Origin of the sequence: Xanthobacter pollutisoli (genome assembly GCF_040044995.1) — a bacterium.
GTDB lineage: Bacteria > Pseudomonadota > Alphaproteobacteria > Rhizobiales > Xanthobacteraceae > Xanthobacter.
Window position 1 is genome coordinate 1 of sequence record NZ_JBDZDP010000020.1, and the last position, 52,127, is coordinate 52,127.

Consider the following 52,127-nt stretch of genomic DNA (forward strand, 5'->3'; position numbering starts at 1 on the left):
GAACTGGCGCGCGCAGTCGACCACCGCAATCGCAGCCTGACGATGCAAATCAACAAGGTCCACGCCGTCCGGACCTTGGCGCTCGTCGCAAGAGATCTCGGTGAGGACGTGGACTGGCTCGCCGATAGACGATACCTTGAAACGGCGTCGCCGTGGTCGCCTCGCTCGTCCGCGTCAGTCCCCCGACAAGGCAACGATCCCCATCAGAGTATCTCGCTCCACGCGCTGTTCCTGGATTTGCGGCTGGTAGCCGAACTCCGCCAGCCGGCACGCCGAATATCCATGAAACTCGCGGCCGGCGATCGTCTGGCTGAAGATGAAGGTCTCGTCCCAAAGATCTCCGAACTAGAGTTCGTCACGACGGGCAAGGGAGTGATGGAATGGCAGCACAGCAAAAATGCGCGCCAACCATAGATGCTGCGATTCGCAGTCCGGCCAGAGCCCAAGTCCCATATGAATGCGACGTCGCGCCGCTGCCGACGCACTGCGGCCAAATGCTCTTCCGGCGTGCCTTCAAAGAATTCGGGCCGCACACCGCTCTGCGTTGCATTGTGGGCTCGATTAGGTGGTGTGGACGGATTTGATGAGGATGAAGCAGAAGGCGAGGGCGACGATGGCGGCGAAGCCTTGCTCGGTCTTCTCGCAGCGCAGGGCGACGCGCTTGAAACGCTTGAGTTTTCCGAAGCACTGCTCGATGCGAGCCCGGCCCTTGTAGAGCACCTTCGGGAAGAAGGCGGGACGATCCTTCGCGTTGGATTTGAACGGGATGGCCGGCGCGATGCCGCGCGCTCGGGCCAGCGCCCGGTTGGCCTTGGCGTCATAGCCCTTGTCGGCGAGCACGGCACGGGGCTTTACATCGGGACCAAGGTCCAGCAGCAGCTTGAAGAACGGGCTGTCGCCAGCCTCGCCACCGGTCAGGTGGAAGGCGAGCGGGAGGCCGTCGAAGTCGCTCTTGAGGTGGATCTTGGTGGAGAAGCCACCGCGCGAACGGCCGAGGGCTTGGCCTTGCTGCCCCCTTTTGCTCCGGCGGCGGAGACGTGGGCGCGCACCACGGTGGAATCGAACATCTGGACCAGATGCGCGGTGCGGCTGAGCGAGGCCAGCGTTTCGAAGAACAGCTCGAACACGCCGGTCTGGCGCAGCCGCCAGAACCGCTTCCAGACGCTGTTCCAGGGCCCGAACTCCGCCGGCAGGGCCCGCCAGGTGATGTTGTGCACGGTGAAATAGTGCATGGCTTCGAGGAACTTGCGGTCGTCCCGCCCCTTGTCGCCGCGCCGCGAGCGGCAGGCACGGAACACCGCAAGCGCCACCGCCCAATCCTCATCCGTCATCCGTGTCAGCATGGTCGACCTCGCCAAAAGCCGACCCGCTATGAATCACCGAAACAGCAGGAAGGGAATCCCCCTCCGCTTAGCCTGTTAAAATCCGTCCACACCACCTAGGTGGGCCATTGAGCTTGCTATATTCATCGCCGTTATCCATCTTGGCCCCACATTGAGGATGTCCCATCTCCCATCGCGGCTTCTTCCGTCTCGGCCAATCCACTAGATTGCGGCAGCATCATCAACTTCGGGAGATATCTGAAATGTCATCCGTCGACGCCGGAACCGAGCAGGCCGAATTGATATTTCCTTTCTCCGCGCCACCAACCTATGGGCAGGTGACAGAGGTAAAGGAAGGAATCCTTTGGGCACGCATACCGCTGCCCTATCGTCTCGACCATGTGAACGTCTACCTGATCCGGGACAGCGACGGCTGGGCCGTAGTCGATACGGGCATCCGCACCGACGAGGCGATTGCCGCATGGGGGCAGCTGTTCACCGGGCCATTGCTGGGGCAGCGCATTAGCAAAGTGATCGTGACCCACAGCCACCCCGATCATATCGGCCTTGCGGGCTGGTTATGCGACCGGTTCTCGGCACCTCTCCTTACGAGCTTCTCGACGTATGCCGGGATCCGAGCCGGCTCGCACTCACGCGGCGATGATGCGCTGCGTCAGTACTTCAACTTCTACGTTAGCCACGGGATGAGCGAGGAAGCGGCGGCGGTCGTTGCTATCCAGGGCAATGAGTATTTGAAGCGTGTCGCCCCCCTGCCACACACCTTCCTCCGCCTGCTGATGGCAGATCTGCTTGACATCGGAGGGCGCCGGTTCCGGGTGCTGAGCGGCGATGGCCACGCGCCGGAGCAGATCCTGCTCTATTGCGAACAGGAGAGGCTGCTGTTTTCCGCAGACCAGGTAATCGAGAAAATCTCGCCGAATGTCAGCGTCTTTGCCGAGGAGCCGAATGGCGATCCCTTGGGACACTTCCTGCGCTCGCTGCGCTGGCTTCGCGCGTCAATCCCCGACGATGTGCTGGTCCTGCCGGGCCATATGCGCCCGTTCCATGGTCTGCATCTGAGATGCTCGGAACTCGAACTGCACCATGAGGAACGGTGCAGGCTGATCCTCGCCGCCTGCGCCGAGCGTCCCCACCTTGCCGCAGAACTGGTGCCGGTCCTGTTTACCCGCGCCCTTGATCCACATCAGACGAGCTTTGCATTCACAGAAACGCTCGCGCATGTTGGCCAACTGGTCCGGCGCGGCGAGATCGAGGTGGTCCGGCAAGATGACAAGCTATTCAACCGGCTTACCCATGCGGGCGACAATGGGGTCGCCAAGCAGCGTGCAAGATAACGATCCTGCACATGTTTTCCGGCGGGCGCGCAAAGTGCTGGTTCGCGAAACATACAGATAGTGAGCCATTTCAGCGCCAAAATGAGAACCTCCTACCTATCTTTCATGAGGTGAATTGACAGGGGGCGCCACATTAACTCCACATATCGGCCACCACGCAAGACGGGGGGAGATCATCCGAATTGTCGGCATGGAAATCTTCCATGCCGACACACAGTTTGAGGATCTCGAGCGCGACCTCCGTGCGCAGGACCGCGTCGTGCGGCGTGTCTCCGTCCATGACCGTCTCCTTCTCTATCTGCTGAGGCCCCGGGCCTGATTGATGGTCCGCATCCGCCGCTCGGACAAGATCTTCTCGCCAGCGTCGATCCGGACCGCCTGCTGCAGCACGCGCAGCGCGGGACGCATCGCCTCGAAAGCGTCCCGCTGCGCCGGCGGCACGCGGCTAGCAACGTCCCTCTCTGCGCGTGCGATCGCGTTGCGTCCGAAGCGCGCGTCGAGGGCCTTGCTCACGGCGGCGAATTCCTCCCGGATCTTCGGATTGAGTTCAAGAACCCTGGCGTTGAGGTCGCGCGCATTTGTCCTTGCCTCAGCATTCAATCGCTCCAGGGCTTCCTGCGCCGGCCGGGAGAGACCCGGAATGGCGATCGCCATCAGCCGCCGCTCCTCAGCGATCGTCGCGCGCTGCGTCTCCATCGCCCCGGCATAGGCCGCACCGAGGCCTCGCAGCTCCACCGCCGCGGCGGGGAGCGCGGCAAGCGCCTCCTTACGCTCGCGGCCCGTGGCGAGCAGCCGGTCCATCATTCTCCCCGAGCCGCGGACCGCTCCATAGGCGTCGGGCGCATTGGCCATGGCCGCGGCGATGCGCTCGGCCGCGAAGCCCTTGACGATGAGGTCTTCGATCTTGCCGACGGCGGCCGCCGGATCCCGCCAGATGCGCGTCGCGATCTCCCCAAGCCCGGCCCGCTGCTGGCGATAGAGCGGGCTGTCCAAGGTCCGCTGCCGCGCCTCGTCCTCCACCGGCTGCCGGAACTCCCTCGTCGCCGGAAGCATGGGCGGGCTGGCGACCGCTGCCTCGCCGGCATAGGGCGCCGGAGCGACGATTTGCGTGCGGTCCTGCTGCTCGGCCTGGTGCTGCGCACTGGCGAACCTGCGCACCGCTTCGAACAGGCCCGTCAGCTCCTCCCGCTTCTGCGGGTCCATGTCCTCCGGCATGCGATCAGCCATGTTGCGCTCCGCGACGGCGTCAGCTTTCTCGGTGAAGGCGCTCCAGCCGAAGCGCGCGGTCAAAGCCTCGCTGACCGCTTTGATCTCCTGCACGATCGCACGATCCTTCGCCGCCAGGGCAAAGGCCGTCTTGTAGGCATCCGGTCCACCCTGAAGGCGCACGGCCTCGATCTCGCCGAGCCGCGCCAATGCCCTCTCGGTGAGGCCTGGCACCGACAATGTCATAGCGGCGCGCCGCCGCTCCTCTCGGATCTCGAAGGCTGCCGCGCTTTTCTTGAAAGCGGCAGCATGGCCACGGGCCAGCGGCACCAGCTGCTCCGCAACAACCTGCAGCATACCGGCACGCTCGCGCCGACCCGCATCGTCGCGGGCATGATCGTCGCCGCGCAGCATACCAAGCTGCTCTGGGCTATGGGCGACGGCCTCGCCGAGCGCCCGCGAGCCGGCCTTCGGCGACGAGACCAGATCGTGGAGCTTTGCCATCGCGGCATCGGGATCGCGATAGATCCGCTCCAGCACCGGCCGCAGCGCCCCTTCCCGCTCCGTCACAGCGGGCGAGAGGAGCTGCGCCCGGCGCGCGTCCTCCTCCACCGATCGTGCGAACCGCGTCACCGGCGCGAGCAGCTGGCGACCCGCCTCGGCCGAAGCCTGTGGCGACGGCGCCTCGGCGCGCATATCGCTATAGGCGACGCTGCGTTCGCGGGCGATGGCAAGACCGAGCGCGACGCCGGCCCGCTCCCACAGCCGCGCCAGCTCGCTCCGCCTCTCGGCCAGCCAGGCCAGCTGGCGCTCTGCACCCGCCTCGATCCCTGCGGCCGCATCGGCAAGCTGCGCAATGCCGCGCACACGCGCGAAGTCTCGGGCGTGCGCCTGGTAGGAGGCCTCACCCTCGAAATCGAGCGTGGTGGTCTTGGCGCCGGAGCGCGACAGGCGTTCAACGAGGCCGGCGAACACCTCCGGCCCGTGGCTTTCCCGCGCGAGCCGATCCTGGCGATCGGCCGCGGCTTCGACCCGCTCGGCGCGCCAGACGTTGCGCGCGACGACACGCTCCTCGAACCGCTTCTGGCCGGTTTCCTCGTCGATGACCGGCAGCTTCACGCGAACCTGTTCGACGCCGTCCTTGCGCAGCATGACCGTATCGCCGACCGCCGTGCCCACCTTCTCCAGAGCGGCGGGAAGGCTCACGCCCCACAGCCGACGGGTCGATCCGTCGTCGGTCCGCACATCCGCGAACGGGCTCGGCGCGACATCCTCGCCGTCGCGGAACTTTGCCTGGCCGATCGCGACAAGCTCGCCCGTGACGCCGGCGGCGTGGTCGACCCGCGGCATCCGGCCCCATCCGCCCCTCGGCACGAAATCCTCCTGGGCGGCATAGAGGTCCGCCCGATCGCGGTGGCGGGTCATCGCCACATAGGTCAGATGCTGGTCCATCATGCCGGTGGCGAGCACGAAGGTCCGGTCCACCGTGGCGCCCTGCGCCTTGTGGATGGTCGCCGCATAGCCGTGGTCGACATTGCGGTAGGTGTCGTCGCCGAACACGACCTCACGGCCGTTGTCGAGACGCACCGAAAGGAGCGTCCGGTCGCGCTTGTCGGTGGTCGACGTGACCGTGCCGAGCATGCCGTTCTTGACGTGCTGCGGTCCGAGATGCTTCGCCCGCGGCTCCGCGAACCGCGCGTTCTCCAGGAAGATGATGCGGTCGCCGGCGCCAAATTCCCGCGTCCCGCGTTCGGTCGCGAATGTGCGGCTCTGCGCCAGCGTGCCGTCTTCGATCAGCACTTCGCGCAGGGCTTCGTTGAGACGTTTCACATCATCATTGGTATGGGCGAGCACCAGCATCTCGCCGGCGAGCTGGGCGCGCCGCTCGCCCTCCTCCGGGGTCTTGCCGGTGCGCGCCTGTCGGGCCTCGGTCCAGTCGGTGACGATCCGGCCGATGGCGTCCGCGCGGGTTGCGGTCTCCACGATATGGCCATGCTGGGCATAGGCATCGAGCGCTTTGGCGACCTCGGCCCGCGCGAACAGCCGCGACGCATCGCGCGCCCACGCATCACGCTGGCGGCGCACCCCGGCGAGCTCGGCAAAGCCGGTGCGTTCCACGATCGCCCTGAAGGCCGCGCCCGCCTGGATCGGCTGGAGCTGCATGGCGTCGCCCACCAGGACGACTTTCGCCTGGGCGTCCTCGACCACCTTCAGCACCCGCGCCATCTGCTGCGACGACACCATTCCGGCCTCGTCGACGACGAGCACGTCGCCCGGCTCGAGCTGGTCGCGCCCGTTGGCCCAGGCCAGCTCCCAGGACGCCAACGTGCGCGATACGATACCGGAACTGTCCTCCAGGCCCTCCGCCGCCTTGCCCGCCAGCGCGGCCCCGACCACGCGGCGTCCGTCGCTTTCCCAGGCGACGCGCGACGCGGCGAGCAAGGTGGACTTGCCGGCGCCGGCGAGCCCGACCACGGCCGCGATCGCCGCGTCCGAGGTGACGTGCCGCACCGCATCGACCTGCTCCGCATCGAGCTTGAACGGCTTTTCGGGGTCCGACGTCCCGACGGCTTCGATCGCGGCGGCAACGCGCGAGCGGCCGACGCCAAAGCCATGTTGTGCCCCGAGGCGGATCGCGGAGCGCGCCATGCCGTGCTCGACGCGCAGCATGGCGCGCGTCGTGAAGACTGCGGGCTGTGAAGCCCGCCCGGTCTCCGGATCGAGCTGCTGCGGGCGCAGCGTCACCAGATCGGACGACGCCATCAGGCGGGCCCGGATGTTGGTGAAATCGTCGGGATCGTCCACATAGCGGTGGAGCGCGCGGGCGATCTCGCGCTCGTCGAAGGTGGACCGCTCGTTGGCGAGCTGCTGCAGGATCAGCCCCGGATCCGCGGCAAGGCGATCGGCCATGTCCTGCCTGCGGGCGAGCTCCGCCGGCGCCAGAAACATCTCACGGCCGCTGCGCACCATCGCCGCCTTGGCCGGCCCGAGGTGCCTCTGGGCGATCCCGTCACGACCCTGCTCCGCATAGGAGCGCCCGTCGAGACGGATGTCGAAGCCTGCCAGCGCGAGGTGCCGGTTGGCCGTCTCAGCCCAGGCCAGCTTCCAGGCCTTCATCGTCTCGCGGTCGCCGGCCCACACCCGATAGACGATCTTGCCGTTCGGGCGATCGGGCGTGACGACGCGAAGCGGATTTCCGTCCTCCCCAAGCACCGGCACCTTCTTCGGCCCGAAGCCATCCTCTGCGAGCGGTCGCAGTGTCATCATCAGATGGACGTGCGGATTGCCGTCCTTGTCGTGATAGACCCAGTCGGCAATCATGCCCTTCGAGGTAAAGGTCTCCTGCACGAACTCGCGCATCAGCGCGATGTTCTCGCTTCGGCTGAGCTCCTCAGGCAGCGCCAGGATCAGCTCACGGGCGAGCTGGGCATCCTCCCGTTTCTCGAACGCCTCCACCGCGTTCCACAGCACCTCGCTTGCCGCCGCGACGCCCTTTCCTCCGATCGCTGCCTCGAGCCAAGCTGGCAGCTGCTGTGGCAGCGCCAGCTCCTCATGCACCAGCTCGGACGCCCCGCGCTCATAGCGGAAGCTGGTGCCGGCCTTCTCGTCCGTCATCCGGGTGCGGTGACGATAGGCGGCTGCCGAGACGACCGAACGCCCCGTCCCCCGGCCGATCACCTGCGCCCTGACGAACATGATGGCCACGGCCGTCCCCGCCCTCGCTAAGCACGTCGCGCCAGCGACGTATATTGCGCCATCAAACAGATCGGACCGCAGGTCCGATGCCGCTCCAAACGGCCGGCCCGTGATGAGACTAGCCTATTTAACTAACTTATACGAGTCGATATAATGGACCTTTGCCGACGAATTCCGAGGCGGAGAGAGGCCCTTTAATGCGCGTAAAATCATCACTTTCTGAGATCGATGCCCAGATCGACAAGCTGCGCGAACGTAGGAAATTTCTGATAGTCAAAGCAGGGGAGCGCTTCGCTCGGGCCGCGACCAAGGCTGGCTTGGTGGAGATGGAGATCGACGACGAGGAACTCGATGCGATCTGCGAGGAGATCGCCGCCCGATTTCGCAAGGGCGGAAAAGGGAACGCGGGTTCACCTGTCCCTGCGACGGATCGATCAGGACCTCGCGCGGTGGGCGCGTCGGCGAAGAGCCACGATGAATGAGGTCCGCCGGCGTGACGCGCATCAGAAGATTCTGCTCGGTGCCCTGGTGGTCCGCGCCGGTCTGGCGACGGCCGACCGGGCGTTCCTGCTCGGCGCCTTCATCGAGGCGGGTGGCGTCCCGGTCGGATCGAGCGACCACGAGCGGCTGAAGGCGATCGGGCTCGAGGCGTTCAGGCGGCAGCCGATGGAAGATGTACCGGCGCCGGATCAGGAAGGTGAACCGACGCCATGAAGCGACGATTGAACCCGAGCCTGCTGTTGGTTGTCGTGCCGATCACCGTCACCGCCCTGACCGCCTATGTCACCGGTTGGCGATGGGCGGATCTCGCCATCGCCATGCCCGGCAAGGTGGCACCTTGGTTCCTGCGCGCAGCGCCGCTCCCTGCCCTTCTGCTCGGGCCCCTCGCCGGGCTCGTGACCGTCTGGGCCCTGCCGATGCATCGGCGTCGGCCGATCGCGATGGTGACGCTGCTGTGCTTCCTCGGCGTGGTCGTGTTCTACGCCCTGCGCGAATATGAGCGCCTCGCCCCGTTCGTCGAGCGCGGCACGGTCACATGGGACCGTGCGCTTTCCTACCTCGACGGCTTCGCCGTAGGCAGCGCCATTGTTGGATTCCTTGTTGTCGCCACGGCGGCGCGGATCTCGGTGGTGGTCGCAGATCCGGTCAAGCGTGCCAAGCGCGCGACCTTCGGCGATGCGGACTGGCTGCCCATGTCCGCGGGGGCGCGGTTGTTTCCCGCCGATGGCGAGATCGTGGTCGGCGAGCGCTATCGCGTCGATCGGGAGATCGTGCATGAGTTGCCGTTCGACCCTGCGGACCGCGCGACCTGGGGCCAGGGTGGGCGTGCTCCGCTCCTGACCTACCAGCAGGATTTCGATTCGACCCATATGTTGTTTTTCGCCGGGTCGGGAGGCTTCAAAACGACCAGCAACGTCGTCCCGACGGCCCTGCGCTATTCCGGGCCGCTGATCTGCCTTGATCCCTCGACCGAGGTCGCGCCGATGGTCAAGGAGCATCGCACGCGGGCCCTCGGCCGCGAAGTCATGGTGCTCGATCCCACTAACCCGATTGCCGGCTTCAACGTGCTGGACGGCATCGAAGGATCGAAGAAAAAGGAGGAGGATATCGTCGGCATCGCGCACATGCTGCTCTCCGAGAGCGTGCGCTTTGAATCCTCGACCGGCGCCTACTTCCAGAACCAGGCCCACAATCTTCTGACCGGCCTCCTGGCGCACGTGATGCTCTCGCCGGAGTATGCCGGCCGGCGCAATCTGCGCAGTCTGCGCCAGATCGTTTCCGAGCCAGAACCCTCGGTGCTCGCCATGCTCCGGGACATCCAGGAGCACTCGGAATCGACCTTCATCCGCGAGACGCTCGGCGTTTTCACGAACATGACCGAGCAGACATTCAGCGGTGTCTATTCCACCGCATCGAAGGACACGCAGTGGCTCTCGCTCGACAATTATGCAGCCCTCGTCTGCGGCAATGCGTTCAAGTCGCGTGACATCGTCTCCGGCAAGAAGGACGTGTTCCTGAACATTCCCGCATCGATCCTGAGGTCCTATCCGGGCATTGGCCGGGTGATCATCGGCTCGCTGATCAATGCCATGGTGGAGGCCGACGGCGCCTTCACGCGCCGGGCGCTTTTCATGCTCGATGAGGTGGACCTGCTCGGCTACATGCGGGCCTTGGAGGAAGCCCGCGATCGCGGCCGCAAGTACGGCATCACGCTGATGATGATGTACCAATCGGTCGGCCAGCTGGAGAGCCATTTCGGGCGGGCGGGAGCCACCTCATGGATCGACGGCTGCGCGTTCGCCTCCTATGCCGCGATCAAGGCGCTCGAAACCGCGCGCAACGTCTCGGCGCAATGCGGCGAGATGACGGTCGAGGTCCAGGGCCGGTCGCGCAACGTCGGATGGAGTACATCGAGCACCGGCGATCGGCGATCGGAGAGCGTCAGCTTTCAGCGCCGGCCGCTCATCATGCCCCACGAGATCACCCAGTCGATGCGCAAGGACGAGCAGATCATTATCGTGCAGGGACACAGTCCGATCCGCTGCGGGCGGGCGATCTATTTCCGGCGCAAGGACATGAACGAGCAGGCCAAGGCCAATCGCTTCGTCAAGGTGTGAATACCCCAAGGGCCGCGTCCGTCGGCGATGTGCATCTTGCCTAGAATGCGGAATCGTGCTGGGCCTGACTGCAGATACGGACGCCCGCCACGCTTGGTTTTTGGCGAAGGTGCGCGATCGACAGGGAGTTGCATGCGAAGGCTTGAATGGGCCCGAAAAGCACGCCCCCCGCCGCTCTGCAGGCGACCACTCTTGCAAAACCCATCGCGTTCGGTTATTGAGTCCTATGGTTACGATCTACCGCGCTCACGGCCTGCGCGTCGTCATCTTCGTTGATGACCATGAGCCAGCCCATGTGCATGTGTTCGGCGACGGACAGGCAAAGATCAATCTGATCGGCTCGAACGGTGTGCCGGAACTGGTCTGGGCCGAGGGCGCAAAGCGCGCCGAGGTGCGCCGCGCGATGCAACTGGTGACCGAGCAACAAGCTGCGTTCCTGACCCGATGGAGGGAGATTCATGGCTGACCTTACCGATGCCGCCATCGACGCCGCCCTGGAGCGCGGACGCCAGGCTCATGAAAGCGAGCCGCGAGCGGCCGCTGCACGCTTTGACCGCCAGAGTGGCCGGGTCATCGTCGACCTGACCAATGGCTGCACTTTCGGCTTTCCGCCGCGTCTGGCGCAGGGTCTGGAAGCGGCCACTGATGACCAGCTTGCCGCGGTCGAGATTCTTGGCAACGGCTATGGACTGCATTGGGAGACGCTCGACGTCGACCTGTCGATGCCCGGCCTGATGGCGGGCATTTTCGGCACAAATACCTATATGGCTCGCCGGGCCGGCCAAGCGACGTCTGCCGCCAAAGCGGCCGCTGCACGCGCCAATGGGGCCAAAGGCGGTCGTCCGCGAAAGGCCATCAGTCAATAGGATTGCGCGTTTCCTCACGCAGCGCCGTGAGGCGGAGGTCAACCGACATGCCGGCGACCATAGCAGCATGTTTCAGCGTAAGGCTATCAGCGCTTTCGAAACATCTCGAACGGATCCACGGCTCCGGGCGGCGTGAACCAGTCGAGAAAGAGCGCGTAAGCGAGCGCGAACGCGACGAGCCCGATCGCCATCAGGCCAAAGCTCCAGAACCGCATTCCGCGGGCCGCGTCCGGGTGGGCGTAGACCACCAGCGCCATCGGGAGCATGACGATCGCGGCGACCACCATGAGCCCGGTGAATGGCCGCAACAGGCACAGGACATAGAAGGCGAGATACCAGAGGCAGTAGACGGCGCCGCGGCCGATCCATTCGAGGAGGGTGAAGTCCAGCGCGAGCGGACGCGGCAGCGACCGGCGCGGGGCCGAGGCATCCGGTTCGCCGGCCGGCGCCTTTGGTGTCGGGAGCCGATCCGTGGTCATCGCCGTCGTCGCCGATTGCCTGATCGCACCAGGCGCCGTTTTACCGTCGGCGCGGTGCGCGGAACATTTTAAGTACACGCTCAAGATGACCGACGCGGCGCGCCATGTCGAGAGGCAGGTGACGCCTTGAAACACCCGTGATCGCACACCAGCAGCATCGCTCTGTCGTCACCCAACAAATGGCCGGTGTGGGGTGCGAAATCGCCGGGTTGTTCACCACCATGGCGGGCCCGGTCGGTTGCTCCACGATCGTGGATGACGTTGCCCGCCGCAGCGCGGATTGAGCCCGCCATCCTGGCGTTTCGAGCCGGGCCGATGTCCGCATCACGGCCAGCCGGGGCAGCCGGTCGATCCGGCTGCCCCGGCTTCTCCCGCGAAGGAAAAAGCTGCCTCACGGCAGCTCCTCCTCGGCGATCTTGCGGGCGAGTTCGGCGCGCGCCGCCTCAAGCTCCGCTGCGATCTGGCGGCGCTCGCCGGCCTCGACGGTGTTCGCCAGCTCGGCGCGCAGCTCCTCGATGTGGTGTTCCAGCGTCATCGTCATCTCCTCGATGGTCTTGTGAAAGATGACTCGGCCGGTCATGGCGGGTGGGCACGGGTCAAAACCCGCGTCAGCGGCCAGCTTGCTGGCGCGCGGAGGAACCGATTTTCCCGCGCAGCGGGAAAATTGGAGGGGCCGCGCGGTTTTGAGGCGTGCCCACCCGCCATGGCACACTGGGCCGTCTGAGCAGACACGGGTGTTTCGGAACGCCGGGGATTGGCGGGCGTAGCCCACGCCGGCCGGCAGGCTGGCCGAAAGATCGATGCCGCCGCCGGAGCAGTGCCTCGCTGTTGTACCGTGCCGGTGACATCGGCCCGCGCAAGGGATCGTCACGCCGCAAGGCGCGAAGACTGCCCTGGCAGGCTTCGTGGAGCCGGGGAACCCGGCGGAATAGAGCCCGGTCCGGCTTGCCGGATGCGCCCGAATGCCCTCTCGCCGTCGGGCAGCACCTCAGGGGCAGGCTCCGCTTACCGCTCCCGCCTTTGAACCGGATTCGTCATTTATCATATGTGGAACCGACGCTTGGCGCATGGCGTAGGCAATGTCGCGTCCACCCATCTGGCCGAGAGGCGACGCCGGTTGGGCGTTGTCCTCGGAATGGCTTGGAGCGAACCCGATGCAGGTTATACTGCCTTATATCAGGCAGTAAAATGAGGCCGGCGACCGCCATGCGGCAGTTCAGGATTGGCGAGGGAACCTTTGAGGAGGGCTCGCCGGAGCTTCAATCCGCGCTCGCGCAGGCCTATGAACGCAAACAGCGGCCCCTCTGCCTGTGCGGCGAGAAGTCCGTCGCGATGTACATCGCACGGGTCGACGGGCAGTTGCTGGTCAAGCGCATGCCCCTGTCCGGGCGGGACCATGCGCCATCCTGCCCGTCCTATGAACCGCCCTACGAACTGTCCGGGCTCGGGCCCCTGATCGGCAATGCGATCCAGATCGACGCGGCGACTGGCGCCGCAGTGCTCAAGCTGGATTTCTCTCTGACCAAGCGGGGCCCCCGCCCGGGGCCGGCGGCCGAGTCCACGCCCTCCGATACGGTGCGCAACGAGACGCAGAAGCTCTCCTTGCGCGCGGTCCTGCACTATCTGTGGGAGGCGGGCGAGCTGACCGAATGGACGGCGGTGTGGGCCCGCAAGCGCGGATGGGGAAAGGTCCGGGCAAGCCTCATGAACGCGGCACGGCAGATGGAGACCCGGGCGGGTCCCCTCGGCGACATCCTGTTCGTGCCGGAGGTGTTCCACGCCGAGGACAAGGCGGCGATCGCGGCGCGCCGCGCGAGCGCGCTTGCGGGCCTTCAGGCGGTGGGTGGCGGGCCGAGAAAGATGATGCTCCTCGTCGGGGAGGTGAAGGAGTTCCCCGAGGCCCGCAGTGGACGGAAGGTCGTCATCCGGCACCTGCGGGATTTCCCGTTGACGCTGGAGGACGCCGCGTGGCGGCGCCTGAGCAAGCGTTACGAGGTCGAGCTGGAGCTGTGGGAGGCGACCGAGAACGCCCACCTCGTCGCCATCGCGACCTTCGGCATTTCGAGCGCCGGTGTTTCCTTCATCGACGAGATCGCCTTGATGGTGGTGACCGAGAACTGGATCCCCTTTGAGACCATCGACGAATTGCGCCTGCTCTCGCGGCTGGCGGGCCTGCGGCGCAAGAGCGTGAAGGGGCTGCGGTTCAATCTCGGCCGCGACCAGCCGCGCGTGTGCGTGACGCTGCCGGAGCAGCGGCCGGCGCCGGTGGCGATGTACATCGTGCCGGCCAGCGCCGGCGAGGACTACGACCGCGGACTTGCGGAGATGATCGAGGCGCGGCCGGAGATGACGGCATGGGTCTGGCGCACCGCCGAGGGCGAGATGCCGGCCTTGCCCTGAGGCTCCCAGGTCGGGGCCCGGGCGACCAGCCGACCGTTGCGCATCTTCACCGATGCCGACGAACGAATTCCGTGGCAGGCGGCTGACCTGCGCTACCGCCGCGCGTCTCGGAGCACGATGGGGGAGAGCCGTTCCATCGGCTGGGCTTGGCCGCGGCGAAGCTGGAGCATCCGATCCATCACCGCAGTGAATCGTTCGACCCCGATCGATTCACCGAAGTCGTTGGACGCTGAAGACAGGCGGCGGGAGACTCCGGCCATGTCCGACCTTCACCGCCCTCCGCTCCACCTTCGCCGCATCGACCCGACGCGGAACATGCGGCGCTTCTATGTGCTCTCGATCCAGCCGACGCTGTTCGGCGGCGCCTCGCTGGTCCGCAACTGGGGCCGGATCGGCACGAACGGCCAGTCGATGATGGAGACCTTCGACCAACCGGGACAGGCCGGCGGCGCACTGAGCCGGCTGGAGCGCAGCAAAAGGCGGCGGGGCTACCGGGATCCGGACGAAGCGGACACCGATTGACCCGCCCGGCGGGTCAATCGTCACGGGATCTCGGCGATGACGCCAGCCGCAAGCAGCCGTGGATCATCCATCTGATCGATGATCTCGTAATCGTCCGACCTCCAGTTGAAGGCGCTGTTCCGCACGTCCTCTACCGTCGCCCAGGAGCCGTCGGGCCAGAGAACGATGTCGTCGGGATGCGGTTCGCGGCGGCTCGAGGGATAAGGTTGCGTCATGGCGGTCTCCCTGCCTGTCGAAAAGGAAGAAGGCTCCGCCGCGCGGCGGAGCCCTCCCGTCGGCGCCATCAGTCCCGCTTCGGCCGGGACCAGATCAGCTGCAGGCCCTCCTCGCCTTCCACCTCGGTCAGGGTGGCGTAGAGGGGCTCGCGGAAGCTCGGGTCGTCCAGCTTGAGCGAGAGGTAGTCGCGGCCGGTCTCCTCGGAGACCTTCTGCCAGGCGGCGCCTAGCTCGACATTGCCGGCGTAGACGCGGAAGTGCGGACCCCGGTCGGAGGGGTTCTCGATGCGGACCAGCCGGGCCTTGACGTTGAGGTGGAGGGTGCGGATCGAGCCGTTGAAGCCGTTGCCGGTGGAGGTGAAAGTGCCGATGTTGGCCATTGTCTAATTCCCTTGATGTCCGGGCCGCGCCCATCGCGACCCGATGGCGGTCGAAAGGCCGGGGGCGATCGACCCGCACCCGCAGGGCTGGAACGCAGTGGAAGGCGGCCGGAGACGGCTTTTTTGACTCGCGATGCAAAGCCGGCCGGGGCCCCTCCGGGGTGGACGGCGGCGGAAAAAAGTCGGCGCCGGACGTTGCGGGGAAAAGATCGAGAGCGCGCAACGCACGCGCGTCCCCCGGCCAGACCAGCTACATCGGGTTCGCCATGGGGGTGGCATCGCAAACAGCTGAGGGGATGACGATGTACCCCGATCGTCGGCCCCGCCACCAGCGCAATATCTTCGCGGACGCCACAGATCCCCTCCCCCGACGCCAAGGGCCTTGCGCGCGCAGAGGCCTCCGACGGAACTGCAGCAGGACGCGTCGCCGGCTCGATGTCACAGCGGGCTTCGCCGCCGCCGGTTGACGGTGGGACCGACCGCGCTTGCGAACGCATCGCGGACGAACCCGCTGCGCTCCAATCAGCCCCTCTACGCCACCCTGAACGCGCTGGAAGGCTGCCACAAGCGGATCGGGTTCCGCCGGCGACGTGTAGCGCCGGCAACAAGCCCTGCCGCACGGCGGAGCACAGCGCTCAGGACTGGACGCGGCACCCGCGCTTCCGGACGCCGCCCCCGGCCATGAACCGACGCCGAAAAAGGGAAGGCGTGCAGCCGGGGATTGGAGGGAGGGGCAAGCCATCGCGAGCGACCGGCAGCGCCGGCGCGTGCAGGAGCCGATTTCGTCGTCGCGCAACGGCGGCAGAGTCGGGGGGGATCCGGGGGTCCTTGGCCCGGCCTGACTGCCGGCAGGATGGCTGGTCATCGAGAGGAGGATAGTCCCGATCCGGCCGGGCTTCTTTCCAGTGCGCCAATGTCGCCAGGTGCGAGAGCTGATCAGCTCTCGGGGAAGTCGTCGGGCCAGATTTGCGCCCCGTGAAGGACGCGCAGGATACGCACGGAGGTCGTCGTCGCCGCATAGGCGGCGATGTAGGGCGTGCCGGGAACGACGAGTTCGCGCGTTCCCGGAACGCGGCCGGGCCTTCCGCTCTCGGGAAACTCGACGAGACGACGAGCCGCGGCGGCAATCCGCTCGTCGACGGCGATCGCGGCTCTTGGGCTGTCGGCCTCGATGTGGGTGAAGATGTCGTCGCGGTCGGAGAGCGCGAGGGCGGACCAGATAAGCCGCATCAGCCGGCGGACCCGGCCTTGCGCCGGGCCGCGGCGCGCCGGGCGGCGAAACGCGCCTCCGCCTCTTCGTCAGGAACGTCCGGCCGGGTATCCTCGAGCGCCTGCAGCACCTTCGCACGGAACCAGGCGTCATGCGCCTCGCTGGTGCTGATCAGCTCCAGCGGAAGCCTGCCTTCATTCGCTGTGCGGGTGAGCAGGATGCGCACCGCATCGGACACCGTCAGGCCCATGTTCTCGAGCACGGCGGACGCCCGATCCCTGACATCAGCGTCGATGCGGGTTTGGACCAGTGCATTGGCGGCCATGTTGATCTCCTCATTCAGTTGGACAATGTAATGCAATTGAATGACGATCACCAGCAGGACGTCAAAGCCCGCACATCCCCTCGCATTCATTCACGAAGAGATCGAGCTGGCCGTGATCCGCGGCGGTCGAGAGATCCGCTTCATCCATCGGGACGCAGGAGCGATGCAGATAGACCTTGCCGCGAATACCGCGCAGGCCGGTGCGCAGCGCCCTGTCGACCTCCGCGGCATCCTTCCATTCCACCGGCTCATGGTCGCGCATGTGGCGCCAGCGGCGGTTGTCGTGGAACGGGCAACCGATGCAGGCCGATTTCGGGGGCTCGGGATAGCCGTGCCGGCGCAACCAGGCGAGGCAATCCCGACGGCTCATCCGTATCTCGATCAACGGAAAGCGCCTGATCTGCCACGCCTCGAAGCTCGGCTTGGCGCGGACGGCCTCGTCGGTCGAGATGCCGATCCATTGCTCGACGACCGGATGGTCCGGCGAGCGCCTGCGTGTCAGGCCGGCCAGTTCACGCACCTTCCTTCGGATCGCGACGATCTTGAAGTCGGTGGTGCACTGCCTGCGGATCATGCCGATCGAGACGGTCTCGGTCGCGGATCTGCGCGAGCCGATCTCGATCAGTTCGCCGTCCTCGTCCTCGCCGAACACCGGCAGCTCCGCGCCGGCCGGGGTGACGGTCCTGGCGAAGGCCGGGATCGAGGCCCAGCGGCGGCCCTCGCTCGCCTCCAGGAGTTGCGTGCGAATGTTCCCGGACGAAACGATGTGCACGGGGAACGGCAAGACGTTCCCGGACATCAGCCATTCCAGATGGGTGTAGACGGCACGGGGCTCCCAGCCGGTGTCCGCGAATATGGCGCAGTGCGGTATGGGCCCGATCTCACCGTGGGCCGCGAGCAATGCCATCGTCGTGGACTGAACGCCGGCACCAAGCGAAAGCGCGCGCAGGCGGATGGGAGAGGGCTGGTCGCCCTCCCCTTCGTAACTCGGAGCTTGGAGCATCAGGCCGCCTCCCCCATCGACCCGGACTGCGGCTGCAGTCCGTGGAGAAAGGTGACGGCACGCTGTGCGTGGGCGGCCGCGGCGAAGATCGCGCGTTTGTCGCCATCGAGGACCTTGAGCCAGCTCTGCAGGTATGCGGCATGGTCGGGCCGCGGCTCCAGCTCCGGGACGATGCCGAGATCGGCGCAGAGCAGCGCCGAGCCGATCTCGGCAACCAGTTCCTCTCGCGCGCGTTCGCTGCGATCCGTTGCGTAGTGGCTGAGATCGCGGCCGACGCGGCGGGGCTCCGCCGTCCAGTGGATGCTCTCGTGGCTGAGCACGGCGGTGTAGGAGGCGGCGTCGCGGAAGGCCGCGAAGGGCGGCATCTGGATGTGGTCGGTCGCGGGCGAATAGAAGGCCTGCGCGCCGCCATGCCGGATTACCGCGCCGGTATTGGCGAAGAAGCGGTCGGCATGGGCGATGCGCTCGACCGGATCGAGGACCGGCGCCGGACGGTGATAATATTGCTGCGGCAGCCCCTCGATCTGCGCGACATTGAAGACGCCATAGGCCTTGAGGAACGGAATGGCCTTCTCGACCTCGTCGCCATGCGCATCGGTCTCCGTCTTCGTGAACCGGCTGGCATAGATGACCGTCGTGCTGGACTCGCCCTTGCGGACATGGCCGCCGAGTTCGATCGTCTGCCGGAAGGTCATCCAGATCGGAGCGCAATAGCCTCGTGCCATGGTCTCCGACCACAGCAGCAGGACATTCATGCCGGTGTAGGGCTCGCCATTGTGGCGCAACGGCCTCGAGATCCGGCCCGTCGCGTTACCCACGCTCCATGGCTGGATCCAGGGGCGACCCCCCTTCTCCAGCTCGGCGACGATGCGCTCGGTAATCCGCGCATAGATGTCGGTGAGCCGTCCGTCTTCTTTCCTGCTCATCTTGCTCAACCTCCGTCACGGAGGCCGCGCCCATCGCGGCCCGTCACGGGGTCCGCCAGCCGGGGATCTCAGGGGGACGGCGCACCCACTGGGCCGAAACGAAGTGGAGGGCGGCGCAGCCGCTGCGCCGGCCGCCGGCCCCGGCAGGACCAGCACCGGGGCGGGCCGCGATGGGCTCCGAATTTGTCTTTTTCCTTTTCCCGATACGGCAATCTGGCGTCATCGGGAGGTACGCGCTATATATCTGACCATCTGACTAGGTACAGGCTGATGAGCAAGCTGACGAACCTGAAGAGGCCGAGGCGCGGGGAAAGCCGGCCTCTTGCCGGGCGGTGGAAGCTTGAAGACGCGAAGGCGCGTTTCAGCGAGATGGTACGACAGGCCCGCGAGGACGGCCCTCAGCGCGTGACCGTGCGCGGCCAGGATGCGGTCGTCGTGATGAGCGTCGAGGAATTCGAGCGCCTGGTTCCGCAGAAGCCCAGGGTGCCGTTTGTGCAGTTCATGGAAGGCCTGCATATCGGCGGGCTCGACCTCGAGCGCGAGATGGATCGCGGGCGGGACATCGAGCTTTGAGGGGCTGGCTGCTCGACACCAATGTCGTTGCGGCCCTGATCAACCCGCAGGGCGCGCCATCGATGAAATCCTGGGCCGCCGCACAGGATGAGGAGAGCTTTCATATCAGCATCGTGACCCTCGCCGAATACGACAAGGGCATCCACAACCTGCCCGACAATGACGTCGACCGGCCGCGCTACATCGCGGCGCGCGACGCGCTCGCGGAGCGGTTTGATACGCGCGTGCTCGGGCTCTCCGACGCGATCGTTCGCCGGTGGGGGCGGATTTCAGGTGAGGTCAAACGGGCAAGCGGCCACCCTCCGCCGGTGATCGACACGATGCTCGCGGCAACTGCCATCGAACATGATCTCTATTTCGTCACGCGCAACGTGAAGGACACGCGGCTGTCGGGCGCTATCGTGTTTGATCCGTGGAAGGACGACGCCGGGATGTTTCCGGTGGGACCTCGGACGGGCAGGACGAGATAGCAACGCGACGAAAGTCCGGCCCCGAGCGGGACCGGCCTCGGCCGTATCGCGAAAACAGAAGGGGCGAGGCCGAAGCCTCGCCCGGTGCGGCTCAGTCGAACGCCGCCATCTGGACGGCCGCCGCCTTGCGGTGGACGCCCTGGCCGGGATTTTCAACCAACCGCTCGAACGGCTTCCAGCGTTCGCCGATCACCCGCTCATAGGCGGCGACGGCGCCCTCGGCCGCCATGCGCAGCGCATGGGACTGAAGTGCCATGTCGGCGGCGAACTCCCGCTTGCGCTGCGCCGCGCTATCGAAGCCGACAGGTCCGTCGAGGTCCTCATCGCGGAAGTCGTTGGCCGACTTGGCCGTGGCGTCGCGAGCCTCCGACACCGCCCGGGAGTAGAACTGGCCGGCGCCGTGGGCGGAGCCGACATAGGCGCCGACGATGCGCTGGAGATGAATGCCCATCGCCCGTTCACCGAGGCCCTCGCCGAGAGCCGCCGCGGTCTCGACGATCATCTTCTCGTGCAGTTCGCGGATGCCCTCGCTGTCGAGGACGGCGAGGCCGAAGCTCTCGGAGATGAGCGCGGCCTGCGTGGCGTCCGGGCAGCAGAGCCGGACCATCTCGACGGTGGTCGCCTTGCGCAGCGGGACGACGCGAGCGGCCGGACGAGGAGCGGTAGCGGTCTTGGCCATGTGAGAATCCTTCCTTCGGTTTCTCCCAAGGGCTCGGACCGGCCCCAGCCGGCCCGCCCTCGGGCGCGGTCGGGGAAAACCGGTGACAGGCGGACGCTTCAGGGTCCGGTGCCGCCAGAGCGAGCGGGGTGGGTATGCGACCAAGCAGGGCACCTGAGCCCTCGCGCGGGACGCGGGCCCGCCCTGCGAAGTGCGGCGGTTCCGGCCGCCCCGCGGCGCGGCACGCGGCCTTGAAGCGGCCGGCCGCCGGTTTACGACCGCAGCCAGACCCGAGGGCGGTCCGGCGGGGGCCGGCACTCCGGCCGAAACCGAGACGGATAGCGCAAGGCCATGTCTGCCTTCTGCCTTCCGACAGCCGCCCTTCCTGCTGCAGGGCGCGACCGATCGGAGCGGCGTGCCCAGAGACCGTCATGCGTGGTCATTCGAAGCCACACCGCCGACGGAGAGGACATTCGAACGACCGATGATGATGGTCGAGATCGCTCCGGAGACGGGCCGAAGACGGGCAAGGTGGGCCTGCCGAGCGAGGCTGCCCGTCGGGTTGCCCAGCCGACTGCCGGATCAGGCGGTTGCGTGCGCCCGTGCCCAGGCCTCCGGCCGCCACAGCCGGATGACGTCCTCGATCTCGGCCCGGTAGGCGTCCGGATAGGCGGCGATGTGTTGCCGGGCGATATGGGCGAAGACCGTCGCCATGTCGCCGGCTATGGCCTCGTCGACCGCGAACAGGTCGGCGATGTCGAAGCCGCCATGGCTGTCGGCGTTCCACCAGGCGAGGATGAAGGAGGCGACGCGGCGCGATTGCCCGGTGTCGCCGCGGGCACTGTGCAGGAGGCGTTCGAAGGCGGCACGCGTCGTCTCGTCCATGGTCGAACTCCTCTTGGCTGACGAAGCTACCTCAAATCCCCTTCGATTGCATATCGAACGGGTTGTTTGGTGGCGTCTCAGTTTGAATTTGCCAAGCGCTAGACTCCGTCCTTCGGCGTCCAGGCTGGTTGGGTCTCGAATGCTTGAACAGCGTCGTTCTCGGCGTCCCATGATCGCTTGGTGCGCGTGAAGATGGCCACCTGAGGTGCGAGATGATCGGACTGTTCGAGCGTACCCATCATGACCGTCATGTAGCCCGGCATGCCTGTATTCCTGCCGAACAAGGGGCTGCCACAAGCGCCGCAGAAGAAGCGCGTCACGGTATTGCCTGCAGCGCTGGTCAGTGAATAGGTCGACGGACTTCCAGAAATGCGAATGCCTGCCTCAGCAAACATTGCCCCTGTCGTATGGCCAGCGCCGCTTAATCTCTGGCAATCGAGGCAGTGGCAAATGGCGACAACCACAGGATCGCCATCAATCTCATAGGTGCAGGCACCGCATAAGCAACGTCCGCTGAGCATTGATGCACTCCATTCCATTGCTAGCCTTTCGTCCATGCGATCGCTGTGCATGTCAAGAGAACCCGATGTTCAAACTGAGACACTACCGGTTGTTTCCGATCGCCCGGCGCGGCGATCCCGTGCTCCTGCCGGGCGGGCTTCTGCGCAAGCGCCGCAATCTCGTCGCGGCGCTCGAAGATCAGTCGATCGACATGCTCGCGCAACAGCCGCTCGTCGGCCGGCGCCCCGCGTGGGCCGCGACGGCGAGACCGCCGCGCCCGGAGTTTCGCCGTCACGGTGATCCGCTCCGCCCGGCATTGGATCAGCCGCTCAATCCGCACCAGCTGGCCGCGCGTCTCTCGACAGGCGGCTTCCAGATACGCGAGCCGCCGAGCAACCATGCCCGGGGCGGTCATGGCGCGCCCTGCCGGGCCCGGCGCGGTCGCAGACCGGCGGCCGGCCCTGCTGGAAACGCGGTCTCGTCCGGGACATAGGGTTCGGGAAGCTCGACCCGGACGATGGACGCGGCCAGATCCTCACTGGCGACCGCCCAGTCGATCAGGGCGGAGCCCACGCCGGCGTTCTGGCGCAGCCGATCGCTCAGAACCGCGTGCAGGAGCGCTTCGATGGCGGGACGCGGCGCCGGCCCCGCCTCGATGAGGAGATGCACGGCAACGACATAAGCGCTCATGGCCGGCCCTCCTTGCGGAGGGCCGGGAGAGCGGCAGGCGCACGGATCGAGAGCAGGACGGCTTGCTTCCACGCACCAGGGCCGCTGAAGTGGCGGCGCAGCCTCGGATGCCGTACGACGAGGAGGCTTTCATCGTCACGATGGGCGGCTTTCCAGCCGAAGGCGGCAGCGACGATCTTCCAGGGCATCGCAACCTCCTACCGATGCCAGCGGATGAAACTCGACGGGCCGCCATAGAGCCGGTGCCGCGCCTCATCGATGACGAAGCCGAAGCGACCGACCTGATAGTCCTCCGCCGGAACCAGGAAGCGGCGTTGCTCGACGCCGTTGCCGTGAAGGCCGCCGCGTGTGGCGACGACTTCCACAAAGCCCTTCTCGTGGGTGGAGGTGATCGCCAAGGTCACGATCCAGTCGTCGGCGTGCGCGCGCTCGAAGGCCCGCCGATCCTTCTCGCGGGATTCGCGGGGCGCGAGGACAGTGCCGAAGATCGTCTCCCAAGCATCGGGCCAGCTGTCCTTGATGGTCTGCTCCGCGCAGCGCCGCTCGAAGGCCGTGAACAGATGCGGAAAGGTGATCGCCACGATCGCCCAGGCCTCGTCCTCCTCGTACCAACCGCCCTCCGCGCGGAGCATGGGATGGACCCTGCGGTTGCGCGCCGCCGACAGGTGGATGCCGCCATGGCTGGCGGTGGAATGGAAGATGACATCCTCCGCATAGAGGGTGGCCCCCTGTGAGGCCCCCCAAGGGGTGCTCGCCGTCGAGCGGACCTCGCGGCGGCCGAGCGCGCGCTTTTCGCGCTGATGCTCGGCGTTCTCCTCGACCTTCGCGCGGAACGCCGCCGCGTCGGCAAGCTCGCCCGAATGGCCGTAGAAGTCCGCGCGAGTCCATTGCTCCATGGGGCGCGCGATGTGCCAGCCGGTCGCAAGGTAGTGCCGCCCGTCGCGGGCGGGCAGCATGGCGAAGGCGGTGTCGCCGACGCGCGCGACCGGGAATCCGTCGGCGCTGTGGCCGAGCGTGACCGTCGGAAACCCGAAGACGGTGTCCGTGATGGCCAGGTGCGAGGAGGTTGTCATGCCACCGTCCTCCCCTCGACGACGTCGGCTCCGACCTCGTCGGCGGTGACCTCCTCGAGCACGGCGCGCGGATAGCCATGGCGGGAGAACCACTGGTCAGCGGCCTGCCGGTGCGCGGCGAGATGGACGAGTTCGGCGCCGGGGCCGGCGCGGTCGAAGATTCGCACCGCGCCGATGGCCGGGCGTTCGAGGATCGCGAAGTGCAGCTTCGAATCGATCGAGAACGTCCGGTGGACGCGGATCGCGATGACGCCGCCGCCGCCATAGTCCGCCTCGTGCAGGGTGAAGCTGGCGGACAGGCCGACGCTGCCGATCCCGCGCTCCCCCTGCTTCTGGATCAGGCGGCCCTTGCTGTTGAGGGTATGCCAGGCGAACAGCTTCCTGGTGAAGCGCTCGGGCGGGCGCGGCGTTCCGTCGGACCAGGCGACGAGGGAGCCGATCGGCGCATTGTCGTAGATCGTGTGTGCGGACATGATGTCCTCCGTGATTGCGCATGCGTGGAAACGAAAGCGCCGCCGGCTGAGCCGGCGGCGGGATGGGATTCGCAGTACGGAAATGTGGGCCGGCTATTCGGCCGCGACGCCGTAGGCCTCCTCGTCTGGCGCCTCGGCCGGCTCCGTGCTGTCCGGCTCGCCCGACCCCTCTTCGAGATCGTCGTCCTCGCTCGCCTCGTGCTTCACCAGCCAGCTCGCGAGCTTCGTCGCGTCGGGCGCGAACCGCGCCGACGGATGAACGAACCGCTCCTCCTTGAAGTGCTCGACGAGAGCGGCACGGGTGTCCTTCACCTTCTGGCGCGGCAGGACAGGGGTGTCCTTGCACGAGCCTTCGAGCGCCGCGCGGGACAGGCACGAGAGGAATTCGTCCGTGCCCATGTTCGGAAGGAAGCCGTCGGCGCCGATGGCGTTGCCGGCGAGCCGTGCGACGATGCCGGAGTCGGTGCGGTTCTCCCGGCAGGACAGCACGTCGATGAGAACGCCGCGGGCCGCCTGCTGCAGCGTCTCGCGGTCGAACTCGAGCTTGCCCTCAGGGCCCACCAGGCGCGCGGCGTGACGATCGATCCGGGCGTAGCCATAGACGTCGCCCGAGGCACCGGACGCGACCGAGATGTTGCGGCCGGCGAACGCCAGGATGAGCAGCGCCAGCAGCATCTCGTCCTCGATTGGCGCGCGCGCGAGCGCTTCATGGAGCGCATCGGTCCGGAAGTCGCCGATCATCTCGACGCCCTTGCGGGTCACCTCCGGGCGCTGCCGGGACAGGGCGATGCCGTCATCGCCAGCCACGTCGCCGGCGTCCTCGCTTTTGCCCTTGGCCTTTTTCGGATCAGGCAAACGGTAGTGGACGGTCTGCACCTTGCCCTCGCGATCGAGATACATGGCCGTGTGGTCGGACTTGCCGGGCTTGCCATGTACCCGTTCGGCCTTGGGGGGCAGCTTCACTTCGCCCCAGTTCGTGGCCTCCGCGATGATGCCGCGCTTCGGTAGATGCTGCGTCATCCACTCCTGCTGTGCCCCGAGGAACGCTTCGACATTGGTGGTGTAGCGGCTGTCCTCGTCGGCAGGGGCGAACAGGTCCTCAACCCACTGGATGCCGTAGGCCTGCGCGAGATCGTCGCCGAAGCTGGCGTGCCGCGCATACATCCGAGTCTTCTGCAGGCCCTGGGCGACGCTCCACCAGGAAACCTGCGGATCTCCCTTGGACGGCTTGTGCTTCTTCCAGACCTCGCGCTGCTCCTCGAGGGACGCCGCGGCGATCGTGCGCAGCTGTCGCTCGTCGGGCATGTCGCCCTTCGCCATGTGGTCGAGCATGGCGGGCAGGACGTTGGCGAGAAGGCGCAGCTTCTTGATCTGGCGGACCGGCAGGGCCAGAGCGACACCGATCGCCTCCTCGGTCCAGCCGAGCGCGACGAGGCGTTCGATCGCGCGCCACTGATCGACGGGATTAAGGGCCTCCCGGGCGATGTTCTCGACCATCGCGCGCATGGCGCCGTTGTCGTTGGCCACCGCGTCGACGAGGACCTCGATCTCCTCGAGCCCGGCGGCGATCGCCTGCTTCACGCGGCGATGCCCGGAATTGATGATGTAGCCGTTGCCGCCCCCGGTCTCCGGCACGATGACGGGTGGCTGGACGATGCCGACGGCCTTGATGGTCGCGAGCAGCAGCGCGTCTGCCTGCGGCGTCGACTTGGTCTGGCGCGCGCGATCGGGGTTCTCACGCAGCGCGCGAGGATCGACCTTCATGAGATGCATGGGAAGCTCCTTCAGAGGGTTCCGTCCGGACACGGCGTCCTGCCTGTCCCTTCTCGTCTCCTTCCCGGAGACCCCTCCTGGCCCGCGGAGCGGACGGGCTGGCACAACTGCGGCCGAGCATCCCTGCCCGGCAGGCCGAGCGGGGCTTTGAGCCCTGCGAGGACGACGGGCCGGGATCGCGGTGGCGGCGGTTGAGCGCCAGCGCTGCCGGCCTGGCCGATCTGCGAGCGGGCCTTCTCTTCTTCCCGTCCCTTCCTTGAAGTCCGCTATTTTTGACGCTATATTTCGCCAGAATGATCGGCAAAATGGGATTGAGGTGAGAACCATGGGCCTCGCCCAATATGTGGACAACGGCATTTTCGCCCCGCGCAGGATTGCCGAAACCTTGCAGACGACGAGCGACGAGATCGCCCGCACAGCTGGGCTGGGCAAGGACGCGGTTCAGCGCAAGGACAGGGTGCGGTCCGACCGGACGCAGCGGCGTCTGCGCGAGATGATCGAGATCATCAACAAGGTCGAGCCGCGCTTCGGTTCGGCATTGATGGCTTATGCCTGGTATCGCTCCGAGCCGCTTGCCGGCTTCTCGGGCCAGACGGCGATGCAACTCGTGCGCAGCGGCCGGGCCGATGACGTGCTTGACTACATCGACGCGGTCGACGCCGGCGTGCATGCCTGACCGCGCGCATGCGCTATGAAGGCAAGCTCTATCGGGCCTTGAACCCGATCCATGCGGGCGAGCCGCTCTCGGGGCGGGGCGCCCAGATCTACGGCGGCCGGTTCAATCCGAAGGGCGTTCCGGCGCTCTACACCTCTTTGTCGATCATGACCGCGCTGAGGGAAGCCAATCAGGTCGGCAATCTTCAGCCGACGACACTCGTCTCCTATGATGCGCAAATCGAGGCCATATTCGATTGCCGCGACGAGGCGGCGCTTGCCGCCGAGGACATGAACGCCGCCACCCTCGCGGCCACGACATGGCGAGACGAAATGAAGGTGGCGGGAGAGGCTAGGACGCAGGCCTTTGCCCGACGTCTCATGAGCGCGGGCTATAGCGGTCTGCTGGTCCGAAGCTTCGCCGCCGGTTCGGCAGCCGATGATTTCAACCTGGTGCTCTGGAGATGGGGGGATGCGCCCCCGTTACGGCTGACGCTCATCGACGATGAAGGGCGACTATCGCGCTGATCCCTTGGACTGTCGGATGCAAAGACCCCTGCCCTTCCCATGGGCTTCGAGCACGTCGTCCCACGACCCGTAGGCTTCCCCTCCCGGGTCGAGAGCGTTGGGATCGAGGACGTCCAAGCGCTGCGCCACCTGCATGATCTGGTTCGGGCGCTTGTCCCGATGCAGTACCGCCATCAGGCCGGCGCACTGCTGGGCGCGGGCGTCATTCCTGATCGGGCGCCAGGTCTCGTCCCAATTTTCCTCATCGATCTGGCACTCGTCATCGAACTCAATGGTCTTGTGGCACTGAAACGCGGCGCTGTTGACGATGTCCTCAAGCCGTTGCTCCGACAAATGATACCGCTCGCCCTGGCCCTTGCGGAATGGGCAGTCTTTGCAAGGTCGTTTCAGATCGAACATGTTTCGCCACGGTACCGTAGACGCTCTCTGACGCCGGATTGCATGGGCCGTCTTTGTCAGGCAGAAGACAGCGCGCTGGCCGTCCGTCAGATCTGCATCCACCGCTTCATCTTTGGGAATGGCGTGACGCTGTGGCGCCATGGCAACTCGGTCATCCCGCCATGGGCGAGGCCGTGGATGCCGAGATGCTGGCCATGCTCGACCTGGTGGTGGATGTCGAGGCCGCCGCCGCCGAAACCTTTGAGGAAAGGAAGGCGGCTGTCGATGTCCGCCGCGAGGGCTGCGGCATAGGACCAGGCGATGGCCTCGGTTTCCAAACTCTGCATAATGGCGCGAGCAACCGGATTCTCGGGATAGCCAAACGCGGCAGGATGCGCATCGAGCCACGCGAACATGGCGGGAAGCACGGCGTTCGTGTTGCCGTCGAGCTGATCGCGAAAGAGCGATGGCGTGACCGCAATGTGCCCGGCTTCGTGCATCATGTCGCCGGCGAGGTCGTGATCGGCGGCGGCGACAGTGATGGTGGCGCCGCGCACCCGCAGGCCCGGCAAGAATCCCCCTTTGGCCGCCACCGGATCGATCGTAACGGCAATGCCGATCGACTGAAGGAAGGTCCGGGCGCGCTGAAACGTTTCGGGCATGCTGTCGTCCGGTCGCCGCGAAGGGGCGAGGTAAGTGGTGGAGAACACTATCATGCGGCATTGCTCGCCGTGTCACCCATCCCCTCCACATCGTTTGCCAGCGCCCGTTCGATTTCGACCAGTTGCTGGCGGTTGTCGTGGAGCTCGTCGGCGAAGGTGAATTCCCCGCCGGCCCGCGCTTTATAGGAAGCAAGGCGCCGCCGCGCATCGGCGAGCCGATGCCGACAGCGGTCCTGCTCCTCCTCGAATCCGGACAATGCATGCTCGAGGCGCGCGACGGCCCCGAGTGGCGTGACCGTCAGCGGCAGCTCGATCTCGTAATCGGGGCGGGTGCGCCTCAGAATCGTGGTGTATGAGTAGCCGTCCCGGCCAAACCGCTGCCCGGCATAGTCGAGATCGAACCCGCCGACCGAGGCGACCACGGTCGTGCCCTCCTGCTGCAGCTGGACAAGGGTCAGGATCTCTTTCATCAGTGCCCTTCCCGCCTCCTTGCGCTCGGCATAGCGCTTGCCGGTCACGGTCATGGCGAAGGTATCACCCACCGTCGGCACTCGGCGCGCAATGTCCGAGCCGATCTCGCCGATGCGCCCTGTCGCATACTCGATGTCGCGCTCGGCATCGCGGATCTGCCGGCGCACGGCATGCTGATCGTCGAGGTGGGCGGCGCGCAGGCGCTCCAACCGGGCGATGTCGGCCTCGAGGCCAGCCTTCTGCATCAGGCGCTGGTCGCCGGACGCGATCGCCTTTGCCATGGCGAACTGGTTCGCCTGGCCCTCGGCGAAATCCTCGAGCCGCCGGATCGAGGTGTCGCCCGAGAGCACTGCGGCGATGAAGCGGGCTTTGCGCTCGTTCGTCTGCCACATGGTCGCGTCGAGCGAGCCCTCGGTGGCATAGGCGAAGATGTCGATGACGTCATGCTGGTTGCCCTGCCGCTCGATCCGACCTTCGCGCTGCTCGATCTGTGACGGGAGCCACGGCACGTCGAGATGGTGGAGCGCCTTCAAGCGGAGCTGGGCGTTGACGCCGGTGCCCATGGTATCGGAGGAACCGATCAGGAAGCGGACCTTGCCGGCGCGCACGTCGCCGAACAGGCGCTGCTTCGCCTCCGACTTCCTGTAGTCCTGCATGAAAGCGACTTGCTCAGGCGGAACGCCGAGGCGGACCAGTTCGTCGCGGATCCAGCGATAGGCGGAGAAACCCCGGGTCTTCTCGACATTGATGGTGCCGAGGTCGGAGAAGATCATCTGCGCGGCGCCGGGAAGCTCGTAGGGCTTGCCGTCCGGCCGCACATAAATGTTCTCGCCGGTTTCCCGCCAGATGCGGAAGGCATTGGCGACCAGCAGGTTGAGCTTGTTGTCCGCCTCGTTGTCGTTGTCCGGGTCGACCAGGCGCAAGTCGATCGCGGCGTGGCGCCCGTCGGTGATCACGGAGAGCAGGATGTCGTCGCCCGGCTCCGGCGGCCGGTCACGCGCCTCGATGGCCTTGATGCGCGCGTCGAGCTGGAGCTGGTAGAGCCTGAAGGCCGGCGACGGCTTCGCGGTCAGGATCTGGCGCTTGCCGGTCGAGATGGCCGGGATCTTCACATAGCGGCGAAGGTCCGCCGGCATCACCACGTCGGCGAAGGAGCGGAACAACGCGATCAGTTCCGGCACATTGACGAAGGTGGCAAAGCGCGTCACCGGCTTGTATTTGCCGTTGGGCTGGAGTTCGAGCTCCGTTGTGGTGTCGCCGAAGGTCGAGGCCCAGGCGTCGAATTCGTGGAGCCCCCGCTCCAACAGCGCGTCGCGGCCCATGAGGCGCTGTATGGAGAACATCTCGCCGAGGGTGTTCGTGATCGGCGTTCCCGAGGCGAGGATGAGTGGCCGGCCCGGGTTCTTCGTCTCGATGAAGCGGGACTTCACATAAAGGTCCCAGGCGCGCTGCGAGCCGTTCGGGTCGATCCCCTTCAGCGTGCTCATGTTCGTGGCGAAGGAGAGTTTGCGGAACTCCTGGGCCTCGTCGACGATGATCTGGTCAACGCCGATCTCCGCGATGGTGAGGAGATCGTCCTTGCGGGTCGCGAGCGCCTCGAGGCGCTCCTTCAGCCCCTCCTTGAGCCGTTCGAGCCGCTTGCGCGAGACGCGGTCGTCTCGCTCGACCCGGGTCAGGAGGTCTTCGTAGAGCTCAAGCTCGTCCTCGATCATCTGCTGCTCGAAAGCGGACGGCACGCCGATGAAGCGGAAGGCCGAGTGGGTGATGATGATGGCGTCCCAGGCCGCCGTCGCCGCTCGAGCGAGGAAGCGATGCCGCTTGTCCCGGGTGAAGTTGGTCTCGTCGGCGACGAGGATGCGGGCGTTCGGATAGAGCGCCAGGAACTCGCGCGCGGCCTGGGCGAGGCAGTGGCCCGGCACCACCAGCATGGCCTTGGCGATCAGGCCGAGCCGGCGCTGCTCCATGATCGCGGCCGCCATGGTCAGCGTCTTGCCGGCGCCGACGGCATGGGCGAGATAGGTCGCGCCCGCGGCGATGATCCTCCAGATGCCACGCTTCTGGTGGTCATAGAGAACAAAGGCGCCGGAAGCGCCCGGAAGCTTCAAGTGAGCCCCGTCGAAGGCCCTCGGCACGATGTTGTTGAAGCGGTCGTTGTAGATCCGGGCCAGCCGGTCGGTGCGGTCCGGATCGGACCAGATCCAGGCCTGGAAGGCGGTCTTGATCTTCTGAAGCTTGTCCTTGGCCGCCTCGGTGTCCACGACGTTGAGCACGCGCCGCTCGCTCGTCCCGTCCTTGATGGTGTCGAAGATCTGTGGAACCGAGGAGTTCAGCGCATCAGCGAGCAGTTCGCCGGCATGGCGGCGATCCGTCCCCCATTCCGAGGTGCCGGCCGCCATATAGCCGAGTTGGCGGGCCTCCACCGTCCATGAAGCAAGTTCCGGCATGTGGTGGATGCGGATCTCGGCGCCCATCGTCTCCCGGACAAAGGCGACGATGTCGGACGGCGGAAGCCACGGCGCGCCAAGCCGCGCGGTGATGTCCGAAGGACCGAGATCGGCCGGCTGGACACCGCGCAGCGCCGTGACGTTGCGTGCATAGGCCGGGTCGAGCGCCGCGGCCGCCTCCGCGGTGGCGAGCTTCGATCGCACGGGACCTGAGAGATAGGCGTCGGCGGTCTGCCAGGCGCCGTCGGCCGGATCGTGGAAGATGGCGTCGCCGAGTTCTGCGATCACCTCATCGACGTTCCGATGCAGCAATTCGGCGATATGATCGGGATCGACAAGGCCGCACTCGTTGAGCACGACGGCCAAGGCGTCGATCGCGCTCGAGATGGCCGGCGGCGCCGGCGGCGCGATCACGCGCTCGGTGAAGAGCGGACCCGGCTTCGCCGTGTCGGATTCGAGATCGTAGTCCTCGATCGAGGCGACCAACCAGCAGTCGGGATCGTCAGCGAAGGGGGCGAGGTTCGGCCGGCGATGCGTCTCGCGGACCTCGCCGGTCTCCGGATCCTCAGTGGTCGAGACGACGGTGGTGTTGATCGGGCCGAAGGCGCGCACGAAGCTCGACCAGGCGATGCGCAGCTTGACCTGCGCGTCTTTCCACGGCCGGTCGAGTTCCTGGGCCTTGAGCACCGCACGCACCGCGTCGCGGATCGGGATCAGCTTCTGGATGATCCGGATCTGCTTCTCGGGCACGCCTTCGCCGCCGCGGCCCTTGCGGACCTGGACCGCGATCGGCTGGCCCTCGATGACCTGCATGAGGCCTCGGGCGTTGTCGACGAAGAAGCTGCCCTCGCGGACATGGCTCTCGCCCGGTCGGTCGACGGCGGTCTGGCCGCGGTCATCCTCGTCGCCGAGGTCCGTTTCTGCGGGCTCGCCGTCATAAAGTGCCTCCGGAAGGTCGCCGATCGCCTCGCCCAGCGCCGCAGCGAGGTCCTCGTCGGGACGCGGCCGGCAGGTATAAGTTTCATCGGGGCCGTAGATGCCGCGCGTCAGAGCGTGGGTGCCGAGCACCATTGCGGGATGGCGGGCGAGCCAGCGATTGACCCGGATGGCGCCTTCTTCGTCGGTGGACGGGCGGACCTCATCGAGATCGAGCCAGGAGACATCGCCTTCGGGTTCGCCCGCGCGACGCTTGCGGAAGAACAGGATGTCGACCGTGACGTCGGTGCCGGCATCGGCGCGAAAGCTGCCCTCGGGCAGACGGATGGCGCCGACGAAATCGGCCATGGTCGCGATATGGGTGCGGGCCGTGACGTCGGCTTTGTCCAGGGTGCCGTGGCTGGTCACGAAGGCGGCGAGACCGCCGGGCTTCAGCAGGCGAAGCGACTTCAGGATGAAATAGTCGTGCAGGCGCAAGCCCAGCGCGCGATAGGCGCGATCCGAACGCACGATCCGGTCGGAGAACGGCGGGTTGCCGACGGCGAGGTCGAAATGCGACGGCAGGTCGGTGCGTGCGAAATCGCCGGCGATGATCCGCGCCCGCGGCTGCAGCAGCCGCACGATGCGCGCCGTGACCGGATCGATCTCGACCCCGGTGACGTGGGAGGCGCCGCGCAGCGCCTCCGGCATCAGCGCCGGAAAGAGCCCGGTGCCGATGCCAGGCTCGAGCACGCGCCCACCGCGCCAGCCGAGACGTATCAGCCCGGCCCAGATCGCCCGCACGATGAACTCCGGCGTGAAATGGGCGTACTGGGTACAGCGCATCAGCGAGGCATATTCGGCGTCCTCGACCGCATCCTGGAGCTCGACACCGATCTCATCCCAGCCAGCCCGGAAGCCATCCTCGCCCGGTCGGTGAAACATGTGGTTGGCCAGCTCCGATGCGCCGAAGCCGGTGAAGCGGATCAGTCGCGCCTGTTCGTCGGGCGAGGCGGGCCGATCCTGCCGCTCGATCTTGGCGGCGAGCCGGATCGCTTCGATGCTGTCGCGGGCGCGGGCCTTCCAGCCCCTAGCGAGGCCGCGATCGCCGGTGAGGCTGAAATCGGAGCCACGTGCGCGCAAGGACACATCCGCCAGCCCGCTGGTTGCCGTGACCGGCATCGCGGCCGTCGGCGCCGAGGGCGGTGGATCGTCGTCATGGTCGGGGTTGTCGTTGGACCCGGCCGGGAACGCCGTGATGTCGAGGCCGAGCCCCGAGGACAGGGCAGTGTTGCCGAAAAGATCGAGGGTGAAAGGGTCATGCGACACCGGGAGTGCCTCCTTGTGATGAGGGCGCGCGCCATCGGCCCGCAGGACGGCGTCCGGCAGGAGGAAGGTCGCGATGATGTCCGGAGAAAGCGGGCCGGCTCGGCCCGGAATTCAGCGTCGGATGAGGACGATCGACATGCTGGCGTCGGTCATCTCGATCCGCACATGGGTGGCGTCGGGAGACGCCTCGATGAGCCTCAGGAGGTCGGCCGCGTCGAGGAAGTCGATGCCATCATCGCCACCGAAATGCTGGCGCTTGTAGTGCCAGTAGTCGGGATTGGTCGTCGGATCGCATTCCTCGGCGTAGACGACGATGGGGCGCTGGCCGTCGGCGAGCTTGCCGTTGGATAGGAGATAGACGCCCTCGTCGCCGACCAGCCAGAGGCCGGGCTTCTCGTCCTTGCCGGGGGCAAGGCCATAGTGGGGGTTGCGGAAGCCGCCGTTGGCGGTGGCATCGGCTTGGCCACGCGCGATGACCGCGCGGACCTGCGTCACCGGAAAGGTGAACATGGTCGCTCCTAAAGCATGAGTGGGGACCTGCAGCTCGGGTCAGAGCCGGAGGACGAGAACGAGGTCCTGGCGCCGCCGGTGCTCGTCGAGCATCCGCCGGTAGAAGGCCTTGCGGGCCTCCCGTTTCGCGGGGTCGTGTCGATGCGGTGCCGCGATTTTCCCGTAGGCCGCGCGCACGACGGCGCGGTCGGCGGCGTGGACGTGCACGCCGAGCCTGGATAGGTGCCGGACATCGCGGGGCTCAGGCCGCGATCACGTCGGGCAGGTAGCGCAGATGCACTGGCAGCTTCGCGGCGATCTCCGCGTCGGTGAGCTGGTCGAGCAGCTTCAGAACCGCTCCCTGACGGCCGCCGTAGTAGAGCAGGGTGCGCTTGCCCCGGTACTGTTCGGACCAACGCGCACTGGCGTAGCCGCGATAGTCGTCGTTGGTCGCGCTCCAGATGTGCTCGAGGCGCTCCGCGCGCGTCATCGCCTTTACGGGACGCGTCTCACGATCAACGATGGCCTCGCGCATGTGCACGGGCGAGGTCCCGTCGGACAGATCGCAATAGCCGTGGAAATAGCGGACGCGGCCATCAATGCTCAGCTCGAAAAACACGCTGGTGACCGAGCCGGCAAGGAACTCGCGCAGGGCGAACATGTCGCAGCGCATCCAGAGCGGTGGCAGGATCTCCAGCATGTACTCATACTCGACGCGGCCGATCTCGAACCATTCGCCGGCATAAAGGGTGCTGGGATCATCTTCCCCACGGCTTGGTCGCTGCGCATGGCGATCGAACATGCGGAACATCTGCCGGCGGTCGGCGACGCCCTGATAGACTTTGCGGATGGCAGTGGTGGGGTTCATGGCGGCTCCTTCAGCCTCGTCGGGCCGAGGTGCGGCGCATCCTCTCGATCCTGCCGTCACCCTCAGCCCTTCCTGACCCCTCCCCCGCGGCCGCGCCGCGGTCCGGGCGGGTCAAGGGCCGCGAAACGCGGGCGAAGCCCTCCCTTGACGCGCCCGGCGGGTGCGGCAGGTTTACCTCCTTTCCCCTCTCGCTTTTTCCGTCTCCGCGTCAGGAGGATCGATCTCCTCCGGCGCTCGGGACCTGTCTACCCGGATCGTCGTAGCTGGGTTCAGTCCAGCTCAAGTCTACGCGGCGATGTCGCCTGCAACATCCAGCGCTCGCCCTTGATGCGTCGCAGGAACTCGGTCGCCGGCGGAACCCGGCCAAGCACCTCCTGGACGTGGCGTTCAGCAACGACGCGGGTGGGGCCTGCCCTTTCCGCATCGACGTTGATTGCGGGACCGAAGCGGGCCTCCGCCTCGAACACTCCGAAGGCGTGATGGTGAAACGCCAGGTGATCATGCCCGGATGTCCAGGCGCCGGTCGCGAGGAACCACTGGTGGAGCGGCAGATAATTCGTGGCCTCGCCACCGAAGCGCAGTGCGCTCGCGCGTGCGAGATCTTCAGCCTGCAGCGGGGTCGCCGGAAACCAGTCGGGCTGATCGAAGCCGATCAGCCAGTCCCGGGCATTCACGAGCCGGGGGCAGTCCTCTTCCAAGTGCTGAAGCCCGAGCCGCCGCGTGTCGATGTCCGCTCCATCGCTATTGCAGAGGCGGGAGCCGAAAAGGAAGACCGCCTCGTCGATACCTTCGACGTGGTGGCGCAGGGCCCGATGGGTGAAGCGGCAGAGCAGCGACTTCGTGGCGTCGAACCAAGCATGCAGGGCAAAATAGTCCTGCCAAACCCCGCCGTAGATGGTCGCTTGTGTGTCTCGCTTGCGGACCTGCGAAACAGCTCTGACTAGACGATGATGTTCCTGCTCAGCTCCTCATTCCAGTCTCCGGCGAGAGGGCGAAGGCGCTCAAAACCGCATCCAGCTTCCAGGGCGATCGCCATCAGCCGTCCGGCATAGACTTCGCCCTGCGGATTGTTGTCGGTCGCCGCGACGAGAAGTGTTCCCTCGCGGGCCGCAAGCGTCCGGATCGCGGCCTCGGTAGAGGGAGCCCAGCCTCCGCCCGTGCTGAGGAACAGGGTGTCGGGGCGCAGGTGTTCGATCGTAGCTAAGCTCATGGCGTCGATCGCCGCCTCGGCCACACAGATCCGCACGGCATCATGACCGCCGAGCCGAAACATGACTTTTGCTCCTCCGGTCGCAAAGCCGCGCCATTCCGGTCCTCGCTCCTCCCAGCCGACGACGCCATTCACATCATTGGTGTGCGCAGCCCACATGCTGCCCCACGGCCCCTCGCGGAGCCGGTCTTGCCGGATCGTAGCCTGGATGATCGCTTCGGAGAGGTGACGCACATCCCGCAGGTATCGCCACGTCGCAGATCCTCGCCACGGCCTGCAGCGGCGACGCCAGCGTTCCGTAACGAGGAGGTCGGAATCCTTCCGCTCCGCCAGGCGCGGCCAGGCCGGTTCGATCGGAACGAAACCCACAAGCTCTGCGACGCGGTCGAGGCATGTGTTGAAGCCGCCGCCATCGAGGTGCGCAACGAGACCGTACACATCGCCCTTTGCATCAGAGAGGGGATCGAACCAACCTTTCCCGGCGTGGATCACGATGATGATGTCGTTGTCTCGGCGATACTTTATCGCGCGTCGCGTGCTTTCCTTTGGGTCAACCGCGAACCCGGCCTTTTCCAGCACGGCTGCGCACGGCACGCGATTCTTCAACTCTTCAACTTTTTGTCTTTCCATGCTCTTCTCCCGGGACGTCACTCCGGCGTCCCCGACCCTTTCCTGCTCAGGTTTGCTTCCCCACGTGCTGCGGGGCCAGCCCCGGCGGCCGCGAAGAGCGAAGGCGGCAAGGGCGCGGCCGTCATCCTCGGCATCTGGCCGGGCCGGAAGGGACGCCGGCCGCGGCGGAGCCTCCCTTGCCGCCGCGCGCGCGCAAGCGGCATTCCGGGGGAGATTCTTCATCGCGATCCCGACCGCCTTCGAACATCTGCACGTGGTCTGACGTGAGCGCTTGTCTCGCGCCGGTAACCGACCTGCCCCCTGAGAGCGCGAAGCATTGCTCATCACGGTCATGAAGCATTGGATCAAAATAGATTCAATAATTGTGTTGAGCGAACGAAACAACGTTACCCAGAGAAGCGCACATGGACGCATGTGGTTGTTACGATTTTCTCACTCTAAAACTAGGTTCAGGACTCATTGATTTGATCAGAGCCAGAAGATGACGATGGCTGCGATGCAGATGGCAGAGAAGAAGGTGTGTGCGCATCGGTCGTAGCGTGTAGCGATGCGTCGCCAGTCCTTGAGCTTGGCGAAGAGGTTCTCGACCTTGTGCCTCTGGCGATAGAGTGTCTTGTCGTAGGCAAAGGGTTTCTTCCGGCTCTTCGAGGAAGGAATGCACGGCTCGATGCCCCTATCGGCAAGAGCTTGGCGGAACCATGCGCTGTCATAGCCCCGGTCGGCGATCGGGCTTCGGGCCGGTGGCAAGGCATCGAGGACGAGGCGGGCACCCTTGTGATCGCTCATCTGGCCTTCCGAGAGCAGCATGACGATCGGGCGGCCCTCGCCGTCGCAGACGGTGTGGAGCTTGGAGTTCAGTCCGCCTTTGGTGCGCCCGATACGGCGGGGAACAGCCCCTTTTTGAGCAGGCTCGCCGCCGTGCGGTGCGCCTTCAGATGCGTCGCGTCGATCATGATCCGCTCCGGCTTCGGCCCTGCGCCGGCGAGGCTCGCGAAGATCCGGTCGAAGACGCCGAGACGGCTCCAGCGGATGAAGCGGTTGTAGAGCGTCTTGTATGGGCCGTAGCCCTTCGGCGCGTCCTTCCACTGCAGGCCGTTGCGGATGACATAAACGATTCCGCTCACCACGCGCCGGTCATCGACCCGAGGAACTCCATGTGACAACGGAAAATGCGGCGATATCCGAGACATCTGCCGCTCGCTCAGCAAAAACAAATCACCCATCACGGCGTCCTCCCAGACACCGTGAACGTATGGCCCGCCCCGTCCGCAAGGGGTTTTGTGAAGATTGGTCCGTGCAGTCTGCATCAACGTATCCGGTCTCGGGCTCAGGTCCCGGCCAAGATGGAGATCCGCGCCGCCCAGGCCTCATAATCACAGCGGTCTTTGCCGACCGTTCACTGTTTCAGGCTCAAGGACTGCCGTTCGACTGTCAGGCCATCTTCTATCCACCACCCGCAGAATGGTCCGGCCAGAGGGGCCCGGCCGGCGTTTCCCTCAACCCGCTGCGATCGCCGGATCGAAGCTTCGCTCCGTGTGCAGCACTGCCCATGCGATGCGCGCCAGCTTGGCGGCCAGAGCCACCACGACGATGTTCTTGTGCGCCCGCGTCGACAAACTGCGCGCCCATCGACCCAGCGGTGTGTCCTGGGCAAGCACGCGCGGCAGTACCGCTCTGGCCCCGTGGATCAGGTTCGCCCGCAGCTGTCGGTTGCCGCGCTTGGATATGCCGAGCAGTTTCGGTCGGCCACCTGTCGTCGCCTGCCGTGGGACGAGTCCCAGCCATGCGGCAAGGTCCCTGCCTCGCCCGAAGCTCTGCGCGGTCCCGACCGCCGCCACAAGAGCCGTGGCGTTGATGGGCCCGATCCCTGGGATCGTCGAAAGACGACGGGCGAGCGCATCCTCGCGGGCCATCGCCAAGAACTCCGCATCGAAGGCCGCGATTCTCTCATCGAGGCCGCGCCATTCCGCCCTCAGGTCCTCCACCAGGCGGCGGATGCGCGGCGATAGCCTCCCATCATCCTCGTCGGCAAAGACGCCGAGCGTGTCCTCCAGCTTGCGCCGCCCCTGTGCCACGACGATGCCTCGCTCCAGCAGCAGGGCCCGCAGATGATTGATCAGAGCCGTGCGCTCCGACACCAGGCGCGAACGCGCCCGGTGCAGGGACTGGATGTCCGACTGCTCCTCACTCTTGACCGGGACGAAGCGCATGGTGGGCCGCGTCGCGGCTTCCGCGATCGCCGCGGCATCGTGATCGTCGTTCTTGTTCGCCTTCACATAGGGGCGCACATATTCCGGAGACATCAGCCGGATCGTGTGTCCCTTGCCGGCCAGAACCCGGCCGAGGTGATGGGCACCGCAACAGGCTTCCATCGCCACGATCAACGCTGGCATCTTCGCGACGAAGTCGATGACCCCCTCGCGCTTCATCCGACGGCGCAGGACCACGGCTCCCGTCTCGTCGAGCCCCGCCAGACTGCAGACGTTCTTGCCGAGATCAATTCCCAACACCACGATCGTCATTGGTCCGCTCCCTTCCTCGTCTCCTAAGGCGATCGTAACCGACCGCTGCCGAGTGGGGCGGGCCATCCCATAATCACATCTCAAACGAAATTAATAGGTCCTGAGCCTAGTCGTGCCCCGCGCCCTCCGTCCGAGAAAGAAAGCTTGCACGTTGTGTTCGTGCTGGACGACACGAACGTTGGCCGTCGCGATGCTATCGCAGCTGCATGCGGACCGTTGCTTATCCGAACGGCACCGGACAGGATCTTGCGGATCGGATACGCACTAGACCGAGAGATGCGAGAAGCGGTGGATTGTCGGCTGGCGTGATGGACGCCTATGCTCGAACGGTGTAGGTGTGGAACCTTGAATCGATCCATTGGAAAACCAATGAAGTTGTCGAAACGGCCATTCGTCGTTGAAGTCAAACGCAGGCGCAGCATAACGAAGCCATCGGCCTCGATTTGGGCTGGTATCGATCTCGTCGGCGCAGCCGAAACCTTGGAAGCTGCTGGAGAAGAGACAAAACCGCCGGAGCATCTGCTCACCGAGCGAGTAAATGAACTGGCTGAGGTGAGTTTAGAACCGCGAGCCGAGCGTGATCCTCTCACTGACGACGCGTCCCCCTTGGTAGAGGAAGAGTTCGCATCGGCAACATCGGCAACTCAGCGCGCCAAGGTGAAGCAGCCTGTCCGTGTGCGGCGGCTCAAACAGACGGTGTTGTCCCGCGCAGACCGCTGGAAACGGCGCCTGCCGCGGCTATTGCGGACCCGGCGCGGATCGTAGTTCACATGAAGAGCTTCGCATCGGCTCAACCCGGCGGAAATTCTGAAGGTAGCGTTCGAGGGAATCGAGTCGTCTTCGCCGAACCCAGATAACTCAGCACACCGACTCGCCCTTTTCGACAAGCGGACGCTCCTGTGCAATCAGCTGACGGCGGCCTTCCGCCGCGCAGGGGTCTTCCGCGCCGGCGCGGCGCGTTCTTCAACCTTCTTGCGCACCTGCCCCAACCCCATCGCCTTGGCGAGCTCCGAACGGGCCGCGGCATAGGCCGGCGCGACCATCGGATAGTCCCGTGACAAGCCCCATTTGTTACGATAGTCGTCCGGCGTCAGGTCGTAGACGGAGCGCAGGTGCCGTTTTAGCGATTTGAGTTTCTTGCCGTCCTCAAGACAGATGATGAAGTCGGGTGTTACCGACCGCTTGATGGGTACAGCAGGCTTCTGTTCCTCGACGATGACGCTCTCTGGTGCCGTTCGCAGCTTGCCCAGCGTCGCATATACACTCTGGATCAGCGCGGCGAGATCCGTTGCGGCGACAGTGTTGCGCGCGACGAATGCCGCGACGATGTCCGCGACAAATTCAAGTTGATTGCCCTCTTTGGTTTCGACTGACGCGTCGGCCACGGCGCACCTCGCTGCAAATAGCTCTTTTGTTTGAAGCTCATTTTCTTGCGTTGAGCAAGCTGGCCAGATGACAATCCGAAATGTCGTCATGTCTTAAGGTATCAGGCAATCACGCTTGTCGGCACAGCCAACGCTAGCCTGCCAGTTGCGCGACGACTCGTCATGGTCGGAATTATCGGAAATCCCGCGTCTTCACACGGATCTCGTCGAGATGCCCATAAGGATCGATGATGTCGCGCGGCTGCGGCGCCTTGGGCAGGCCGCGGGGGTCGGGCGTTGGCGCGCCGTGATGGAATTCATCCCCCCGACCATGCGGCAGCGGGAAGCCCGCCTCCCGCGATCCGACGCTGGCGAGCTCGGACGAGAGGTCGGAGAGATGGTGGGCGATGAGGTGGACCACCTCTCCCTCCCTCTGGATACGCCCACGCACCGCGATCATGCCGGCGCCGAGCACGATGCGCCGATGCGCCTCGAACACCTTTTGCCAGACCACCAGGTTGGCGATGCCGGTTTCGTCCTCCAGGGTGATGAACATCACGCCCTTGGCGGAGCCGGGACGCTGGCGCACGAGAACGAGGCCCGCGACCTCGACCCAGCGTCGGTCGCGCAAGGCCATGGCGGCGGCGCAGGTGGTGATACGTCGGCGCGCCAGATCCGTCCGCAGGAAGGAAACCGGGTGATCGCGCAGGGTCAGGCCGACATGGCCATAGTCCTCCACGACCTCCCCGCCGGCGGCCATGGGGCGCAGGGCGACGACGGGTTCGTCCTGCTCGGGAACGGGGGCATTGGCGCGCGCGGCGGCGGCGAACAGCGGGAGCGGTTCGTCGCGCAGCGCCTTGATCGCCCAGGTCACCTCGCGGCGCGTGAGGTCGAGCGCGGGACGGAAGGCGTCCGCCTCAGCGAGCTGAACCAAAGCGGCGGATGGAATACCGGCGCGGCGCCACAGATCGTCGACGGAGAGGAAGGGCCGGTCGGCCCGGCAGGACACCAGGCGCGCGGCCTCGGCATTGCCGAGCCCTTTCACCATGCGCAGGCCCAGCCGGACCGCGAAGCGGCTCTCGTCGGCGTCGAGGGGCTCGAGCGTGCAGTCCCAGCGGGAGGCGTTGATGCAGACCGGGCGGACCTCGACACCATGCGCCTGGGCGTCCCGCACGATCTGCGCCGGCGCATAGAAGCCCATGGGCTGGGCGTTGAGCAAGGCGCAGCAGAACACGTCCGGATGCCAACATTTCATCCAGGTGGAGGCATAGGCGACGAGCGCGAAGCTGGCCGCGTGGCTTTCGGGAAAGCCGTAGCTGCCGAAGCCTTCCAACTGGCGGAAGGTGCGCTCCGCGAAGTCCCGCTCATAGCCGTTGGCGACCATGCCGCCGATCAGCTTCTCGCCGAACTTCGAGACGCCGCCGGTATGCTTGAAGGTGGCCATGGCCCGGCGGAGCTGGTCGGCCTCGCCGGGGGTGAAGCCGCCGCAGAAGATCGCAACCTTCATGGCCTGTTCCTGGAACAGGGGCACGCCCAGGGTCTTGCCCAAGACAGCCTCGAGCTCCGGCTTGGGATAGACGACCTCCTCGCGGCCCTCGCGCCGGCGCAGATAGGGATGGACCATGTCGCCCTGGATCGGGCCGGGGCGCACGATCGCCACCTCGATGACGAGATCGTAGAAGGTGCGCGGGCGGATGCGCGGGAGCATGGCCATCTGCGCGCGGCTCTCGATCTGGAAGGTGCCGAGAGTATCGGCGCAGCGGATCATGGCGTAGGTGGCGGGGTCCTCGGGCGGGATCGTCGCCATGTCGAGGGCGATGCCCTTGTGCTCGGCCAAAAGGTCGAGGGCGCGGCGCATGCAGGAGAGCATCCCCAGGGCCAGGACATCCACCTTCATGAATTTCAGGATGTCGATGTCGTCCTTGTCCCATTCGATGACCTGGCGGTCGGCCATGGCGGCGGGCTCGATCGGCACGAGCTCGTCGAGGCGATCGCGGGTAAGCACGAAGCCGCCGGGATGCTGGGACAGATGCCGCGGGGTGCCGACCAGCTGATAGGCGAGCTCCAGCGCCAGCCGCAGGCGTCGGTCGCCCATATTGAGGTTCAGCCCCTCGGCGTGCTTCTGCTCGACCGCTTCGGACCAGCCCCAGACCTGCGAAGAGAGGGTCTTGGTCAGGTCCTCAGGTAGGCCGAGGGCCTTGCCCACGTCGCGGATGGCGCCCTTCGCCCTGTACCGGATGACGGTGGAGCACAAAGCGGCCCGGTCGCGGCCATAGGTTTCGTAGACCCACTGGATGACCTCCTCGCGCCGCTCATGCTCGAAATCGACATCGATGTCCGGCGGCTCGGCGCGTTCCTCGGAGACGAAGCGCTCGAACAGGAGGTCGTTGCGGTCGGGATCGATGGCCGTGATGCCGAGCACGTAGCAGACGGCGGAATTGGCGGCTGATCCCCGGCCCTGGCACAGGATGCCCTTCGCGCGCGCGAAGCGGACGATGGCGTTCACGGTGAGGAAATAGGGCGCATACTGCAATTTCTCGATCAGGCGCAGCTCGTGGGTGACGGTGCGCCGGACCTTGTCGGGCAGGCCCTCGGGATACCGCTCGGCGACGCCCTCCCAGGTCAGCTTCTCCAGCGCCTGCTGCGGCGACAGGTTGGGAAAGAGCCTTTCCTCAGGATATTGATAGGCGAGCTCGTCGAGCGAGAAGCGGCAGCGTTCCGTGATCTCGAGCGTTCGGGCGAGCGCCTCTGGATAGCGGTCGAACAAGCGGGCCATTTCCGCCGGCGGCTTCAGGTAGCGGTCCGCATGGCGTTCCCGCCGCGCGCCGAGGTCGTCGATGGTGACGTTGTGGCGGATCGCGGTGACCACGTCCTGCAGGATGCGCCGGCGTGGCTCGTGGAAGAGCACGTCGTTGGTGACGACGGTGGGCACCCGCACCGCGGCCGCGAGGCGGACGAGTTCCCACAGGCGCAGCTGATCGTTCGGCCGCCGGCGCAGCGTCAGCGCCAGATAGGCGCGGTCGCCGAAGGCCTCGCGCAGCCGGCGCAGGCCGAGCGCGCAGGCCGCGTCCGCCATATCGGGCACCAGCACGGCGATCAGGCCTTCGCCAAAGGCGACAAGGTCGGCCCATTCGAGATTGCATTTCGCCTTGCCGCCACGCCGCTTGCCGAGCGAGAGCAGCCGGCACAAGTTGGCATACGCCTGCCGGTCGGTCGGATAGACGAGGACCGGCAGGGCGTCGGCGAGATCGAGCCGGCAGCCGACCACCAGCCGCAGGCCCGTGTCCCGCGCGGCCTGGTGCGCGCGCACGATGCCCGCGAGGCTGTTGCGGTCGACCACGCCGAGGGCCTCGATGCCGAGCGCCTTCGCCTGCTCGAACAGCTCCTCGCAGCTGCTCGCCCCGCGCAGGAAGGAAAAATGCGAGGTGACCTGGAGCTCGGCATAACGGGGTCCGGTCATGCGAAGATCCCGTGCAGGAACCAGCGGTGGGAGCCGGTCTGGGGATCCTCTCCATCCCCGGCGCGGAAGATCCAGTAGCGCTCGCCGGCATCGTCCTCGACCCGGAAATAGTCCCGGACCGCGATCAGCTCGGCGTCGCGCCGCCACCATTCGCCGAACACGCGCTCGGGACCATCGGCCCGGCGCACGCGCCGGCGGACCCCCCGCCAGGAAAACCAGACCGGCGGATGGTCGGGCAAGAGCGCCAGGGTTTCGATGGGCTCGGGATGCGGCAACAGCCGCGGCGGGCGCGGCCAGTCCCCCTCCCAGGTGGCGCCGTCCTCCGGCGCGAGGGGCGCGATCCGGGCAACCGAGCGCTCGGGAACATCACTGGCGACGACGGAGAAACGGTAGAGCCCGCGCTCGCCCACCCGGTTCGCCAGCACGTCGATGAGATCGGAGACGTCGGGCTCTTCTGCCTCGACGAGGGAGGAGACCGTCTGGCGTGCGTCGAGCGGCTCGGCGCGCGTCGCGGCCAGGGCCATCATCTCGATGCCGAAGCCGGGATCGACGGTTTCGATCTGGTCATGGAGAAGACGCGTCAGCCGCTTGACGTCGCGCACCGGCCGGGCGGTGCCGACGCGGATCGCCTGCCGCGCATTATCGACGCGGTGGACCAGGAGATCGAGCCGGCGCGCGCCAAGGCCTTTCGCCTCCAGCTCCGCGCACAGGGCGACGACGAGCTGGCCCAGATACCGAGCGATGGTTTCCGCGGCGGCGATGGGCTCACCGAACATGCGGCGCACCTCCACGAGATCGGGCGGCCGTACCGGATCGATCGGTTCGGCGACGGCGCCTGTCGCCTGGTCGAGCCGGCGGCCGATCTCGGGACCGAACCGGAGCACGAGCGGCCCGCGCGGCTGGTCGAGAAGATCGCCGATGCGGGCGAAGCCGAGGGCGTGGAGCCCTTCGACGATCCTGCGATCGAGACGCAGCGCGGCGATCGACAGGGGAGAGAGGAAACGCACGCCGTCGCCGGGCGGAACAACGGTGATCTGCCGGCCGGCGAAGCGGGCGCAGGCATGGGCCGCGCCCCAAGGTGTCGGCGATGGCCCCGCGCGCCTCGACGCCCGATGCCGTAAGGCGCTCGACGAGCGCGGCCAGCATGGCGGCCTCGCCGCCATGGAGATGGTCCGCGCCGGTGGTGTCCATGACGAGGCCATCGGGGGGATGGGCCGCGACGATGGGCGAGATGCGTTGCAGGGCCCAGAGCGCCAGCCGTTCGAGGCCTTCGGCATCTGCCTTCGGATCGGCCTCGCGCACCACGAGCCCGGGAACGAGCGCCTGCGCCTTCGTCACCGCCATGCCGACGGCGAGGCCGGCGCGCGCGGCGGCAAGATCGGCCGCCAGCATCACCCGGCGCCGGCCATCCCGGCCGATGAGAACGAGCGGGGTCTCAGGCGGAGGCGCGGCCTCCGCGGATGTCCGCCTGAGGCGGTCCGTGGGCCACCTTGGCAGGAAGAGCGATACGACCCTTGGCATCGCAGGCCTCCACCTCGAAATCGGCGCTCTCGCCGGCCCGGCACCGGATCAGCTCGAGCAGCCAGCGGGCGCGGCCGACGCCCGGCACCGGCAGCGGCACGGACGGGAGTACTGAGACGCGCCAGCGGCTGACGCTCGCCGTCGGCTGGCCGAAATCCGCCGCCTCGGCCTGGCGGCGCCAGCGCCGGACCGCGATGCCCATGGTTCCCGAGCCCTCGGCGGCGAGCTGGAGGCGGCGCGAGGCGGTCATGGAGAGGCGGGAGACCTCCCCGATGACGGCGCCGAGCCCGCCGTGGCGGAGCCCCTCCTCCATGCAGGCGAGCAGCGCCTTGTCCTCGCCCGCCTCGACGAAGATCACCCGGCGGGCCGCAAGTCCGGCTTGGGCGAGCGCCGGCGCGAACAGGTCCTGTCGGGTGACGCACCACAGCACCTTTCCGGCGAGGCGCGCGGCAATCCCCGCGGCGAACAGCGCCGCGGCCGCGCCATCGACTGCTCCGTTGGCGCCGCCCGCCACCTCATGCAGGCACACCAACGCCAGCCCACCTCCCGGAAGCCGCCTGTCGATGTCCGGCACGCCGAAAGGCAGGACCCGCCGCGCGCGGCCCCCGGCGCCTTCGAGACGCTGGATGCGCTCCCGCAGCTCGGCGATGACGGGACTGACGACACGATCCGGCATGGGGTGTGCGATACCTTTCCAAGGCTAGGCAATGGCCTTCTCCGCTGCTACGTTCTTTTTTTGTTCTTAACTGCGTCGCGAGTCAATCGGACTCCCGTGGAGCCTTCGGATGGTGGCTCGATCGCGCGGACCGGAGGCTTCGACGCACGATGGTAACGGTGGGGCCAAGTCCGGGCGGGGGCGATGAGCGCGGCATATCTGGACAAGTTGAACGAGCGGCAGCGGGCCGCGGTCGAGCATGGCGTCGGCCTTGCTGACGGCAGAGCGGGCGGGCCGCTCCTGATCATCGCCGGTGCCGGCTCGGGCAAGACCAATACGCTGGCACACCGGGTTGGGCATCTGATCGTCAAGGGCGCCGATCCGCGGCGGATCCTGCTGATGACCTTCTCCCGGCGCGCGGCCTCGGAGATGGGCCGACGGGTCGAGCGCATCTGCGCCAGGGTGCTGGGTGATAAATCCGGCGTCCTGACCGAGGCCCTCGCCTGGGCCGGCACCTTCCATGCCATCGGGGCGCGCCTGCTGCGCGAATATGCCAATGAGATCGGCCTCGACCCGCAGTTCACGATCCATGACCGGGAAGACAGCGCCGACCTCATGAACCTGGTCCGCCACCAGCTCGGCTTCTCGAAGACAGAAAGTCGCTTTCCGACCAAGGGCACGTGCCTTTCGATCTATTCGCGAGTGGTGAATTCGGAGGCGCCGCTGCAGGAGATCCTGCGCGCCCATTTTCCCTGGTGCGCCGCCTGGGAGGGGCAGCTACGCGAGCTGTTCGCCGGCTATGTCGAGGCCAAGCAGGCCCAGAACGTGCTCGACTACGATGACCTTCTGCTCTACTGGGCGCAGACGGTGGGCGATCCGGTCCTCGCCGACGACATCGGCGGGCGCTGGGACCACGTCCTGGTCGATGAATATCAGGACACCAACCGCCTCCAGGCCTCGATCCTGACGGCGCTCAAGCCCGGCGGCCGCGGCCTGACGGTGGTCGGCGACGACGCCCAGTCGATCTATTCCTTTCGGGCCGCGACCGTCCGGAACATCCTCGATTTCCCGGCGGAGTTCGCGCCGGCCGCCGACGTCATCACGCTCGACCGCAACTATCGCTCGACCCAGCCGATCCTGGCGGCGGCGAACGGCGTCATCGGCCTCGCCAAGGAGCGCTACACCAAGGACCTCTGGACCGACCGGGCGTCCGCCGAGCGGCCGGGCCTCGTCACGGTGCGCGACGAAGCCGACCAGGCGCGCTTCGTGGCCGAGACCGTGCTGGAGAACCGGGAGACCGGAATGCGCCTGAAGGAGCAGGCGGTGCTGTTTCGCGCCAGCCACCACAGCGGCCCGCTGGAGGTCGAGCTGACCCGCAGAAACATTCCGTTCGTGAAGTTCGGGGATTGAAATTCCTCGACAGCGCGCACGTGAAGGACATGCTCGCGGCCTTGCGGTTCGCTCAGAACCCGCGCGACCGGGTGGCCGGCTTCCGGCTGATGCAGCTCCTGCCCGGTGTCGGCCCCTCGACGGCGCAGACCGCGCTCGATGCCATGGCCGATCGGAGCGACCCCATCCGCGCGCTCGCCGATCATCCCACGCCGCCGCGCGCGGCGGCCGACCGGCCGTCCTTCGTATCCCTGATGGCGGATCTGCGGGAGGGCGTGGCGGGATGGCCGGCGGAGATCGGACGGGTGCGCGCCTGGTACGAGCCCCACCTCGAGCGCATCCATGAGGACGCCGAGATGCGGCGTGCCGACCTCCTTCAGCTCGAGGACATCGCCGCGGGTTATCCTTCCCGCGAGCGCTTCCTGACCGAGCTCACTCTTGACCCGCCGGATGCCACCTCGGGCGAGGCCGGCGTGCCGATGCTGGACGAGGACTATCTGATCTTGTCGACCATCCATTCCGCGAAGGGTCAGGAATGGAAGTCGGTGGTCGTGCTCAACACCGTGGATGGCTGCATTCCCTCCGACCTCGGCGCGGGCACCTCGGCCGAGATCGAGGAGGAGCGCCGGCTGCTCTATGTCGCGATGACGCGAGCGAAGGACAGCCCGTCGCTCATCGTGCCGCAGCGCTTCTTCACCCATGGTCAGCCCGCCACCGGCGACCGTCACGTCTACGCCTCGCGGACCCGGTTCATTCCTGCGATGCTGCTGCAATTCTTCGAGTGCCGGGCGTGGCCTATGGCGGCTGGTGGCGCGGCATCTGGGAGCGGCCCGCGTCAGGTCCGCATCGATGTCGGCGCGCGCATGCGGGGCATGTGGAGATAGGAGGCGAGGCCTTGTGCAATCTCTACAATCTGACGACCACCCGAGACGCCGTGGTACAGTTCACCAAAGCCTTCCGGGACAAGGCAGGCTGGAACGAGCCCTCGCGCGATGTCTATCCCAATACGCTGGCGCCGATCGTGCGCGTCGCAGAAGACGGGCAGCGGGAGATCGTCAGCGCCACCTGGGGGATGCCGACGCCACCCGACTACATCAAAGGCAATTACGACCCGGGCGTCACCAACATCCGCAACGTCAACTCCCCGCACTGGCGCCGCTGGCTGGGACCGACGAGCCGCTGCGTCGTCCCCTTCACGTCCTTCGCGGAGCCTGATCCAGCGAGCAAGGTTCCGGGCGGCCGGGCCCCGAACGCCTGGTTCGCCCGCAACAAGGATCGGCCCCTGATGTTCTTTGCTGGATTCTGGACACCCTGGAAGGGCGTCAGGAAAGTCCGCGATGGCGAGCGCGAATTCGAGCTCTACGGCTTCCTGACGACGTCGGCGAACGGGATCGTCAAGCCGATCCACCTCAAGGCGATGCCTGCGATCCTGACCACACCCGAGGAGGTCGATCTCTGGCTGACCGGGAGACTGGGCGGACGTGAAGCATCTGCAGCGGCCGCTTCCCGACGACCTGCTCGTCCTGGTGGAGGCGCCGCTGAAGCTTGAGGAGGGGTCGAAGTGACGGGGGCCGCCCCGACGCGAGGCATCGCAGCCGCGCGGCCGGCGCCGGAGCTCGTCCCCGCCGATCCGTCAATATCGGACATCGGTTCCGACCGGCTGCTCTCCCCGGCGACACGGAAGATCATCCATGTCGACATGGATGCGTTCTATGCCTCGGTCGAACAGCGCGACCATCCAGAGCTGCGGGGCAAGCCGGTCGCGGTCGGGGGTGCCGCCGCCCGCGGCGTGGTCGCCGCAGCAAGCTACGAGGCCCGCGCCTTCGGCGTCCGCTCGGCGATGCCGTCGGTCACCGCCAGGCGGAAATGTCCGGAGCTGATCTTCGTGCCGCCGCGGTTCGACGTGTACCGAGCCGTTTCCGCGCAGATCCGAGAGATCTTCGCCGAGCACACCGATCTGATCGAACCCCTGTCGCTGGACGAAGCCTATCTCGACGTCACCGACAACAAGCACAGCCTGCCGATCGCGACCGAGATCGCCAGGCTGATCCGCGCACGGATCAAGGAGGTGACGGGTCTCAATGCCTCGGCCGGCATCTCCTATTGCAAGTTCCTCGCGAAAATGGCGAGTGACCTCAACAAGCCGAACGGGCAGGCGGTGATAACGCCGCGCATGGGGCCGGGCTTCGTCGCAGACCTGCCGGTGAAGAAGTTCCACGGCGTCGGGCCGGCGACCGCGGCGAAGATGCAGCGCCTCGGCATCGAGACCGGCGCGGATCTGAAGGCGAAGCCCCTCCCCTTTCTGCAGGAGCATTTCGGCAAATCGGGACTCTGGTATTATCGCATCGCACGCGGGATCGACGAGCGCCCGGTTCAGCCAGATCGGCCACGCAAGTCGGTCGGCGCCGAGGACACCTTCATGGTGGACATTCTCGAGCTGGAGCCCGCGCGGGCGGAGCTACGCCCCCTGATCGCCAAGGTCTGGCGGCACTGCGAGGCAAAGGGCCTGCGTGGGCGCACCATCACCCTGAAGGTCAAGTTCGCTGACTTCCACCAGCTCACGCGCAGCCGAACCCTGGGGCTTCCGCCCGAGAACGCCGCCGAGGTCGAGACCATCTGTGACGCTTTGCTCGACCAGGTCTATCCGTTCCGCAAAGGGGTCCGCCTGCTCGGCTTGACGCTGTCCGCCCTCGAGCACATGCAGGATGGCCAACCCCTGGGAGATCAGCTCCCGCTGCTGTAGGCGCCGATACACGCTCACATATTCATGTTTAATTCCGCTTATATTGGACATGAATTTGTGAGCGTTTTGGCTTACCCCGCTCACATATATGTGCTATATCCGTGCGGTCTTGGACATAATTTTATGAACACCAAACAAACCGCACTCGCCCGCAAACAACTGGAACGCCGCCTTGCGCCATTGCGCGAACTCAGCCTCGCCGTCCCGCCGCGCGGGTGGATGAAAGCCATTCGCGAAGCCCTAGGGATGAGCAGCCGGCAGCTTGCCGCCCGCATGGGGGCTGCCCCCTCCCGCATTCCGGCTATCGAGAAGGCGGAGGTTTCAGGCGCCACCACAATCAGGACCCTTCGGGAGGCAGCGGCCGCGATGAACTGCACGTTCGTCTACGCCTTCGTTCCGATCAAGCCGCTCGACGACATTGTCCGTGAACGTGCGGCCGAGAAGGCGGGACGCGCAATGACCCGACTCGACCACACCATGCGCCTGGAGAACCAAGCCTTGCTGCGGCCCGATCTTGAGGATGAGCGGCGTCGTCTCACGGAGGACCTTCTTGCCGACTCGCCACGGCGGCTGTGGGAGGACGACTGATCTCCATGCCGGCAGACGATCCGCTGTTTCAGGATGACGACGAGGCCAATACCCCGCTGAACGCCGAGGAGCGGGAACAACTCATCCCCTCCTACATCACCATGCGCCATGAGCTGAACGAGGCCGAGCAGGTCAATATCGGCGCGGGCTGGCGTTGGGCGATGTCGCGACGGCGGAACGTCCTCGACCAGGACGTCCTGGACGAGCTCCACCGCCGGATGTTCGGTGACGTATGGCGCTGGGCGGGACAATACCGCACGACGGGAAGGAACATCGGCGTTGACGCCTACCGGATCGCAATGGAGGTACGACAGGCGGTCGACGATGCCCGCTATTGGATCGAGAACGGCACCTACCCGCCCGACGAAATCGCCATCCGCTTCAGCCATCGTTTGGTGGCCATCCATCCCTACCCGAATGGCAATGGCCGCTTCTCACGCCTGGTCGGAGACTTGCTCGAACGGCAGCTCGAACGGCCGCCATTCAGCTGGGGCCGCGCCAACCTGGTTGATGCTGGCGAAACCCGAACGCGCTACGTCACGGCTCTCCGGGCAGCCGACAATCACGACTTCACCCCCTTGCTGACATTCTCACGTTCCTAGAGTAGCGCGGCCCCGGAGGGGGCGTCGCCGGAAAACGGGCGATCCGCTCGCCTGTATAGCTCGCAACCCAAATCTCCGCGCCGACCTGCAACGCCCCCGTCGCGCCGCCGAATCCGGCGGCCAGGGCCTCGGCATGGCTCACCTGAAGAATGGGCGTGACCTCAAGGTCGGCCGGCACGAACCGCCGGAGATCCCCGCCGAGGTCGCGGCGGCGTTCGCCGCATTCCCCGAGCGGGTCCGCCTGAGGCTCCTGGAGGTGCGGGCTCTGATTTTCGCGACGGCCGCGGGAACGTCCGGCGTCGGCCCTTTAACCGAGACGTTGAAATGGGGTGAGCCCGCCTACCTTACCTTGGCGACGGGCAGCGGCAGCACGATCCGGCTCGGCCGGCCGAAATCGCCGCAAGGCATGGGTGCGGTGCTGTTCAACTGCCGCACGACACTGGTGGAGACGTTCCGCGCACATTTCGCGCAGACGCTCTCCTATCAGGGAAACCGCGCGATCCTGCTCGATCCATCCGTTCCGCTGCCGGCCGAGCCGCTTGCGATCTGCCTCGCCATGGCGCTCGCCTATCATCGACAGCGTCCCTGATGGAGTTGTCTCCGGCCCAGGACTTGAATCGTCGCAGCGGCGCGGGATAGCGCTCTCGCGGCGCATCCTTTCGTCGGTGGCGTCCATGGGTCACGGGCGATGGCTTCGGGCTCTGCGCCATGCCATCAGCGAGATGCCGAATCCCTGCACCAGCCGCCGGACCAGCTCCGCTCGGCTTGCGGTCTCGGCAATACCGAGGTGCTCCCGCTCGCCGTCCACATGCGCATCGGCCACTCGCTCCAGGCGCCAGCCAGCAGCAGGTGGCGGAGCCCAGGTCGCACCCCGCCCTTCTTCGCTGCAGTGACCAATTTTTGGATATAATTTTTGGTCGCGTCGTCATTGCCACTGACCAATTTCTAGATATAATTTTCGGCTCAATTAGCATTAGCTATGCACGCAGGTCTAACACTCAGCATTCCCCCGGCTGCGGCGAGGACCGCGCGGGGTGAAGGAGCGCGCGGGAGGACGGCGAGGTGATACCACCGCAGGTAGCTGTC

General features: G+C 66.4%; 51 protein-coding genes and 6 pseudogenes. 21 read left to right on the top strand and 36 right to left on the bottom strand.

The genetic code is table 11. The annotated features are described in order from the left end of the window. Nucleotides 1-414: pseudogene (locus ABLE93_RS22560) on the top strand (hypothetical protein); the annotation flags it as partial. Between the two features lie 147 nt (nucleotides 415-561). Here ABLE93_RS22560 and ABLE93_RS22565 read toward each other — a convergent pair. Together ABLE93_RS22565 and ABLE93_RS22570 are read right to left on the bottom strand one after the other, a co-directional pair. Further along, nucleotides 562-1,203, bottom strand: coding sequence for an IS5 family transposase (locus ABLE93_RS22565; RefSeq protein WP_348842061.1), 642 nt, complete (start codon nucleotides 1,201-1,203; stop codon nucleotides 562-564). Then, nucleotides 1,128-1,343, bottom strand: a pseudogene (locus ABLE93_RS22570) (transposase); the annotation flags it as partial. The gene ABLE93_RS22565 and the pseudogene ABLE93_RS22570, both read right to left, overlap by 76 nt. 242 nt (nucleotides 1,344-1,585) lie before the next feature. Here ABLE93_RS22570 and ABLE93_RS22575 point away from each other — a divergent pair. Continuing rightward, nucleotides 1,586-2,677: an MBL fold metallo-hydrolase gene (locus tag ABLE93_RS22575; protein ID WP_348842014.1), complete on the top strand. Its 1,092-nt coding sequence runs from the start codon at nucleotides 1,586-1,588 to the stop codon at nucleotides 2,675-2,677. 133 nt (nucleotides 2,678-2,810) lie between these two features. Here the strand turns inward: ABLE93_RS22575 and ABLE93_RS22580 are convergent, their stop codons facing one another. Beyond that, on the bottom strand, nucleotides 2,811-2,957 hold the full coding sequence (locus ABLE93_RS22580) for a hypothetical protein (protein WP_348842015.1): 147 nt from the start codon (nucleotides 2,955-2,957) through the stop codon (nucleotides 2,811-2,813). Between the two features lie 14 nt (nucleotides 2,958-2,971). After that, nucleotides 2,972-7,588: a Ti-type conjugative transfer relaxase TraA gene (traA, locus tag ABLE93_RS22585; RefSeq protein ID WP_348842016.1), complete on the bottom strand. Its 4,617-nt coding sequence runs from the start codon at nucleotides 7,586-7,588 to the stop codon at nucleotides 2,972-2,974. A gap of 188 nt (nucleotides 7,589-7,776) precedes the next feature. Here traA and ABLE93_RS22590 point away from each other — a divergent pair, with 188 nt between their 5' ends. The 5 genes from ABLE93_RS22590 (at nucleotide 7,777) to ABLE93_RS22610 (ending at nucleotide 11,063) form a co-directional block, all read left to right on the top strand. After that, entirely contained in the window at nucleotides 7,777-8,061 is a 285-nt protein-coding gene (locus ABLE93_RS22590) for a TraC family protein (RefSeq protein WP_348842017.1), read from the top strand. Then, the gene (locus ABLE93_RS22595; protein ID WP_348842018.1) at nucleotides 8,054-8,293 is read left to right on the top strand and encodes a conjugal transfer protein TraD; all 240 of its coding nucleotides are present in this window, start codon (nucleotides 8,054-8,056) and stop codon (nucleotides 8,291-8,293) included. The genes ABLE93_RS22590 and ABLE93_RS22595 overlap by 8 nt, the downstream gene beginning before the upstream one ends. After that, nucleotides 8,290-10,197: a Ti-type conjugative transfer system protein TraG gene (gene traG / locus ABLE93_RS22600; RefSeq protein ID WP_348842019.1), complete on the top strand. Its 1,908-nt coding sequence runs from the start codon at nucleotides 8,290-8,292 to the stop codon at nucleotides 10,195-10,197. Before ABLE93_RS22595 ends, traG begins: the two co-directional genes overlap by 4 nt. A 226-nt stretch (nucleotides 10,198-10,423) precedes the next feature. Beyond that, a complete protein-coding gene (locus ABLE93_RS22605; RefSeq protein WP_348842020.1) occupies nucleotides 10,424-10,663 on the top strand; it encodes a DUF4160 domain-containing protein in 240 nt (79 codons plus the stop codon). Then, the gene (locus ABLE93_RS22610) at nucleotides 10,656-11,063 is read left to right on the top strand and encodes a DUF2442 domain-containing protein (RefSeq protein ID WP_348842021.1); all 408 of its coding nucleotides are present in this window, start codon (nucleotides 10,656-10,658) and stop codon (nucleotides 11,061-11,063) included. The genes ABLE93_RS22605 and ABLE93_RS22610 overlap by 8 nt, the downstream gene beginning before the upstream one ends. Before the next feature lie 86 nt (nucleotides 11,064-11,149). On the opposite strand, the gene ABLE93_RS22615 is transcribed toward ABLE93_RS22610, so the two are convergent. Then, nucleotides 11,150-11,542, bottom strand: a complete 393-nt coding sequence (locus ABLE93_RS22615) for a hypothetical protein (protein ID WP_348842022.1) — start codon at nucleotides 11,540-11,542, stop codon at nucleotides 11,150-11,152. Here ABLE93_RS22615 and ABLE93_RS22620 point away from each other — a divergent pair. Continuing rightward, complete coding sequence (locus ABLE93_RS22620) at nucleotides 11,535-11,672, top strand: hypothetical protein (RefSeq protein ID WP_348842023.1); 138 nt, start codon at nucleotides 11,535-11,537, stop codon at nucleotides 11,670-11,672. The two genes, ABLE93_RS22615 and ABLE93_RS22620, sit on opposite strands and share 8 nt — an antisense overlap. A gap of 261 nt (nucleotides 11,673-11,933) precedes the next feature. Here ABLE93_RS22620 and ABLE93_RS22625 read toward each other — a convergent pair whose 3' ends face one another. Continuing rightward, nucleotides 11,934-12,122, bottom strand: coding sequence for a hypothetical protein (locus ABLE93_RS22625; RefSeq protein WP_348842024.1), 189 nt, complete (start codon nucleotides 12,120-12,122; stop codon nucleotides 11,934-11,936). A 626-nt stretch (nucleotides 12,123-12,748) separates the two neighbouring features. Here ABLE93_RS22625 and ABLE93_RS22630 point away from each other — a divergent pair. Continuing rightward, a complete protein-coding gene (locus ABLE93_RS22630; RefSeq protein ID WP_348842025.1) occupies nucleotides 12,749-13,942 on the top strand; it encodes a DUF1173 domain-containing protein in 1,194 nt (397 codons plus the stop codon). A 258-nt stretch (nucleotides 13,943-14,200) separates the two neighbouring features. Then, nucleotides 14,201-14,464 (top strand): WGR domain-containing protein, encoded by a 264-nt coding sequence (locus ABLE93_RS22635; RefSeq protein ID WP_348842062.1) that lies wholly within the window; start codon nucleotides 14,201-14,203, stop codon nucleotides 14,462-14,464. Nucleotides 14,465-14,484: 20 nt separating this feature from the next. Here the strand turns inward: ABLE93_RS22635 and ABLE93_RS22640 are convergent, their stop codons facing one another. The 6 genes from ABLE93_RS22640 to ABLE93_RS22665 form a co-directional block, all read right to left on the bottom strand. After that, a complete protein-coding gene (locus ABLE93_RS22640; RefSeq protein ID WP_348842026.1) occupies nucleotides 14,485-14,679 on the bottom strand; it encodes a hypothetical protein in 195 nt (64 codons plus the stop codon). Nucleotides 14,680-14,747: 68 nt separating this feature from the next. After that, the gene (locus ABLE93_RS22645) at nucleotides 14,748-15,059 is read right to left on the bottom strand and encodes a DUF736 domain-containing protein (RefSeq protein WP_348842027.1); all 312 of its coding nucleotides are present in this window, start codon (nucleotides 15,057-15,059) and stop codon (nucleotides 14,748-14,750) included. Between the two features lie 936 nt (nucleotides 15,060-15,995). Then, nucleotides 15,996-16,289 (bottom strand): type II toxin-antitoxin system RelE/ParE family toxin, encoded by a 294-nt coding sequence (locus tag ABLE93_RS22650; RefSeq protein WP_348842028.1) that lies wholly within the window; start codon nucleotides 16,287-16,289, stop codon nucleotides 15,996-15,998. After that, the gene (locus ABLE93_RS22655) at nucleotides 16,289-16,594 is read right to left on the bottom strand and encodes a type II toxin-antitoxin system RelB/DinJ family antitoxin (RefSeq protein ID WP_348842063.1); all 306 of its coding nucleotides are present in this window, start codon (nucleotides 16,592-16,594) and stop codon (nucleotides 16,289-16,291) included. The genes ABLE93_RS22650 and ABLE93_RS22655 overlap by 1 nt, the downstream gene beginning before the upstream one ends. Before the next feature lie 61 nt (nucleotides 16,595-16,655). Further along, nucleotides 16,656-17,597 (bottom strand): hypothetical protein, encoded by a 942-nt coding sequence (locus tag ABLE93_RS22660; protein ID WP_348842029.1) that lies wholly within the window; start codon nucleotides 17,595-17,597, stop codon nucleotides 16,656-16,658. Beyond that, the gene (locus tag ABLE93_RS22665; RefSeq protein ID WP_348842064.1) at nucleotides 17,597-18,523 is read right to left on the bottom strand and encodes an ArdC family protein; all 927 of its coding nucleotides are present in this window, start codon (nucleotides 18,521-18,523) and stop codon (nucleotides 17,597-17,599) included. The genes ABLE93_RS22660 and ABLE93_RS22665 overlap by 1 nt, the downstream gene beginning before the upstream one ends. Nucleotides 18,524-18,793: 270 nt before the next feature. Between ABLE93_RS22665 and ABLE93_RS22670 the strand changes: the two genes are divergently transcribed. Further along, on the top strand, nucleotides 18,794-19,096 hold the full coding sequence (locus tag ABLE93_RS22670; protein ID WP_348842030.1) for a type II toxin-antitoxin system Phd/YefM family antitoxin: 303 nt from the start codon (nucleotides 18,794-18,796) through the stop codon (nucleotides 19,094-19,096). Then, on the top strand, nucleotides 19,093-19,566 hold the full coding sequence (locus ABLE93_RS22675) for a type II toxin-antitoxin system VapC family toxin (protein WP_348842031.1): 474 nt from the start codon (nucleotides 19,093-19,095) through the stop codon (nucleotides 19,564-19,566). Before ABLE93_RS22670 ends, ABLE93_RS22675 begins: the two co-directional genes overlap by 4 nt. Nucleotides 19,567-19,657: 91 nt before the next feature. Here ABLE93_RS22675 and ABLE93_RS22680 read toward each other — a convergent pair whose 3' ends face one another. The 9 genes from ABLE93_RS22680 to ABLE93_RS22720 form a co-directional block, all read right to left on the bottom strand. Continuing rightward, complete coding sequence (locus ABLE93_RS22680) at nucleotides 19,658-20,245, bottom strand: hypothetical protein (RefSeq protein ID WP_348842032.1); 588 nt, start codon at nucleotides 20,243-20,245, stop codon at nucleotides 19,658-19,660. 561 nt (nucleotides 20,246-20,806) lie between these two features. Further along, entirely contained in the window at nucleotides 20,807-21,109 is a 303-nt protein-coding gene (locus ABLE93_RS22685; protein ID WP_348842033.1) for a DUF7673 family protein, read from the bottom strand. A gap of 98 nt (nucleotides 21,110-21,207) precedes the next feature. Then, nucleotides 21,208-21,681, bottom strand: coding sequence for a GFA family protein (locus tag ABLE93_RS22690; RefSeq protein WP_348842034.1), 474 nt, complete (start codon nucleotides 21,679-21,681; stop codon nucleotides 21,208-21,210). Then, a complete protein-coding gene (locus ABLE93_RS22695) occupies nucleotides 21,651-22,025 on the bottom strand; it encodes a hypothetical protein (protein ID WP_348842035.1) in 375 nt (124 codons plus the stop codon). Before ABLE93_RS22695 ends, ABLE93_RS22690 begins: the two co-directional genes overlap by 31 nt. After that, nucleotides 22,022-22,300 carry a hypothetical protein gene (locus ABLE93_RS22700; RefSeq protein WP_348842036.1) on the bottom strand — a complete coding sequence of 93 codons (279 nt, stop codon included), beginning with the start codon at nucleotides 22,298-22,300 and terminating at the stop codon, nucleotides 22,022-22,024. Before ABLE93_RS22700 ends, ABLE93_RS22695 begins: the two co-directional genes overlap by 4 nt. Next, entirely contained in the window at nucleotides 22,297-22,488 is a 192-nt protein-coding gene (locus ABLE93_RS22705; protein WP_348842037.1) for a hypothetical protein, read from the bottom strand. Before ABLE93_RS22705 ends, ABLE93_RS22700 begins: the two co-directional genes overlap by 4 nt. Before the next feature lie 9 nt (nucleotides 22,489-22,497). After that, nucleotides 22,498-23,373, bottom strand: a complete 876-nt coding sequence (locus tag ABLE93_RS22710; RefSeq protein WP_348842038.1) for a DUF7007 domain-containing protein — start codon at nucleotides 23,371-23,373, stop codon at nucleotides 22,498-22,500. After that, nucleotides 23,370-23,846 (bottom strand): UCP036055 family protein, encoded by a 477-nt coding sequence (locus ABLE93_RS22715; RefSeq protein ID WP_348842039.1) that lies wholly within the window; start codon nucleotides 23,844-23,846, stop codon nucleotides 23,370-23,372. The genes ABLE93_RS22710 and ABLE93_RS22715 overlap by 4 nt, the downstream gene beginning before the upstream one ends. Before the next feature lie 93 nt (nucleotides 23,847-23,939). Then, the gene (locus ABLE93_RS22720) at nucleotides 23,940-25,619 is read right to left on the bottom strand and encodes a ParB/RepB/Spo0J family partition protein (RefSeq protein WP_348842040.1); all 1,680 of its coding nucleotides are present in this window, start codon (nucleotides 25,617-25,619) and stop codon (nucleotides 23,940-23,942) included. Nucleotides 25,620-25,944: 325 nt separating this feature from the next. Here ABLE93_RS22720 and ABLE93_RS22725 point away from each other — a divergent pair, with 325 nt between their 5' ends. Together ABLE93_RS22725 and ABLE93_RS22730 are read left to right on the top strand one after the other, a co-directional pair. Beyond that, nucleotides 25,945-26,295 (top strand): MbcA/ParS/Xre antitoxin family protein, encoded by a 351-nt coding sequence (locus tag ABLE93_RS22725; protein WP_348842041.1) that lies wholly within the window; start codon nucleotides 25,945-25,947, stop codon nucleotides 26,293-26,295. A gap of 8 nt (nucleotides 26,296-26,303) precedes the next feature. After that, entirely contained in the window at nucleotides 26,304-26,801 is a 498-nt protein-coding gene (locus tag ABLE93_RS22730) for an RES family NAD+ phosphorylase (protein ID WP_348842042.1), read from the top strand. On the opposite strand, the gene ABLE93_RS22735 is transcribed toward ABLE93_RS22730, so the two are convergent. From ABLE93_RS22735 to ABLE93_RS22785, 11 genes and pseudogenes are all read right to left on the bottom strand, one after another. Beyond that, entirely contained in the window at nucleotides 26,790-27,200 is a 411-nt protein-coding gene (locus ABLE93_RS22735; protein WP_348842043.1) for a hypothetical protein, read from the bottom strand. The genes ABLE93_RS22730 and ABLE93_RS22735 overlap by 12 nt on opposite strands. Before the next feature lie 86 nt (nucleotides 27,201-27,286). After that, nucleotides 27,287-27,841, bottom strand: a complete 555-nt coding sequence (locus ABLE93_RS22740; protein ID WP_348842044.1) for a hypothetical protein — start codon at nucleotides 27,839-27,841, stop codon at nucleotides 27,287-27,289. 50 nt (nucleotides 27,842-27,891) lie between these two features. Further along, complete coding sequence (locus tag ABLE93_RS22745; protein ID WP_348842045.1) at nucleotides 27,892-33,000, bottom strand: helicase-like domain-containing protein; 5,109 nt, start codon at nucleotides 32,998-33,000, stop codon at nucleotides 27,892-27,894. Between the two features lie 111 nt (nucleotides 33,001-33,111). Continuing rightward, a complete protein-coding gene (locus ABLE93_RS22750; RefSeq protein ID WP_348842046.1) occupies nucleotides 33,112-33,510 on the bottom strand; it encodes a DUF3085 domain-containing protein in 399 nt (132 codons plus the stop codon). 39 nt (nucleotides 33,511-33,549) lie between these two features. Beyond that, the gene (locus ABLE93_RS22755; protein ID WP_348842047.1) at nucleotides 33,550-33,717 is read right to left on the bottom strand and encodes a hypothetical protein; all 168 of its coding nucleotides are present in this window, start codon (nucleotides 33,715-33,717) and stop codon (nucleotides 33,550-33,552) included. A 34-nt stretch (nucleotides 33,718-33,751) separates the two neighbouring features. Beyond that, nucleotides 33,752-34,357 carry a DUF1419 domain-containing protein gene (locus tag ABLE93_RS22760; RefSeq protein WP_348842048.1) on the bottom strand — a complete coding sequence of 202 codons (606 nt, stop codon included), beginning with the start codon at nucleotides 34,355-34,357 and terminating at the stop codon, nucleotides 33,752-33,754. Between the two features lie 269 nt (nucleotides 34,358-34,626). Beyond that, nucleotides 34,627-35,031: a DUF6915 family protein gene (locus ABLE93_RS22765; protein ID WP_348842049.1), complete on the bottom strand. Its 405-nt coding sequence runs from the start codon at nucleotides 35,029-35,031 to the stop codon at nucleotides 34,627-34,629. 15 nt (nucleotides 35,032-35,046) lie between these two features. Then, nucleotides 35,047-35,253, bottom strand: a pseudogene (locus tag ABLE93_RS27050) (DUF6915 family protein); the annotation flags it as partial. Nucleotides 35,254-35,297: 44 nt separating this feature from the next. Next, on the bottom strand, nucleotides 35,298-36,197 hold the full coding sequence (locus tag ABLE93_RS22775) for a DUF3991 and toprim domain-containing protein (RefSeq protein ID WP_348842051.1): 900 nt from the start codon (nucleotides 36,195-36,197) through the stop codon (nucleotides 35,298-35,300). A 468-nt stretch (nucleotides 36,198-36,665) separates the two neighbouring features. Continuing rightward, nucleotides 36,666-37,420 (bottom strand): IS5 family transposase gene (locus tag ABLE93_RS22780; protein WP_348842052.1). Its coding sequence is split into 2 segments (ribosomal slippage): nucleotides 36,666-37,087 and nucleotides 37,087-37,420, totalling 756 coding nucleotides; the frame shifts between segments, so codons are not numbered across the junction. A gap of 273 nt (nucleotides 37,421-37,693) precedes the next feature. After that, complete coding sequence (locus ABLE93_RS22785; protein ID WP_348842053.1) at nucleotides 37,694-38,719, bottom strand: IS110 family RNA-guided transposase; 1,026 nt, start codon at nucleotides 38,717-38,719, stop codon at nucleotides 37,694-37,696. A gap of 369 nt (nucleotides 38,720-39,088) precedes the next feature. Between ABLE93_RS22785 and ABLE93_RS22790 the strand changes: the two genes are divergently transcribed. Then, nucleotides 39,089-39,484, top strand: coding sequence for a hypothetical protein (locus ABLE93_RS22790; protein ID WP_348842054.1), 396 nt, complete (start codon nucleotides 39,089-39,091; stop codon nucleotides 39,482-39,484). A 140-nt stretch (nucleotides 39,485-39,624) separates the two neighbouring features. On the opposite strand, the gene ABLE93_RS22795 is transcribed toward ABLE93_RS22790, so the two are convergent. The 4 genes and pseudogenes from ABLE93_RS22795 to ABLE93_RS22810 all read right to left on the bottom strand — a co-directional run bounded on the left by ABLE93_RS22795 (nucleotide 39,625) and on the right by ABLE93_RS22810 (nucleotide 45,740). Next, nucleotides 39,625-40,104 carry a Ros/MucR family transcriptional regulator gene (locus tag ABLE93_RS22795; RefSeq protein ID WP_348842055.1) on the bottom strand — a complete coding sequence of 160 codons (480 nt, stop codon included), beginning with the start codon at nucleotides 40,102-40,104 and terminating at the stop codon, nucleotides 39,625-39,627. A 172-nt stretch (nucleotides 40,105-40,276) separates the two neighbouring features. Continuing rightward, nucleotides 40,277-43,543: an error-prone DNA polymerase gene (locus ABLE93_RS22800; RefSeq protein WP_348842056.1), complete on the bottom strand. Its 3,267-nt coding sequence runs from the start codon at nucleotides 43,541-43,543 to the stop codon at nucleotides 40,277-40,279. Further along, a pseudogene (locus ABLE93_RS22805) lies at nucleotides 43,540-45,064 on the bottom strand (Y-family DNA polymerase). The gene ABLE93_RS22800 and the pseudogene ABLE93_RS22805 overlap by 4 nt, the downstream one beginning before the upstream one ends. After that, nucleotides 44,979-45,740 (bottom strand): ImuA family protein, encoded by a 762-nt coding sequence (locus tag ABLE93_RS22810; protein ID WP_348842057.1) that lies wholly within the window; start codon nucleotides 45,738-45,740, stop codon nucleotides 44,979-44,981. The pseudogene ABLE93_RS22805 and the gene ABLE93_RS22810 overlap by 86 nt, the downstream one beginning before the upstream one ends. 183 nt (nucleotides 45,741-45,923) lie before the next feature. Here ABLE93_RS22810 and ABLE93_RS22815 point away from each other — a divergent pair. From ABLE93_RS22815 to ABLE93_RS22840, 6 genes and pseudogenes are all read left to right on the top strand, one after another. Further along, nucleotides 45,924-47,992 (top strand): annotated as a pseudogene (locus ABLE93_RS22815) (ATP-dependent helicase). Nucleotides 47,993-48,003: 11 nt separating this feature from the next. Then, nucleotides 48,004-48,673, top strand: a pseudogene (locus ABLE93_RS22820) (SOS response-associated peptidase). A 134-nt stretch (nucleotides 48,674-48,807) separates the two neighbouring features. Then, nucleotides 48,808-49,851 (top strand): DNA polymerase IV, encoded by a 1,044-nt coding sequence (dinB, locus tag ABLE93_RS22825; RefSeq protein ID WP_510183067.1) that lies wholly within the window; start codon nucleotides 48,808-48,810, stop codon nucleotides 49,849-49,851. A 123-nt stretch (nucleotides 49,852-49,974) separates the two neighbouring features. Beyond that, complete coding sequence (locus ABLE93_RS22830) at nucleotides 49,975-50,439, top strand: mobile mystery protein A (RefSeq protein ID WP_348842058.1); 465 nt, start codon at nucleotides 49,975-49,977, stop codon at nucleotides 50,437-50,439. Nucleotides 50,440-50,444: 5 nt separating this feature from the next. Then, nucleotides 50,445-51,041: a mobile mystery protein B gene (locus tag ABLE93_RS22835; RefSeq protein ID WP_348842059.1), complete on the top strand. Its 597-nt coding sequence runs from the start codon at nucleotides 50,445-50,447 to the stop codon at nucleotides 51,039-51,041. Between the two features lie 133 nt (nucleotides 51,042-51,174). Next, on the top strand, nucleotides 51,175-51,630 hold the full coding sequence (locus tag ABLE93_RS22840) for a DUF1801 domain-containing protein (protein ID WP_348842060.1): 456 nt from the start codon (nucleotides 51,175-51,177) through the stop codon (nucleotides 51,628-51,630). Nucleotides 51,631-52,127: the final 497 nt, after the last annotated feature.

Coding starts and splice junctions, on each gene's coding strand:
- ABLE93_RS22710 (WP_348842038.1), bottom strand. CDS start 23,373: ATGACAACCTCCTCGCACCTGGCCATCACGGACACCGTCTTCGGGTTT.
- ABLE93_RS22645 (WP_348842027.1), bottom strand. CDS start 15,059: ATGGCCAACATCGGCACTTTCACCTCCACCGGCAACGGCTTCAACGGC.
- ABLE93_RS22670 (WP_348842030.1), top strand. CDS start 18,794: ATGAGCAAGCTGACGAACCTGAAGAGGCCGAGGCGCGGGGAAAGCCGG.
- ABLE93_RS22615 (WP_348842022.1), bottom strand. CDS start 11,542: ATGACCACGGATCGGCTCCCGACACCAAAGGCGCCGGCCGGCGAACCG.
- ABLE93_RS22575 (WP_348842014.1), top strand. CDS start 1,586: ATGTCATCCGTCGACGCCGGAACCGAGCAGGCCGAATTGATATTTCCT.
- ABLE93_RS22690 (WP_348842034.1), bottom strand. CDS start 21,681: ATGCACAGCGATCGCATGGACGAAAGGCTAGCAATGGAATGGAGTGCA.
- ABLE93_RS22830 (WP_348842058.1), top strand. CDS start 49,975: ATGAACACCAAACAAACCGCACTCGCCCGCAAACAACTGGAACGCCGC.
- ABLE93_RS22665 (WP_348842064.1), bottom strand. CDS start 18,523: ATGAGCAGGAAAGAAGACGGACGGCTCACCGACATCTATGCGCGGATT.
- ABLE93_RS22580 (WP_348842015.1), bottom strand. CDS start 2,957: ATGGACGGAGACACGCCGCACGACGCGGTCCTGCGCACGGAGGTCGCG.
- ABLE93_RS22790 (WP_348842054.1), top strand. CDS start 39,089: ATGAAGTTGTCGAAACGGCCATTCGTCGTTGAAGTCAAACGCAGGCGC.
- ABLE93_RS22750 (WP_348842046.1), bottom strand. CDS start 33,510: ATGTTCACCTTTCCGGTGACGCAGGTCCGCGCGGTCATCGCGCGTGGC.
- dinB (WP_510183067.1), top strand. CDS start 48,808: ATGGATGCGTTCTATGCCTCGGTCGAACAGCGCGACCATCCAGAGCTG.
- ABLE93_RS22685 (WP_348842033.1), bottom strand. CDS start 21,109: ATGGACGAGACGACGCGTGCCGCCTTCGAACGCCTCCTGCACAGTGCC.
- ABLE93_RS22680 (WP_348842032.1), bottom strand. CDS start 20,245: ATGGCCAAGACCGCTACCGCTCCTCGTCCGGCCGCTCGCGTCGTCCCG.
- ABLE93_RS22640 (WP_348842026.1), bottom strand. CDS start 14,679: ATGACGCAACCTTATCCCTCGAGCCGCCGCGAACCGCATCCCGACGAC.
- ABLE93_RS22695 (WP_348842035.1), bottom strand. CDS start 22,025: ATGACCGCCCCGGGCATGGTTGCTCGGCGGCTCGCGTATCTGGAAGCC.
- ABLE93_RS22705 (WP_348842037.1), bottom strand. CDS start 22,488: ATGCCCTGGAAGATCGTCGCTGCCGCCTTCGGCTGGAAAGCCGCCCAT.
- ABLE93_RS22630 (WP_348842025.1), top strand. CDS start 12,749: ATGCGGCAGTTCAGGATTGGCGAGGGAACCTTTGAGGAGGGCTCGCCG.
- ABLE93_RS22730 (WP_348842042.1), top strand. CDS start 26,304: ATGCGCTATGAAGGCAAGCTCTATCGGGCCTTGAACCCGATCCATGCG.
- ABLE93_RS22720 (WP_348842040.1), bottom strand. CDS start 25,619: ATGCATCTCATGAAGGTCGATCCTCGCGCGCTGCGTGAGAACCCCGAT.
- ABLE93_RS22650 (WP_348842028.1), bottom strand. CDS start 16,289: ATGCGGCTTATCTGGTCCGCCCTCGCGCTCTCCGACCGCGACGACATC.
- ABLE93_RS22840 (WP_348842060.1), top strand. CDS start 51,175: ATGGCTCACCTGAAGAATGGGCGTGACCTCAAGGTCGGCCGGCACGAA.
- ABLE93_RS22740 (WP_348842044.1), bottom strand. CDS start 27,841: ATGCCCGAAACGTTTCAGCGCGCCCGGACCTTCCTTCAGTCGATCGGC.
- traG (WP_348842019.1), top strand. CDS start 8,290: ATGAAGCGACGATTGAACCCGAGCCTGCTGTTGGTTGTCGTGCCGATC.
- ABLE93_RS22660 (WP_348842029.1), bottom strand. CDS start 17,597: ATGCTCCAAGCTCCGAGTTACGAAGGGGAGGGCGACCAGCCCTCTCCC.
- ABLE93_RS22595 (WP_348842018.1), top strand. CDS start 8,054: ATGAATGAGGTCCGCCGGCGTGACGCGCATCAGAAGATTCTGCTCGGT.
- ABLE93_RS22810 (WP_348842057.1), bottom strand. CDS start 45,740: ATGCCGGATCGTGTCGTCAGTCCCGTCATCGCCGAGCTGCGGGAGCGC.
- ABLE93_RS22725 (WP_348842041.1), top strand. CDS start 25,945: ATGGGCCTCGCCCAATATGTGGACAACGGCATTTTCGCCCCGCGCAGG.
- ABLE93_RS22800 (WP_348842056.1), bottom strand. CDS start 43,543: ATGACCGGACCCCGTTATGCCGAGCTCCAGGTCACCTCGCATTTTTCC.
- ABLE93_RS22655 (WP_348842063.1), bottom strand. CDS start 16,594: ATGGCCGCCAATGCACTGGTCCAAACCCGCATCGACGCTGATGTCAGG.
- ABLE93_RS22760 (WP_348842048.1), bottom strand. CDS start 34,357: ATGAACCCCACCACTGCCATCCGCAAAGTCTATCAGGGCGTCGCCGAC.
- ABLE93_RS22635 (WP_348842062.1), top strand. CDS start 14,201: ATGTCCGACCTTCACCGCCCTCCGCTCCACCTTCGCCGCATCGACCCG.
- ABLE93_RS22735 (WP_348842043.1), bottom strand. CDS start 27,200: ATGTTCGATCTGAAACGACCTTGCAAAGACTGCCCATTCCGCAAGGGC.
- ABLE93_RS22605 (WP_348842020.1), top strand. CDS start 10,424: ATGGTTACGATCTACCGCGCTCACGGCCTGCGCGTCGTCATCTTCGTT.
- ABLE93_RS22610 (WP_348842021.1), top strand. CDS start 10,656: ATGGCTGACCTTACCGATGCCGCCATCGACGCCGCCCTGGAGCGCGGA.
- ABLE93_RS22625 (WP_348842024.1), bottom strand. CDS start 12,122: ATGACCGGCCGAGTCATCTTTCACAAGACCATCGAGGAGATGACGATG.
- ABLE93_RS22590 (WP_348842017.1), top strand. CDS start 7,777: ATGCGCGTAAAATCATCACTTTCTGAGATCGATGCCCAGATCGACAAG.
- ABLE93_RS22715 (WP_348842039.1), bottom strand. CDS start 23,846: ATGTCCGCACACACGATCTACGACAATGCGCCGATCGGCTCCCTCGTC.
- ABLE93_RS22785 (WP_348842053.1), bottom strand. CDS start 38,719: ATGACGATCGTGGTGTTGGGAATTGATCTCGGCAAGAACGTCTGCAGT.
- ABLE93_RS22775 (WP_348842051.1), bottom strand. CDS start 36,197: ATGGAAAGACAAAAAGTTGAAGAGTTGAAGAATCGCGTGCCGTGCGCA.
- ABLE93_RS22700 (WP_348842036.1), bottom strand. CDS start 22,300: ATGAGCGCTTATGTCGTTGCCGTGCATCTCCTCATCGAGGCGGGGCCG.
- ABLE93_RS22835 (WP_348842059.1), top strand. CDS start 50,445: ATGCCGGCAGACGATCCGCTGTTTCAGGATGACGACGAGGCCAATACC.